68 protein-coding genes and 1 pseudogene (2 of these 69 running past the window's edge) are annotated in these 56,916 nt (G+C 38.3%); 63 read left to right on the forward strand and 6 right to left on the reverse strand.

Going from position 1 to position 56,916, the window contains the following annotated elements; all coding sequences use genetic code 11:
* Window positions 1–102: the 5' portion of a hypothetical protein gene (locus tag PHC29_01445; protein ID MDD5108162.1), read on the reverse strand. The gene continues 294 nt to the left of window position 1, outside the view; the window shows 102 of its 396 coding nt (coding positions 1–102); it begins with the start codon at window positions 100–102; the stop codon falls past the left edge of the window.
* Between the two features lie 420 nt (window positions 103–522).
* Between PHC29_01445 and PHC29_01450 the strand changes: the two genes are divergently transcribed.
* The 17 genes from PHC29_01450 to crtI all read left to right on the forward strand — a co-directional run bounded on the left by PHC29_01450 (window position 523) and on the right by crtI (window position 12,647).
* Entirely contained in the window at window positions 523–828 is a 306-nt protein-coding gene (locus PHC29_01450) for a DUF134 domain-containing protein (protein MDD5108163.1), read from the forward strand.
* On the forward strand, window positions 825–1,997 hold the full coding sequence (locus tag PHC29_01455) for a permease (protein ID MDD5108164.1): 1,173 nt from the start codon (window positions 825–827) through the stop codon (window positions 1,995–1,997). The genes PHC29_01450 and PHC29_01455 overlap by 4 nt, the downstream gene beginning before the upstream one ends.
* 9 nt (window positions 1,998–2,006) lie before the next feature.
* Window positions 2,007–2,891 carry a cation diffusion facilitator family transporter gene (locus tag PHC29_01460; protein ID MDD5108165.1) on the forward strand — a complete coding sequence of 295 codons (885 nt, stop codon included), beginning with the start codon at window positions 2,007–2,009 and terminating at the stop codon, window positions 2,889–2,891.
* 1 nt (window position 2,892) lies between these two features.
* The gene (locus PHC29_01465) at window positions 2,893–3,057 is read left to right on the forward strand and encodes a hypothetical protein (GenBank protein MDD5108166.1); all 165 of its coding nucleotides are present in this window, start codon (window positions 2,893–2,895) and stop codon (window positions 3,055–3,057) included.
* 28 nt (window positions 3,058–3,085) lie between these two features.
* On the forward strand, window positions 3,086–3,319 hold the full coding sequence (locus PHC29_01470) for a thioredoxin family protein (protein ID MDD5108167.1): 234 nt from the start codon (window positions 3,086–3,088) through the stop codon (window positions 3,317–3,319).
* A 12-nt stretch (window positions 3,320–3,331) separates the two neighbouring features.
* Complete coding sequence (locus tag PHC29_01475) at window positions 3,332–3,742, forward strand: putative zinc-binding protein (protein ID MDD5108168.1); 411 nt, start codon at window positions 3,332–3,334, stop codon at window positions 3,740–3,742.
* Entirely contained in the window at window positions 3,696–4,133 is a 438-nt protein-coding gene (locus PHC29_01480) for a nitrophenyl compound nitroreductase subunit ArsF family protein (protein MDD5108169.1), read from the forward strand. The genes PHC29_01475 and PHC29_01480 overlap by 47 nt, the downstream gene beginning before the upstream one ends.
* Window positions 4,130–4,819 carry an aromatic aminobenezylarsenical efflux permease ArsG family transporter gene (locus PHC29_01485; GenBank protein ID MDD5108170.1) on the forward strand — a complete coding sequence of 230 codons (690 nt, stop codon included), beginning with the start codon at window positions 4,130–4,132 and terminating at the stop codon, window positions 4,817–4,819. The genes PHC29_01480 and PHC29_01485 overlap by 4 nt, the downstream gene beginning before the upstream one ends.
* A gap of 9 nt (window positions 4,820–4,828) precedes the next feature.
* A complete protein-coding gene (locus PHC29_01490) occupies window positions 4,829–5,635 on the forward strand; it encodes a (Fe-S)-binding protein (GenBank protein MDD5108171.1) in 807 nt (268 codons plus the stop codon).
* A 25-nt stretch (window positions 5,636–5,660) separates the two neighbouring features.
* A complete protein-coding gene (arsB, locus tag PHC29_01495; protein MDD5108172.1) occupies window positions 5,661–6,836 on the forward strand; it encodes an ACR3 family arsenite efflux transporter in 1,176 nt (391 codons plus the stop codon).
* A gap of 34 nt (window positions 6,837–6,870) precedes the next feature.
* A complete protein-coding gene (locus PHC29_01500; GenBank protein MDD5108173.1) occupies window positions 6,871–7,293 on the forward strand; it encodes an arsenate reductase ArsC in 423 nt (140 codons plus the stop codon).
* A 73-nt stretch (window positions 7,294–7,366) separates the two neighbouring features.
* Window positions 7,367–7,753 carry a hypothetical protein gene (locus tag PHC29_01505; GenBank protein ID MDD5108174.1) on the forward strand — a complete coding sequence of 129 codons (387 nt, stop codon included), beginning with the start codon at window positions 7,367–7,369 and terminating at the stop codon, window positions 7,751–7,753.
* A 213-nt stretch (window positions 7,754–7,966) separates the two neighbouring features.
* Window positions 7,967–8,548: a hypothetical protein gene (locus tag PHC29_01510; GenBank protein MDD5108175.1), complete on the forward strand. Its 582-nt coding sequence runs from the start codon at window positions 7,967–7,969 to the stop codon at window positions 8,546–8,548.
* A gap of 311 nt (window positions 8,549–8,859) precedes the next feature.
* A complete protein-coding gene (locus tag PHC29_01515) occupies window positions 8,860–9,432 on the forward strand; it encodes a nucleotidyltransferase domain-containing protein (GenBank protein MDD5108176.1) in 573 nt (190 codons plus the stop codon).
* An 81-nt stretch (window positions 9,433–9,513) separates the two neighbouring features.
* Window positions 9,514–9,669, forward strand: coding sequence for a hypothetical protein (locus PHC29_01520; protein MDD5108177.1), 156 nt, complete (start codon window positions 9,514–9,516; stop codon window positions 9,667–9,669).
* 213 nt (window positions 9,670–9,882) lie between these two features.
* A complete protein-coding gene (locus PHC29_01525) occupies window positions 9,883–11,106 on the forward strand; it encodes an MBL fold metallo-hydrolase (protein ID MDD5108178.1) in 1,224 nt (407 codons plus the stop codon).
* 92 nt (window positions 11,107–11,198) lie between these two features.
* Window positions 11,199–12,647, forward strand: coding sequence for a phytoene desaturase family protein (gene crtI / locus PHC29_01530; GenBank protein MDD5108179.1), 1,449 nt, complete (start codon window positions 11,199–11,201; stop codon window positions 12,645–12,647).
* Here the strand turns inward: crtI and ispH are convergent.
* Window positions 12,628–13,497 carry a 4-hydroxy-3-methylbut-2-enyl diphosphate reductase gene (gene ispH / locus PHC29_01535; GenBank protein MDD5108180.1) on the reverse strand — a complete coding sequence of 290 codons (870 nt, stop codon included), beginning with the start codon at window positions 13,495–13,497 and terminating at the stop codon, window positions 12,628–12,630. The two genes, crtI and ispH, sit on opposite strands and share 20 nt — an antisense overlap.
* Window positions 13,494–14,339 carry a phytoene/squalene synthase family protein gene (locus PHC29_01540; protein MDD5108181.1) on the reverse strand — a complete coding sequence of 282 codons (846 nt, stop codon included), beginning with the start codon at window positions 14,337–14,339 and terminating at the stop codon, window positions 13,494–13,496. Before PHC29_01540 ends, ispH begins: the two co-directional genes overlap by 4 nt.
* Before the next feature lie 85 nt (window positions 14,340–14,424).
* Here PHC29_01540 and PHC29_01545 point away from each other — a divergent pair, with 85 nt between their 5' ends.
* The 25 genes from PHC29_01545 to PHC29_01665 all read left to right on the forward strand — a co-directional run bounded on the left by PHC29_01545 (window position 14,425) and on the right by PHC29_01665 (window position 38,900).
* On the forward strand, window positions 14,425–14,733 hold the full coding sequence (locus PHC29_01545; protein ID MDD5108182.1) for a lycopene cyclase domain-containing protein: 309 nt from the start codon (window positions 14,425–14,427) through the stop codon (window positions 14,731–14,733).
* Window positions 14,730–15,029 (forward strand): lycopene cyclase domain-containing protein, encoded by a 300-nt coding sequence (locus PHC29_01550; protein MDD5108183.1) that lies wholly within the window; start codon window positions 14,730–14,732, stop codon window positions 15,027–15,029. The genes PHC29_01545 and PHC29_01550 overlap by 4 nt, the downstream gene beginning before the upstream one ends.
* Complete coding sequence (locus tag PHC29_01555) at window positions 15,023–15,919, forward strand: tetratricopeptide repeat protein (GenBank protein MDD5108184.1); 897 nt, start codon at window positions 15,023–15,025, stop codon at window positions 15,917–15,919. Before PHC29_01550 ends, PHC29_01555 begins: the two co-directional genes overlap by 7 nt.
* A gap of 163 nt (window positions 15,920–16,082) precedes the next feature.
* Window positions 16,083–16,223, forward strand: coding sequence for a cation transporting ATPase C-terminal domain-containing protein (locus PHC29_01560; GenBank protein MDD5108185.1), 141 nt, complete (start codon window positions 16,083–16,085; stop codon window positions 16,221–16,223).
* Window positions 16,169–16,600, forward strand: coding sequence for a hypothetical protein (locus PHC29_01565; protein MDD5108186.1), 432 nt, complete (start codon window positions 16,169–16,171; stop codon window positions 16,598–16,600). Before PHC29_01560 ends, PHC29_01565 begins: the two co-directional genes overlap by 55 nt.
* Window positions 16,601–16,864: 264 nt before the next feature.
* A complete protein-coding gene (locus PHC29_01570) occupies window positions 16,865–17,614 on the forward strand; it encodes an alpha/beta fold hydrolase (GenBank protein ID MDD5108187.1) in 750 nt (249 codons plus the stop codon).
* Between the two features lie 9 nt (window positions 17,615–17,623).
* Window positions 17,624–18,367, forward strand: a complete 744-nt coding sequence (locus PHC29_01575; GenBank protein MDD5108188.1) for a DapH/DapD/GlmU-related protein — start codon at window positions 17,624–17,626, stop codon at window positions 18,365–18,367.
* Window positions 18,354–21,053 carry an AMP-binding protein gene (locus PHC29_01580; protein MDD5108189.1) on the forward strand — a complete coding sequence of 900 codons (2,700 nt, stop codon included), beginning with the start codon at window positions 18,354–18,356 and terminating at the stop codon, window positions 21,051–21,053. The genes PHC29_01575 and PHC29_01580 overlap by 14 nt, the downstream gene beginning before the upstream one ends.
* Window positions 21,050–21,661, forward strand: a complete 612-nt coding sequence (locus PHC29_01585; protein ID MDD5108190.1) for a CDP-alcohol phosphatidyltransferase family protein — start codon at window positions 21,050–21,052, stop codon at window positions 21,659–21,661. The genes PHC29_01580 and PHC29_01585 overlap by 4 nt, the downstream gene beginning before the upstream one ends.
* On the forward strand, window positions 21,658–22,611 hold the full coding sequence (locus PHC29_01590; GenBank protein ID MDD5108191.1) for a phosphatidate cytidylyltransferase: 954 nt from the start codon (window positions 21,658–21,660) through the stop codon (window positions 22,609–22,611). The genes PHC29_01585 and PHC29_01590 overlap by 4 nt, the downstream gene beginning before the upstream one ends.
* Window positions 22,612–22,895: 284 nt before the next feature.
* Window positions 22,896–23,273 (forward strand): peptidoglycan-binding domain-containing protein, encoded by a 378-nt coding sequence (locus PHC29_01595; GenBank protein ID MDD5108192.1) that lies wholly within the window; start codon window positions 22,896–22,898, stop codon window positions 23,271–23,273.
* 85 nt (window positions 23,274–23,358) lie between these two features.
* Window positions 23,359–24,384 carry a pyruvate kinase gene (gene pyk, locus PHC29_01600; GenBank protein MDD5108193.1) on the forward strand — a complete coding sequence of 342 codons (1,026 nt, stop codon included), beginning with the start codon at window positions 23,359–23,361 and terminating at the stop codon, window positions 24,382–24,384.
* A 468-nt stretch (window positions 24,385–24,852) separates the two neighbouring features.
* Window positions 24,853–25,431 (forward strand): MotA/TolQ/ExbB proton channel family protein, encoded by a 579-nt coding sequence (locus PHC29_01605; GenBank protein ID MDD5108194.1) that lies wholly within the window; start codon window positions 24,853–24,855, stop codon window positions 25,429–25,431.
* A 12-nt stretch (window positions 25,432–25,443) separates the two neighbouring features.
* Window positions 25,444–25,854: a biopolymer transporter ExbD gene (locus tag PHC29_01610; GenBank protein ID MDD5108195.1), complete on the forward strand. Its 411-nt coding sequence runs from the start codon at window positions 25,444–25,446 to the stop codon at window positions 25,852–25,854.
* Window positions 25,855–26,007: 153 nt separating this feature from the next.
* Window positions 26,008–26,598, forward strand: coding sequence for a DUF502 domain-containing protein (locus PHC29_01615; GenBank protein ID MDD5108196.1), 591 nt, complete (start codon window positions 26,008–26,010; stop codon window positions 26,596–26,598).
* A 132-nt stretch (window positions 26,599–26,730) separates the two neighbouring features.
* Window positions 26,731–29,472 (forward strand): cation-transporting P-type ATPase, encoded by a 2,742-nt coding sequence (locus PHC29_01620; protein MDD5108197.1) that lies wholly within the window; start codon window positions 26,731–26,733, stop codon window positions 29,470–29,472.
* 200 nt (window positions 29,473–29,672) lie between these two features.
* Complete coding sequence (hflK, locus tag PHC29_01625; protein MDD5108198.1) at window positions 29,673–30,674, forward strand: FtsH protease activity modulator HflK; 1,002 nt, start codon at window positions 29,673–29,675, stop codon at window positions 30,672–30,674.
* Window positions 30,671–31,630 carry a protease modulator HflC gene (gene hflC / locus PHC29_01630; protein ID MDD5108199.1) on the forward strand — a complete coding sequence of 320 codons (960 nt, stop codon included), beginning with the start codon at window positions 30,671–30,673 and terminating at the stop codon, window positions 31,628–31,630. Before hflK ends, hflC begins: the two co-directional genes overlap by 4 nt.
* A 420-nt stretch (window positions 31,631–32,050) precedes the next feature.
* Window positions 32,051–33,103 (forward strand): mechanosensitive ion channel family protein, encoded by a 1,053-nt coding sequence (locus PHC29_01635; protein MDD5108200.1) that lies wholly within the window; start codon window positions 32,051–32,053, stop codon window positions 33,101–33,103.
* 45 nt (window positions 33,104–33,148) lie between these two features.
* The gene (locus PHC29_01640; protein MDD5108201.1) at window positions 33,149–34,276 is read left to right on the forward strand and encodes a glycosyltransferase family 4 protein; all 1,128 of its coding nucleotides are present in this window, start codon (window positions 33,149–33,151) and stop codon (window positions 34,274–34,276) included.
* Between the two features lie 347 nt (window positions 34,277–34,623).
* On the forward strand, window positions 34,624–35,256 hold the full coding sequence (locus tag PHC29_01645; GenBank protein ID MDD5108202.1) for a site-2 protease family protein: 633 nt from the start codon (window positions 34,624–34,626) through the stop codon (window positions 35,254–35,256).
* Window positions 35,257–35,727: 471 nt separating this feature from the next.
* Window positions 35,728–35,916: a hypothetical protein gene (locus PHC29_01650; GenBank protein MDD5108203.1), complete on the forward strand. Its 189-nt coding sequence runs from the start codon at window positions 35,728–35,730 to the stop codon at window positions 35,914–35,916.
* Window positions 35,917–35,930: 14 nt separating this feature from the next.
* Window positions 35,931–36,290 (forward strand): mechanosensitive ion channel, encoded by a 360-nt coding sequence (locus PHC29_01655; protein ID MDD5108204.1) that lies wholly within the window; start codon window positions 35,931–35,933, stop codon window positions 36,288–36,290.
* A complete protein-coding gene (locus PHC29_01660) occupies window positions 36,291–38,522 on the forward strand; it encodes a trehalose-6-phosphate synthase (GenBank protein ID MDD5108205.1) in 2,232 nt (743 codons plus the stop codon).
* A gap of 18 nt (window positions 38,523–38,540) precedes the next feature.
* On the forward strand, window positions 38,541–38,900 hold the full coding sequence (locus PHC29_01665) for a cation:proton antiporter (GenBank protein ID MDD5108206.1): 360 nt from the start codon (window positions 38,541–38,543) through the stop codon (window positions 38,898–38,900).
* Between the two features lie 37 nt (window positions 38,901–38,937).
* On the opposite strand, the gene PHC29_01670 is transcribed toward PHC29_01665, so the two are convergent.
* Complete coding sequence (locus tag PHC29_01670) at window positions 38,938–39,135, reverse strand: hypothetical protein (GenBank protein ID MDD5108207.1); 198 nt, start codon at window positions 39,133–39,135, stop codon at window positions 38,938–38,940.
* Window positions 39,136–39,154: 19 nt separating this feature from the next.
* On the opposite strand from PHC29_01670, the gene PHC29_01675 reads away from it, so the two are divergent.
* The 9 genes from PHC29_01675 to PHC29_01715 all read left to right on the forward strand — a co-directional run bounded on the left by PHC29_01675 (window position 39,155) and on the right by PHC29_01715 (window position 44,519).
* Window positions 39,155–39,538 carry a CBS domain-containing protein gene (locus PHC29_01675; protein MDD5108208.1) on the forward strand — a complete coding sequence of 128 codons (384 nt, stop codon included), beginning with the start codon at window positions 39,155–39,157 and terminating at the stop codon, window positions 39,536–39,538.
* Window positions 39,539–39,553: 15 nt separating this feature from the next.
* A complete protein-coding gene (gene otsB, locus PHC29_01680; protein ID MDD5108209.1) occupies window positions 39,554–40,351 on the forward strand; it encodes a trehalose-phosphatase in 798 nt (265 codons plus the stop codon).
* Window positions 40,352–40,353: 2 nt separating this feature from the next.
* The gene (locus PHC29_01685) at window positions 40,354–41,022 is read left to right on the forward strand and encodes a DUF5752 family protein (GenBank protein ID MDD5108210.1); all 669 of its coding nucleotides are present in this window, start codon (window positions 40,354–40,356) and stop codon (window positions 41,020–41,022) included.
* Window positions 41,023–41,026: 4 nt separating this feature from the next.
* On the forward strand, window positions 41,027–42,241 hold the full coding sequence (locus tag PHC29_01690) for a glycosyltransferase (protein ID MDD5108211.1): 1,215 nt from the start codon (window positions 41,027–41,029) through the stop codon (window positions 42,239–42,241).
* 579 nt (window positions 42,242–42,820) lie between these two features.
* Window positions 42,821–42,961 carry a hypothetical protein gene (locus PHC29_01695; GenBank protein MDD5108212.1) on the forward strand — a complete coding sequence of 47 codons (141 nt, stop codon included), beginning with the start codon at window positions 42,821–42,823 and terminating at the stop codon, window positions 42,959–42,961.
* Between the two features lie 169 nt (window positions 42,962–43,130).
* Entirely contained in the window at window positions 43,131–43,277 is a 147-nt protein-coding gene (locus PHC29_01700) for a hypothetical protein (GenBank protein MDD5108213.1), read from the forward strand.
* Window positions 43,264–43,545, forward strand: coding sequence for a hypothetical protein (locus PHC29_01705; protein ID MDD5108214.1), 282 nt, complete (start codon window positions 43,264–43,266; stop codon window positions 43,543–43,545). The genes PHC29_01700 and PHC29_01705 overlap by 14 nt, the downstream gene beginning before the upstream one ends.
* Window positions 43,546–43,938: 393 nt before the next feature.
* On the forward strand, window positions 43,939–44,064 hold the full coding sequence (locus tag PHC29_01710) for a desulfoferrodoxin FeS4 iron-binding domain-containing protein (protein ID MDD5108215.1): 126 nt from the start codon (window positions 43,939–43,941) through the stop codon (window positions 44,062–44,064).
* A gap of 14 nt (window positions 44,065–44,078) precedes the next feature.
* The gene (locus PHC29_01715; GenBank protein MDD5108216.1) at window positions 44,079–44,519 is read left to right on the forward strand and encodes a tetratricopeptide repeat protein; all 441 of its coding nucleotides are present in this window, start codon (window positions 44,079–44,081) and stop codon (window positions 44,517–44,519) included.
* A gap of 62 nt (window positions 44,520–44,581) precedes the next feature.
* Here the strand turns inward: PHC29_01715 and PHC29_01720 are convergent, their stop codons facing one another.
* Window positions 44,582–45,517, reverse strand: a complete 936-nt coding sequence (locus PHC29_01720; GenBank protein MDD5108217.1) for an IS481 family transposase — start codon at window positions 45,515–45,517, stop codon at window positions 44,582–44,584.
* Window positions 45,518–45,856: 339 nt separating this feature from the next.
* Between PHC29_01720 and PHC29_01725 the strand changes: the two genes are divergently transcribed.
* From PHC29_01725 to PHC29_01735, 3 genes are all read left to right on the forward strand, one after another.
* The gene (locus tag PHC29_01725) at window positions 45,857–46,042 is read left to right on the forward strand and encodes a DUF2934 domain-containing protein (protein MDD5108218.1); all 186 of its coding nucleotides are present in this window, start codon (window positions 45,857–45,859) and stop codon (window positions 46,040–46,042) included.
* A 45-nt stretch (window positions 46,043–46,087) separates the two neighbouring features.
* Window positions 46,088–46,483: a class II SORL domain-containing protein gene (locus PHC29_01730; protein MDD5108219.1), complete on the forward strand. Its 396-nt coding sequence runs from the start codon at window positions 46,088–46,090 to the stop codon at window positions 46,481–46,483.
* A gap of 108 nt (window positions 46,484–46,591) precedes the next feature.
* On the forward strand, window positions 46,592–47,251 hold the full coding sequence (locus PHC29_01735) for a phosphoribosyltransferase family protein (GenBank protein ID MDD5108220.1): 660 nt from the start codon (window positions 46,592–46,594) through the stop codon (window positions 47,249–47,251).
* A 32-nt stretch (window positions 47,252–47,283) separates the two neighbouring features.
* Here PHC29_01735 and PHC29_01740 read toward each other — a convergent pair whose 3' ends face one another.
* Window positions 47,284–47,946: a hypothetical protein gene (locus PHC29_01740; GenBank protein MDD5108221.1), complete on the reverse strand. Its 663-nt coding sequence runs from the start codon at window positions 47,944–47,946 to the stop codon at window positions 47,284–47,286.
* 862 nt (window positions 47,947–48,808) lie between these two features.
* Here PHC29_01740 and PHC29_01745 point away from each other — a divergent pair.
* The 9 genes and pseudogenes from PHC29_01745 to PHC29_01785 all read left to right on the forward strand — a co-directional run.
* A complete protein-coding gene (locus PHC29_01745; protein ID MDD5108222.1) occupies window positions 48,809–49,435 on the forward strand; it encodes an NAD(P)H-dependent oxidoreductase in 627 nt (208 codons plus the stop codon).
* Window positions 49,436–49,591: 156 nt separating this feature from the next.
* Entirely contained in the window at window positions 49,592–51,151 is a 1,560-nt protein-coding gene (locus tag PHC29_01750; GenBank protein MDD5108223.1) for a TolC family protein, read from the forward strand.
* Between the two features lie 43 nt (window positions 51,152–51,194).
* Window positions 51,195–52,025 (forward strand): efflux RND transporter periplasmic adaptor subunit, encoded by an 831-nt coding sequence (locus tag PHC29_01755; protein MDD5108224.1) that lies wholly within the window; start codon window positions 51,195–51,197, stop codon window positions 52,023–52,025.
* Window positions 52,026–52,027: 2 nt separating this feature from the next.
* Window positions 52,028–52,690, forward strand: a pseudogene (locus PHC29_01760) (ABC transporter ATP-binding protein).
* Window positions 52,691–52,745: 55 nt separating this feature from the next.
* The gene (locus PHC29_01765) at window positions 52,746–53,711 is read left to right on the forward strand and encodes an ABC transporter ATP-binding protein (protein ID MDD5108225.1); all 966 of its coding nucleotides are present in this window, start codon (window positions 52,746–52,748) and stop codon (window positions 53,709–53,711) included.
* Entirely contained in the window at window positions 53,683–54,825 is a 1,143-nt protein-coding gene (locus tag PHC29_01770) for an ABC transporter permease (protein ID MDD5108226.1), read from the forward strand. The genes PHC29_01765 and PHC29_01770 overlap by 29 nt, the downstream gene beginning before the upstream one ends.
* A 119-nt stretch (window positions 54,826–54,944) precedes the next feature.
* Window positions 54,945–56,072, forward strand: coding sequence for an ABC transporter permease (locus PHC29_01775; protein ID MDD5108227.1), 1,128 nt, complete (start codon window positions 54,945–54,947; stop codon window positions 56,070–56,072).
* On the forward strand, window positions 56,072–56,479 hold the full coding sequence (locus PHC29_01780) for a hypothetical protein (protein MDD5108228.1): 408 nt from the start codon (window positions 56,072–56,074) through the stop codon (window positions 56,477–56,479). Before PHC29_01775 ends, PHC29_01780 begins: the two co-directional genes overlap by 1 nt.
* 16 nt (window positions 56,480–56,495) lie before the next feature.
* Window positions 56,496–56,916 carry the 5' portion of a hypothetical protein gene (locus PHC29_01785; GenBank protein MDD5108229.1) on the forward strand. The gene runs 233 nt beyond the window's last position, so only the first 421 of its 654 coding nucleotides appear in the window; the start codon lies at window positions 56,496–56,498; the stop codon falls past the right edge of the window.

Consider the following 56,916-nt stretch of genomic DNA (forward strand, 5'->3'; position numbering starts at 1 on the left):
CCTTGCCTGAGTATCGCCGATTAATTCCTCGTATTTCTGCTTTTCCTTGAGGATATCCTCTTTTTTCTTGGCGTATTCTTCCGCGCCGATCTCTTCGTTCAATCGCATATTAAAAAGCGCGTCTAATTTTTTAACGCAGGCGTCCAGATTATGCCGGTGCGCCTTGGTGATCTCATCGCGGTCGACTATTTCTTTTGATTGATCAGCTTTAAGTTGTTTTATCGCCCAATCCCGGAATTGCGGCGGTATGGTTATTTTGCCTAAAATGTCACGGATTTGATTCTCAAGATCCTCTAAGCGTATAGGCGGCTCGGAGCAATCCCGTTTGATACTGCGCGCCCTTTATTGCACAGGAGGCTCCTTGTTAGAGGCTTATTCTATCAACTTTTCAAAGAACTTTTCGGCTCTTTAAAATCTAATAGTTGCACATAAATCGGGGAAGAACTTTAAAAAATTATTGACATATTTAGTGAATATGCTAAACTTGTTATGCACATATGTTCATAACGATAGGAGGCTATTTTGAGGCCAAAGAAAACTAGATGGGTAAAGTGTATTCCAGGTGAAAGGTGTTTTAAACCACTTTGTAAACCTTTAAATAAGCTGGAAGGGGTCTTTTTGACACTTGATGAGTTTGAGGCTGTGCGTCTAGCCTGTCTTGAAGGATTAAAACAGGTAGAAGCGGCAAAGTTAATGAAGATTTCCCGGTCGACTTTCTCTAGAATTATTACTTTAGCGCACCGTAAGATAGCTGATGGATTAGTTAATATAAAAGCAATTAGGATTGAAGGCGGTTGCTGTAAGATTAAGGGGAGGGGCAAGCAATGAAAGATTGGAAAAAGTTTCTATATATATTAGCAGCATTTCTGGCTTGTTTTTATCTGCCGGTAGAAAATATGCGTTTTAATAACGCGGTCTTTGAAGCATTAGCGCTTGTTAAGTGGTATGCGCGGGAGCACGTGCTCTTGTGTTTGGTTCCGGCTTTCTTTATTGCAGGAGCGATATCGGTGTTTGTCAGCCAAGCGTCAGTGATGAAGTATTTCGGCGCTAAGGCAAATAAATTTCTTTCCTATAGCGTTGCCTCGGTATCGGGAACGATTCTAGCGGTATGCTCATGTACTGTGTTACCTTTATTCTCCGGTATTTATAAAAGAGGAGCTGGACTTGGTCCTGCGGTTGTGTTTCTTTATTCAGGGCCTGCCATAAATGTTTTGGCGATTATCCTAACAGCGCGTATTCTTGGCTGGCAGCTAGGGTTAGCACGAGCCATAGGCGCGGTTATTTTTAGTATTGTTATCGGATTGCTCATGCATTTAATTTTTCTTAAGGAGGAGCGCGCTCGCCATGCGAGCGGAGATTTACAATTAGGTGAGGTTAAAGTGACTCGGCCACTATGGAAAGATATTATTTATTTCTTCTCTATGGTCGCCATACTTGTTTTCGCCAACTGGGGGAGGCCTTTAGAAGGAGATACAGGAATTTGGAGTTTAATCTATGCTTCCAAATGGTGGATTACAGGATTTTTCTTAATAGTTTTAGGATTTAGTATTTTTAGGTGGTTTAAAAAGGATGAATTAAAGGAATGGACCGGAGCGACATGGGGTTTTGCGCTTCAGATTCTGCCGCTTCTTTTAGGAGGGGTGCTTGTATCTGGATTTCTTTTGGGAAGGGTTGGACATGAGGGGGTTATTCCTTCGCGGTTTGTTGAAATGCTGGTGGGAGGGAATTCCTTACGGGCGAATTTCTTTTCATCGATTGTTGCGGCATTTATGTATTTTGCCACATTAACCGAAGTACCTATTTTGCAGGGTCTTATTGGCTCCGGGATGGGCAAGGGGCCTGCTTTAGCGCTTCTTTTGGCGGGACCCGCTTTGAGTTTGCCGAGTATGCTGGTCATTCGGGGTATTATAGGTACTAAGAAAACGGTGGTATATGTGGCGTTGGTTGTGGTGATGGCGACCATAAGTGGCATGATCTTTGGGGCGATAGTTAAGTAGATAGGGAAAATGCATAGAGAAAATAACAAAGAAAGTCGGCTAATTATATCTGCAGGGCTTAATTTGGTAACAACTGCAGCGCAAATTATCGGTGGTGTCTTTTCAGGAAGTCTTTCGCTGATCTCTGACGCGCTGCATAATTTAAGCGATACTGTGGCTTTGGTGATTAGTTTCTTTGCGGTGCGCCTCGCTAAGCGTAAGAATACCGAAGCCCAGACTTTCGGCTATAAGCGTGCTGAGATTCTGGCTGCGCTCTTTAATGCCTGCGCGCTGGTAGTAGTCTCAATATTTCTATTTAAGGAGGCCATTGCCAGATTTTCTCATCCGCACCCGATCAACGGCGTGCTTATGTTGTCTGTGGCTTCAGTTGGATTAATTGCCAACATTGTTTCCGTATTTCTTCTTAAAGCGCATGCACATGAGGATTTAAATATACGGGCAGCATATGTACATCTTTTCTCTGATTTTCTTTCTTCTATTGCGGTAATTATTGGCGCCTTGGCGATTCTAATATCAAAAGCCTATTGGATTGACCCGGCTTTGACTATTCTTATTGGTATCTATGTATTGAGGGAAGGATATAAGATTATCGAAGAAAGCACCCGCATTCTCATGCAACATGTCCCAAAAAGAATAAACTTAAGGGAAATTCAGGCGCGCATAGAAGGAATTGAAGGAGTAAAAGACATTCACCACGCTCACCTGTGGGCGGTAACCGAACGGGATATTCATTTTGAAGCGCATATCAATGTATCGCGGGATATGCCGGTCAGCGAGACGTGTCTTTTAGTAAGGCAAGTAGAAGAAGCGCTTAAAGAAAGTTTCGCTATTACTCATGTGACTTTGCAGGTTGAGTTTAATTCGTGTAAAGGAGTTAGCTTGATTAAGGTCTGATATGGAGAAAAGAAAACTTATTATTCTTAATGAAGGAGATTTATTTAAAGTCGAGCAGATTGTTATTGACCGGGATAAAGACGGAGCGCTGGATTTTGTTAAAGAAGTGATCAAGAAAAAAATCGACAGAGAAAATGCCTCAAAAATGAAACGGGAAGGTATATAGAAGGTATATAAGGAGGGTGGGTAATAAAATGAAAATAGAAATTTTAGGGGTAGGTTGCCCAAAGTGTAAGCAATTAACCGCAAATGCAGAAAGCGCACTTAAGGAGCTTGGTATTTGCGTGGATATTGCCAAGATTACCGATATCGGTAAGATCACCGAATATGGGGTGATGATGACGCCGGCATTAGCAATTGACGGCACGGTGGTTTCGGCGGGTAAGGTATTAAGTAAGGATGAGATTAAAAAGATTCTCTCAAAATAGGAAAGGATAAAAATGTCAGCTAAAAATTGTATGTGTCAGGAAACAGGATTGTTGGTTTTTCCTTGTTCAGGCAGCTCGGATGTAGGAGAATTGTCTGATCGGGTTGGCAGAGCGATTGCCAAGTGCGGCCAGGCAAAGATGTTTTGTCTTGCCGGTATTGGGGCACATATTTCCGGGATGATTGAATCTGCCAAGGCAGCCAAGAAAATTATCTCTATTGATGGCTGCCCGGTTTCATGCGCCAAGAAGACGCTTGAGCATGCCGGCTTTAAAATCGAAGCATATAATCTCAAAGATTTGGGGTTTGAGAAAGGTAAGACCAAAGTCGATGAAAATTCTATTAAAAGTGCGACATCAAAAATAACAGGAGGAAAAATTGAAGAAACTATTACTCGTTCTTCTGGCGGTTGTTGTACTAAGTAGCGTTGGCATAATTTTTTCACCTCTAGCTCAAGCAGTAGAGAATGTGAATGGTGCGCATGTGGTTGTTTATTATTTCCATGGACAGATGCGGTGTCCGACCTGCCACAAGTTGGAGCAGTATTCAAAGGAAGTAATAGAAACTAACTTTAAGGATGCGCTTGCGTCCGGAAAACTGGAGTTTAAGGTTGTTAATGTGGAGGATAAAGGCAATGAGCATTATGGGAAGGACTATCAGCTTTACACTAAATCTCTTATTCTGTCCTTAGTCAAAGATGGGAAGGAAGTAAAGTGGACTAATATGGATAAGATTTGGGAGTATGTTAGTAATAAGCCGAGATTTATTGATTATGTAAAGAGCGGGGTTACCGATTTATTAAGGGAAGCTAAATGACAGAGATGTTTATAAGCCTTGCGTCAGCTTTGTGGTTGGGAATTTTAACTTCCATTAGTCCGTGCCCTTTAGCCAGTAACGTGGCTGCCATTTCGTTTCTCTCTAAGAAAATAGCGCATCCGGCGCTGGTGTTTATTTCAGGTTTGGCGTATACGCTTGGGCGGATGGTTTCTTATGCTGTCCTGGGATGGATTATTATTAATTCACTATTAAGTGTTCCTCAAGTTGCCCAGTTCTTGCAGAAGTATATGGGTAAAGCTTTAGGGCCGCTGTTAATCTTTACCGGCCTCGTGCTGCTTGAGATAATACCACTTCGTCTTCCCGGGCTGTTGCTATCGCAAAAGCATCATAATAAGCTTGTAGAATCCGGCGCTCCGGGTGCCTTTTTGCTTGGTTTTATTTTTGCTCTGGCATTTTGCCCTATTTCTGCTGCGTTATACTTCGGGAGTTTTATTCCTTTAGCGATTAACAGTGAAAGCGGTATCGCACTGCCATTCATTTACGGAATTGGAACAGGTTTGCCGGTTTTTGCATTTGCTGTTGCCATTGCCTTAGGCGTGACATCATTGAGTCATTGGTTTAATAAAATCACAAGGCTCGAATACTATACCCGAAAGATTACCGGGATCATATTTATCCTTGTTGGCCTGTACTATGCAGGAATATATATTCTGAGGTTATTTTAAGGTGTGCGATTGGAAATAAACAAGAGCAAACAGTATGAAATTATTGTTTTTCCGAATCAAGATGAGGGTTTAAAAGCCCAGGGAATCTTGATTTCTAAAGGGTTAGATTTTAAGCATATTTCTACTTTGGCAGTAGTTGTTACTGAAGAACACAAAGAGACGGCGTGTTTGACTATTATTGATGGGGATGTGCTGATTAGCGGGTGCTATCCGTTTTTATATCGTGATTATGAAGAAGATTATTTTAAAAAAGCGCAAGAATATAAGGCGCTGGAATCAGACGATGAATTTCTAAAGAGTATCACGTTGTGCTATGTGGCTCCCTGCATGGCCGATGAAAAGAAAATCCGGCTCATCGGATACCTTGACCGGGATATTACGGAAATCTTGCCGTATATTAATGCTGTTATTAAGGGCGCTTCATATAACAAGAACGCTTCCACATTGACCTACGCCAAAGAACGTCAAATGATTAATCTTTATAATATTAAGATTACCGTTGCCAAGGCAGGCGATATTATTGATGCCTGGGTCGTTTTAGATGAAGTTAAGAAGTTGATTAACGACACGTATCGTAGACGCGATAGCATCAAGCCTAATTACGAAGAAAAAGTTAAAGTAACGGCGCTTCAAATCTATGGTTGGCTTCCTAAAACTAATTGTAAGGCATGCAGGGAAGCGACATGCCTTGCTTTTGCGTGCAGGCTTTTATTGGGAGAACAGAAACTTTCAAACTGTACACCACTGTCAACGGAACCAAAATTTTCCGAGAATAATAAAATTATGCAGGAGATGGCAGAAGCATTAGGTGTTTAAAGATAGTGAAAGAAAGGATAAAAACATGGAGAGAGCTGTTCATGAAGAAAGGCATCTAGGAGTATTTGAGAAATATCTCACGCTTTGGGTTTTTGTATGTATTGGATTAGGTGTATTGACCGGTAAAGTTGCTCCGCAGGCGGCCAAGTTGCTTGATGGTATGGCGATTTATGTAAATGGAGCCCCGGTAGTTTCAATTCCGATCGCGATCTGTTTATTTTTCATGATGTATCCCATAATGGTCAAGATTGATTTTGCCGAAGTCATCAAAGCCGGGAAATCCCCAAAACCGGTATGGCTTACACTTTTCGTGAATTGGGCAATCAAGCCTTTTACGATGTATGCCATAGCTTATATTTTTCTGGGAATTTTGTTTAAAGGGTTTATTGGTGTAGAGGCGATGGATTTTGTTAAGCTTCCTCCCGGGGCTGACTGGTTGTTGGGTTCCATCCATGGTTCAGGAACAGTGGTCATGCATGAAGGTTTAAAGGTTCTTCAGGTGCCGCTGTGGCGTAGTTATTTCGCGGGTTGTATTCTGCTGGGGATTGCTCCCTGTACCGCCATGGTTTTAGTTTGGGGTTTTTTGGCTAAAGGCAATGATGGTCATACCTTGGTGATGGTGGCGATTAATTCACTAACTATGCTTTTGCTTTACGGAGTTTTAGGCGGGTTTCTTTTGGGTGTTGGAAGGATGCCGGTTCCCTGGCAGGCGTTATTATTATCGATCGTTATTTATGTGGCATTGCCTCTTATCACAGGATACTTTTCGCGGAAGTTGATTGTAGCGCTAAAAGGTATAGAATGGTTTAATAAGAAATTTTTACATGTATTGAGCCCGGTTTCAATTATTGCGCTCTTGTTTACGCTTGTGCTTTTGTTTTCCTTTAAAGGGGAGATTATCCTTGGGCAGCCGTTAACTATCCTTTGGATAGCGGTTCCGCTTTTTATCCAGACTTGTTTAATATTTATAGTCACCTATTGGCTGGCTAAAAAGTTAAAATTAAAATATGAGGATGCGGCTCCTTCAGCGATGGTGGGGGCAAGTAATCATTTTGAGGTGGCGATTGCTACCGCAACCATGCTATTTGGTATTTCTTCAGGGGTAGCGCTGGCGACCGTGGTCGGGGTATTGATTGAAGTGCCGGTAATGCTGATGTTAGTCAAGTTTTGCTTGCGGACACGCAGTTGGTTTACGCGTTAGCGATATTCACAACCTTGCTTTAACAGGAGAAAACATGATGGACAAAAAACGGGTTTTATTTATTTGTGTGCATAATTCGGCAAGGTCTCAAATGGCCGAGTCCTTTTTAAAAGAGATGGCGGGGTATAAGTTTGAGGTTGAAAGTGCTGGCCTTGAGCCGGGCAAGCTAAATCCCGTAGTTGTCGAGGTCATGAGAGAGGTAGGTATAGACATTTCGCAGAATAAGACCAAGAGCGTTTTTGATTTCTATAAACAGGGCAAACAATATGATTACGTCATTACTGTCTGCGACGAATCGCAGTCAGGCGCATGTCCTGTGTTTCCTGGTAAGGGCGAGCGGCTTCATTGGGGATTTGATGATCCTTCTGGGTTTCAGGGAACATGGGAGGAGAAGCTAGAGAAAATAAGGCAAGTGCGAGATAAGATAAAACAAAAAATTATCGAATGGCTTAAATGAATGATCCATGTGGGAGTCATACAGAGACATCATCCGGAGCTATCCTAGAATTCCCCTCTTTGAAGAAAGGCGTTTGATTCTCAAAGCTCAAAAAGGTTCAAAGAAGAGTAAAGATGAGCTTGTCCTTAGCCACGTTAGTTTTTTAATCTTTAGAATCCATAAAATCGCATTTCCTTCGTTGGTTCGGTCCTTTGGAGAGGATCTACTAGCAGAAGCTATCCTTATCGTTTATAAGAAGATCGAAAGCTATGACCTTAATTACTGTGATAAGCATGGCAATCCTAATCCAGTTAAATTTACTTCTTACATTTGGAAGCGAATCGATGGGTTCATAATCGATGCTTTAAAGAAAGAGCTCAGCGAGTCAAATTATTACGATAGATACAGCGGATACGTCCTTAAAAATGGGGATTTATCGTTTATGTCCGGGTCAATAGAGTCGGACAATTTTATCTCTTGATTTATCAGAGAGTTACGAAATTCCGAGCCAAAAAAGACCGGACAAAACGGACATATTGGCGAGGAAATGCCTTCTCTAAACCTAGAATATTCTTGATATATTGAGGTATCGCGCCTATAATTAGTCTAATAAATTAAGAGAGGTTTCCCCTCAGGTAATACGAGAGTGACGCCATTTCTAAATGGAAGTAGCATATTAGGAGAAAAGGGAAGAATGATGGAGAATAAAAGGTTAGTTGGTAAAAATATCTTAGTTACCTTAATAAGCAAAATTTTAATTGTGATTTTGATTTTCAGTATTGTTCTAATTGGAGAATTGTGGATTTGTAACAAACCAATCTTTGCCGAGAATCAGGGAGTAACAATAACTACCGACAAAACAGAATATAGTCAGGGAGATACAGTGACAATAATAGGGAGAAATGGCCTAGATAAATCAATATGGGGTTTTAATTCTTGCGGTGGTAGGCCGTTTTGGGGTCTTCAGAAATTAACCGATGGAACATGGAAAAATCTGGATTTATGTCTCCCATTAAAGAATAAAAAAGACTGGGAATGTATCATGGTGCTTTGCGAGAGGTCAGAACCCCGAGAGCTAAAATCAAAATTAGAGATTAAGGATGAGTGGCACATTACATTTTTTTGCGACTTTATTAACGAAAAAGGCATTTTATTGGATAAACCTAAAGAAAGAATAATTAAAAAAGGCATTTATAGATTGGTATTATCTTACGTATTTGATGAAGATAGTATTGATAGGGAAATTATCTATTCTAACGAATTTAAGATTAAATAAAAATTATCCTTGATGGTTATCGGGAAAATAGGGATAGCGGCCATTTCATATCTCATCACCCCAGTAATCAGCGAGGAATTACCTTTCTAAAGTCGCAGTATTGGGCATATATCAAGGTAATTTCTATATATAAGTGTTATTTGGAAGCAGAGAGGTTTCCCTTCGGCTCACAGGAGAGGGACCCCCCCATATCTTCGTTTACCGTTTCGGCGAGGGTTTCTCTGCCAGAATTATTTGTTATTTAGGTTGTCAATAAAAATAGTTGACATCGTTCTCAAATATGATACAATTGTTCTCAAAAGGAGAACAATATGCTGCAAAGCTTAATAGCTTCAAAAACTCGTCAAACTCTTCTTAAGGCATTCTTTGAGGCGCCTGAGATAGAGTATTATACCCGCCAATTAGCTAGTAAATACCATATGTCTGTTGGGACGCTTCATAGGGAACTGCAAAAACTGAGTACCTCTGGGATACTTAAATCACGTAAAATCGGTAACATAAAGCTGTTTTCCTTAAATAAACAAAATTCTATTTATGAAGAAATTAAAAACATTATTTCTAAAACGCAAGGGGTAATAAGGTTTATAAAAGATGCCTTATTTGGCATAAAAAGCATTAAAGTTGCTTTTATATACGGTTCTCTTGCTAAAGGAGATGAGCGGCAAGACAGCGATGTAGATATATTTTTGATAGGGGATAGTATAGATGATAATGAATTGGTGATAAAAATTAGCAGTCTGGAAAAGAAATTATTTAAAGAAGTTAATTATACATGTTATACAGAAAATGAATACAAAAAGGAAAAAAAGAAAAAGAATTCGTTTGTTTTAGAAGTAATAAAGGGCAAAAAGATATTTATCAAAGGAGATGAAGGTGACCTCTGATAGCTTTTTGAATGAGTATATAGAAAAAAATTTATAAAACCGGAAAAGATAGGCCTTGATCAGATTGAAAAATTCGATTATATGAGGAAAAATCGTAATAATTTTATCTATGAACCTTGGAAAATCAATATTTCCATGACTGACGCAAAAAGTGCTTTAAAATTAGCTCAGGAATTTGTCAAGATTATTAAAGACGAAATTCAGCGAGAACATCCGCAGATTAATTTTAAATTTTAAGTTTTGTTTTTTGCCACTTAAAAATTGCGGCGGTTTTTTGAAAAGATAACGCTAGGCGAGGCGCGGGGCATTATAGATGTTTCATTAAGCACCTTGGCCTATTGGATATAGCCAAGTGTCCTGCATTCTGCAGGAAGATCAGCTTTACTCCCCGGGGGGTACAAATAGTTCTCTTTGGGTTTTATGGAAAATTTTCTTAAAAGGAGAGAGGCCATGTTCAAACAATTCATTGCTGGTAGTTGCTACTCTTATATTTTAAGTTCAAATGAAGAAGCATTAGTTATCGATCCGCATATCAGCCTGTTGGATGAATACAGCGAATATTTAAAGAAAAATAGGCTTATGCTGAAGCTTATCATAGACACGCACACACATGCCGACCATTTTTCTTTAGCATCCGTATTAAAGAAGAAATTTGGTGCGCAGGTATTGATGCATGAAAAAGCAATTTCTAGCGTTGCGGATAGGCGCTTAAAGGATAATGAGCAAGTCGCCATAGGCTCCAGTAGCTTTAAAGTCATATATACTCCTGGTCATACAGATGATGCCGTTAGTTTATACGGCGAAAATAAATTATTTTCCGCAGATGCCCTCTTAATCGGCAGTGTCGGCCGTACGGATTTTCAGAATGGTTCTCCTGAGTCTATGTTTGATACATTAAAAAAGCTTAAAGCTTTTCCGGGAGAGACGGTAATTTTTCCCGGCCATGACTATCATGAAAAACGTTCGTCTACATTAGCTAAAGAGAAAGGAGAAAATCCTTTTTTAAAAGAAGAGGATAAAGAGGCATTTGTTAAAAACATGCGTTCAAAGGTTATTCCCAAGCCTTTTAATATAGACAATATTATCCGCGTAAACCAGAAAGGCCAAGTCGCGGCATTAGAGATGATTGAGCCTAGGGATGCCCTGGTAATTATAGAGAAAGATCCTCAGGCCAAATTACTGGATGTACGTTCTGCCTTGGAATTCAGTGAAGTGCATATTAAAGATTCAATTAATATCCCCATAGATATGCTTTCTGCTAAAATCAATGACCTAAGTCAATCTATGCAAAGCTATATTGTCCTTTGCCGCACCGGTAATCGTTCCCCTATGGCTGCGGATATGTTAATACAGTCTGGTATTCATGGCGTTAAGGTAATGCAAGGCGGTATGACGCGTTGGCAGAAGGAAAGGTTACCTGTTATCAAAGGTGAGGGCGGCATATCACTAGAACGCCAGGTCCGGCTTATTGCCGGAAGTTTAGTGTTATTGGGGATACTTTTATCATGGATTGTGCATTGGGTGTTTATTTTTATCCCGGTATTTGTCAGCTGCGGCCTTATTTTTTCCGGCTTGACTGATAACTGCATAATGGGTATGCTGTTAATGAAATTGCCTTATAACAAAAAATTATATAAAATAAAACTTGGCGGTGGAACATGTGCCATGGGATAATAAAATAATGCTTTCCTAAAAAGTGTTATATAATGCCTAGTAAGAGATTGAGAAAGGTTATGCCGTTAGCATGAGATTGTGCCGTGATAAACATGAATAAAAAAATAGCTATAATAGGAGCGGGAGTGGGAGGGTTGGCTGCTGCTGCCCGGTTAGCCAAACAGGGATATTCTGTTGAGGTTTTTGAGAAGCTGGGTGAATGCGGCGGCAGGAACCATTTGCTTGAAGACAAGGGCTTTAAGTTTGACATGGGGCCTTCGTTTGTGCTTATGCCGGATTTTTTCGAGGAGGTTTTTTCTTACTGCCGGGAGGATATAAAAGAATATTTGGATCTAAGAGCGATAGATCCTGGTTATACGATCTTTTTTCCTGACGGAGATTCACTTACGGTTTATAAGGATAGCGCAAGGACCAAAAATGAGCTTGAGAAGATAGAGCCGGGAAGCAGTATTGGTTTTGACGGTTTTATGCGGGAAACCGCCAAGATCTACCGAACAGTCAGGCCTCTGCTTTACGATTGTTTTACCACTAAGGCGGTATTTAACCCCCGTTATTGGGGGCTGCTGGGAAAAATCCGGGCTTTTGATTCTTACTGGCAACTGGCAAAAAAGTTCTTTAAGAGCGAGAAACTTTGTTATGCCTTTACCTTCGAGGCGATGTTTATGGGCGTTTCCCCATTTAATGCCCCGGCATTTTATAGCATAATCAGTTATGCTGACCACGTACAGAAAATATTTCATCCTATGGGCAGTATGTATCAGATTCCTCTGGCTTTGGAAAAGATGGCGAAAAAATTCGGAGCCCGGTTTCAGTACAATTCAGAGGTGAAGAAAATCAAGCCCAGTGGCGGGGAACTTATTTTGGAATTAGACGGCCGGGAAGAGGCTTTTGATAAAGTGGTGGTGAATGCCGATTACGCTTACGCGCAGAGCGAGCTTTTAGGAAGGCGTATATCCAATTATAAGTACTCTTGTTCGGTTTATCTTATCTATCTGGGATTAAAGCAAAAGGTAAGTGGGTTCGCTCACCATAATTTATTTTTTTCCAACGACCTTAAGAAAAACCTAAGCCAAATATTTAAAGAAAAGGCAATGCCTGATAATCCCTCTTTTTACGTGCATGTGCCGACAGTGACAGATTCCTCTTTGGCGCCTGTAGGCAAAGAGATATTTTACATATTGGTTCCGGTAGCGAACCTGGAAAAGAACAAAGAAGATATTTCTAGGTATGAAGAGATGTTGCGCAAAATTACTTTTGACAAAATTAGCGAAAAATTAGGCAGCAGGATTGAGGATTTGATTGAGGTGGAACATAGATTCTACCCTAAGGATTTTATCGGCCGTTATAATATCAAATACGGCGCTACTTTTGGCCTGGCGCATAATTTGATGCAAAGCGCTTTTTTTAGGCCCCCCAATTTTGACCATAAGATTAAAAATCTTTATTTTGTAGGAGCCAGCACCCAGCCGGGAGGAGGGCTACCCGTAGTAATTGCCGGTTCCCGGATTGTTGCTGATTTGATTACAGGCAAGGCGAAATAGGAAGGTTGTTTAAGGTTGCCTTTTTTATGTAGGCAATGATTTCTTTTGTGGTATCATCAGGGGTCGATGCCCCAGCAGTAATCCCCACCGAATTTACCCCTTTAAACCAGGCAGGCTTTATATCTTTTTTTGATCGGACCCAATAGCTCCTATCGTTTAGCGATTTTGAGATTTCGTAAAGCCTTTTAGTATTAGCGCTGGTCTTTGAACCGATAATAATCATAACGTCATTTTCCAAAGGCATATTTTTCATCTCTTGCTGTTTTAAACGCGTCGGGAGGCAGATAGTATTAAATAATTTTAATTCTTTGATATGCGGTTTTAATAGATCAAAAATTTTCATTACCTTTTCAATATTCTGCGTAGACTGAACTACAAGAGTAGCCTTTTTTATTTTTTTGATCTTTTTCAAATGTACGCTTTGCAGGCTATCGATTAGTATTGGTTTCTTTTTCAGCTGCCCTATGATTCCGATTACCTCGTCATGGTTTTTATCTCCGATTAATATAACCGTCTGTCCATGGCTCTGGGCATTATGGGCGATTTTATGGATTTCCTTTACCATGGGGCAAGTAGCATCGACAATTTTGTATCCGAGCTTACGGGCTTGTTCGATAATATTAAGGCCGGCTCCGTGGGCGCGGATTAAAAAGATTTTATTTTTTCCGCAGCCGAGCCCCTGAGTTTTTTTTAAGCCCGCCTTTTCCAGCCTTTTAGCCACCTCTTCGTTATGCACAATATTGCCGAGCATATAGACGTTCTTATTACCGGCGAGTGTTTTATAGGCGATGTCAATCGCCCTTTTTACGCCAAAACAGAAACCTGCTGATTTAGCCAGATTTATTTTCATAGATACTTTCCTTTAAATATTATCTTTGAGACAGCGATTATTTTTTTCGGGGTGCTTACGCAGGCACGTTTGGTAAAGACATCAAAATCATTTTTTTCTATGGAGTTTAGTATTCCGGAGTAGATGTCAGCCATAGCGCAGGCCACAAAACGGGAATTTAGGTCAGCAAGCATCTTTATCCCTTGTTTGGCTTTTTCGTAATATTCTCTTGAGCGGGCTATTTGGAATTTCATCAATGCTTTAAAATTCTCATTTATTTGTGAACGAAAGATATCGCTTTCTGATACTTGAAAGCGCTGCATTTCATCTTCAGGGAGGTAGATCCTGTTTCGATTAAAATCTTCTTTGATGTCGCGCAGGATATTAGTTAATTGCATGGCTACGCCCAAACTTATGGCATAATCTGCTGCCTTTGGGTTTGTGTAGCCGAATATCTCTAACATGATTAGCCCCACTACGCCGGCTGCCTTGTAACAGTAATCATATAATTCCTCAAAGTTTTTGTAGCGGTTCTTATATAAATCCATATACATGCCTTCTATGAGGGCGTCAAAATATTTTTTTTGGACATGGTATTTGTTTATAGATTGCTGAAAGGCTAATAAGAGAGGATCGGCAGGGGGCGCGTTTTTGTAGACAGAATCAATTTTTTGTTGAAGTATAGCTAGGCTGCCTAAGGTTGAAGGATCTCGTTTACCATCTACAGCTTCATCGCTGATGCGGCATATTGCATATACCGCATATGCGGCGGATCTTTTTTCTTTTTTTAGGAATCGGGAAGAAAAATAGAATGTTTTGGCATGTTGTTTGGTGATCGCCTCTGCTAATAGCAAACCTTCCATGATTATATTCTACAATAAATAATCTAAAATCAAAACCAAATTTTACCTTTGAAAAACACAATATTTGCAATACAATATATGTGTTATGTCAGAATATATGGTAGTTTTAATTTTGTCCATAGTAGTGCCTTTTCTGTTAAGTTTTTGGCCCGGACTTAAATTTTACCGCAATATCCGTTCCCTTTTTATCAGCGTATTTCTCATAGTTATTATCTTCGGCAGTTGGGATATATTCGCAACATATAGAGGCCACTGGTACTTTAATCCAAGAGGCGTCTGGGGTTTTAGGGTTATTAACCTTCCGCTGGAAGAGGTATTGTTTTTTGTGGTTATACCTTTTTGTTGTATTTTTACTTGGGAAGCGATTAAGTATCTTGGGGGAAGATTTAAATGAAAGAGTATACTATCTTAGGTATAGCCGCGGTTTTATTGACTGTCTACTTAGATAAGGCCAGCCATATTAACCTGCTTAAGAAAAAGGGGTACTATGTATTTATCCTGGTAATTCTATTTTTTAAAATGTTGGTGAACGGTTATTTAACCGGCAAGCAAATTGTAATGTATCGGCCGCAATTTTTTTTGGGATTAAGGATAGGGAGTATTCCTCTGGAAGATTTTTTATTTGGCTTTAGCATGGTAACCATGACCATAATTTTCTGGGAGTATTTTAAAAAGAGGCAGGCATGTTAAAAAGATCAATATTATTTTTCGTTGCATTTTCTTTTTTAGGGATAAATTTATCTTACGGTTTAGATTGGAAAGAGTTGCATGAAAAAGCAGATAATATGATTTTATCGGATATCTTAGCCGATGTTAAGGCAAGGCCTGATTCTATAAATGATTTATATGTTCTGGGTTTGGTCTATTTGAATTTACATAAGGATAAAGAAGCAGGAGAGGCTTTTAATAAAGTTTTAACTTTAGACCCTAGGGCAATCGAGGCAAAATGGGGAAAGGCTGAAGTCCTGCGCCGGCGGCATCAGCCGCAGAAAAGCGAAGAGCTGTTAAGCGGGGTATTAAAACAGAATCCCGATTTCCCCCCGGCCTCTATAACCCTGGCTTATATAAGATACACCCAGATGAATTTTAAAGCAGCGGTCAGATTGGCTATAACGGTATTGAGACAGGGAGAAAAAAATGTTGACCGGGGCAATCAGGTGCGTGCCCATTTGATATACGGAGGTACAAAGGGTATGATCGCGCACTACGGAGGCCCTCTCTCAAAGATCATCAATGGCACAGCGGTATTACCGAGCTTAAAGGCGGCGGAGAGATTACAGCCTGAATCAGCGGAGGTCAAATTTGGCTTGGGTAGTTTTTATCTTTTGGCGCCTGCTTTAGCCGGGGGAAATTTGGAAAAGGCAGAAGCTTATCTCAAAAAAGCAGTTGAAAATGATCCGCTATTTGCTGATGCTTATGTAAGATTGGGTCAGCTTTATAAAGTTAAGGGTGATGACGTAAGATATAATAAATATTTAAATAAAGCGCTGGAGATTGATCCTCAGAACGAATTAGCACTGGATATCAAAAGTGGCACATGTAAATTTATTTGTTTTAATAAAGGCATAGAATCAAATTAGTTGTAAGTTTACCGGTCGCTGTTCGATGTAAAAGTATAACCGATTACGGAATAGGAAAGGCCCCCAAGCAATATCGTTCTCTGGTGGTAACTATTTTTGGGATTTTTATGTATGAAAAAATAGCGTAGCGGCATTGGAGCAGGCCAGGACGGTGGCAGTTAATGTGCTTGTTTTCGGAGAACTTTTTCATCTTTTTAGCTGCCGGTCTCTAACCCGGTCGATGTCCGCTCTCGGAGTGTTCTCTAACAGGTGGATATTCTTCGGCGTTATCCTAGAATTTCCCTATCTGAAGAAAGACGTTTGATTCACAAGGCTCAAAATGGTTCAAAGAAAAGCAAGGAAGAGCTTGTATTGCGTCATGTTGGCTTTGTAATTTTTAGAATTCACAAAGTAGCGTTTCCTGCCTTGATCCAGAGATTTGGAGACGACCTGCTTGAAGAAGCCATCCTGATTATCTATAAAAAAATCGAAAGCTATAACCTTGATTACCGCGATAAGAAAGGCAATCCTAATCCGGTGAAATTTACCTCTTACATTTGGAAACGGATCGATGGTTTTATAATCGTTTCATTAAAGAAGGAGCTTGGCGAGTCAAATTATTACGATAGGTATAGCGGATATGCCCTTAAAATTTATAAAAAGACACTTTCCAGCATAAAATTGGTGCAGTTTTCTGATTGAGATGGAAAGCGTCTGTATCTTTGTATTTTCAATAGCGGTTGTAGGTCTTTTTATGTTGCGATGTTTCTGGAGTTAGGGTATTGCGTTTATTAGTTGTATATCGGCCGTATTCCTAGGTGTTTTTACGGATTCACCCCTTCAAAAAAAGTTAAGAAAAGGTCTAAATACACTAAATACATATAAGATTAGAGTATAAACTCTAAAAACTAATGCTATAATTATAGAAATGACCTTTCAAGTGAATTTGGAGAAATATTTAACTATATGTTAATGCCATCTATATTATCTGGTACTTTGTTAACATCGGATCATCAAAAGATAGCGTATTGTCATTATAAGGTTGGTCACGATAAAGTAGTTATTATAGTTCACGGTTTTTATAATAGTAAAGACGCCGTAATATTAAAGAAATTCGCTGAGGTTCTGTATGATGATTATGATATATTTATGTTCGATTTTAGAGGGCACGGGAAGAGCAGTGGATTTTTTTCATGGACAAGTAAAGAGGGTATAGATTTAGAAGTAGCGCTGGACTATATGGATGGAAAATATAAGAAAATAGCCATGCTCGCTTTTTCTTTTGGAGCAAGCGTAGCTATCAATACCTTAGCGTACGATAAACGGGTCGATTCGCTTATATGTGTAAGTTCTGTATCAGATCCTAACAAAATTGATTATCAGTTTTGGGAGTTGGATTTAAAAGGTGACTTAGCATATACTTTGTTTACTTTCGAAGGCCTTAAAGGAAGAGGATTTCGTCTCGGGCCATTTTGGCTTAAAAAAGAAAAGCCTATTGATAATGTAGCTAAAATACAAATTCCTATCCTATATATTCACGGAGACAGGGATTGGGTGATTAAGCCATGGCATTCTCAAGCGCTTTATGATAAAACGCAGTCTAAGAAAAGGATGGCCATTATTAAAGGCGGGCCACATGCGGAATATTTAATAAGAGATTATTTCACGCAATTTATGACTGAAACTAAAAATTGGTTTCAGGAAACATTAACATAAGGAGATATAGTGAAAAGTATATTTATTACTATTGGCCAACTTATTTTCTCGTTGGTTATGTATATTATTGGAACAGTATATTTTGGTTTAGCATTAATTCCCAGTATTGCTATTGTTTTAAAAGCTTGGAATGCAGGCCTGTTAATGCAGCCGATTAGCCGTTATGCGCTTTTAGGATTTTCATTAGCTGGGGGATATTTTGTTTTTGGTTTTTCTATGATTATACTTGCAGGCTTAACAAGGACGATTTTAGGTTTACGACTTAAAGAGGGAAATTATCCAATTTTTTCTCCGATGGCTTTAAAATGGGCTTTTGTTAGTGCCCTGTATCTTTTTATTAATTTTACCTTCGTTGATTTTATTCTTCTTACTCCCTTTGCTAATTTGTTGCAGCGACTTTTAGGTGCTAAGCTAGGGAAAAATGTTCAAATAAATTCAAAATTCGTATTTGATGCCACTCTTCTTGAGATTGGCGATAATACAGTAGTCGGAGGCGGTGCAATTATTATTGGGCATGTGGTAGAACGAGGTATTCTTAAACTTAAAAGAGTAAAAATTGGGAAAAATGTAACCATTGGTTCTCACGCTACAATTATGCCGGGATGCGAGATTGGTGATAATGCAATCATTGGTGCAAGCGCAGTCCTTTTGAAAAATACCAAAGTTGAATCGAGGGCGGTGTATTTTGGTGTACCCGCCGAGCAGCTTAAGCCTCATCATCATAAAGAGGAAACTGATAATGCCCAACGTTAGCTTTAAAGATTTAAAGATAATTGATCTTATGGTTGCAATTAACCAGCGTTTTTCTGATATCCCTGCTTTACAGATCAAAGAATATGGTAAGTTTAGGGCTCTTTCTTATATTGATCTTGGGAGGCGGACCGCAGATACCGCTCATAATTTAAAAAAATTGGGAGTAGATCGAGGAAATAGAGTAGCTATTTTGTCTGAAAGTAGGCCTGAATGGGCCATCGCTTTCTTTGGCATTGTTTCTTGCGCTGGCATTACTGTTCCAATGGATGTGAAATTGAGTGATGCAGAAGTAGAATTTATTATTAATGATTCTGGTGCTAAGTGTATTTTTATTTCCAATAAGTTTTTGGAAAGGATTAAAGGGCTAAGGCCAAAGCTTAAATTTATTGAACATATTATTTGTTTAGATAATGATGCAAAAGAAGATGTAATACTATTGAAAGATTTCAAAGTTTCCGAAAAGGAAGTTACGTATAGAGAAATAAAGGAAGATGATGTTGCAGTAATAGTTTATACTTCCGGGACAACAGGTGTTGCTAAGGGCGTAGAACTAACTTATAAGAATTTATTGTTCGAAGTTACCTCTTTACACGATTTGATTAATTTTAATGACAAGGATGAGTTTTTATCCATTTTGCCTCTTAATCACATGCTTGAGTTAACAGGTGGTCTCCTTGGCCCTCTGTATGCGGGTGCGACAGTAACTTATTGTGATAGTTTAAAACCTACAAATATCCTTCAATTGATGAACGAAACAAAATCGACAGTTATGATTTGCGTTCCTCTTGTTTTGAAGATGTTTCATAATAGCATAATGAATAAAATATATGATCTGCCGGAAATTAAAAGGCTATTTGTTAAAACCTTACTTAATATTTCAAGATTTTTGCTAAAATTTCATATACGAGTTGGTAAAGTTTTATTTATGTCAATACATAAGCAATTTGGATCAAATATACGTGGTTTTGTTTCCGGAGGCGCCCCGTTAGATGCAATTGTAGAACTTAATTTCAACGCTATGGGTTTTAGGATATTGCAAGGTTATGGTTTAACAGAAACAGCTCCAGTAATTACAGTTAATAATTTTGAAGATTGCAAATATGGATCTGTCGGCAAGCCTTTGCCTGGAGTTGATGTAAAGATTATTCCAAATAACGAAACTGGTGGTAAGGATGGAGAGATTGTCGTTTGCGGTCCGAATGTCATGAAAGGTTATTATAAAAGCGAAGAAAAGACAAAAGAAGTTTTAAAAGAAGGCTGGTTTCATACTGGTGATATTGGTTATTTTGATGTGGATGGTTTTTTATTCATTTCGGGGAGAATAAGAAACTTGATAGTTTTAGGTTCAGGGAAGAAGGTATTTCCAGAAGAGATTGAAGAAGTAATGTCGGCCAGCCAGTATATAAAAGAAATATGTGTTTTAGGAAAGGTTGCCCAGCAAGGAATAAGAAAAGGTTGTGAAGAAGTTTATGCAGTTGTTGTCCCAAATTTAGATATGTTTGATAAAGAAAATAGAGTAAATAAAGAGTTTGTTAGGGAAAAGATCAATTCTGAGATATTAAGGTTGGGAGCAAATTTGGCTGAATATAAAAGAATAATGAATTTTGATATTTTTTATGATGAGTTGCCAAAGACATCAACGCGTAAAATAAAAAGGAAGGTTCTGTTGGAGCTTATTTCGAAAGCTGGAGTAGAGACAGAAAAGGAAGAATTTATTGAATCTACCCAGATCATGGAAGATGATTTTACCTTAAAATTAAGAAAAATAATTTCTGATTTAGCAAAGATTTCTCCTGAGAGAATAACTCTTAATGCAGCACTTTATAATGATTTAGGGGTTGATTCTCTAATGAAAGTAGAGATTTTGACAAGTATACAAAAAGAACTCGGCATTAATATTCCGGATAGTTTGAGTTATGAAATTAATACTCTTGGAGATTTAATAAAATTTGCTAAAGAATATAAAGCTGGTAGGAGTGGTGATGAGGAAGGAGAAAATAAAGAGGTTAATGATTTTGTAAATAAAAGGGTAAAATTCAAGTTAACACATGATGCCGCATATTTTATTTTTAAGTCCTTTTTTAAGATTTATTTTAATAAAACCGTATTTGGGTTAGAAAATATACCTCGTAATGGTTCATTTATTATTGCTGCAAATCATACCAGCTTATTGGATTTTCCTTTAATTATGACCAGTTTGCCTTATGAGAAAATGAAAAACGTATTTGCTCCTGCCGCACAAGATTATTTTTATGTTAAGAAATATCGTAGAGCAATAATAGAATTATTATTTAATACGTTTCCTTTCGAAAGAATGGGAGATTTTGTAAAAGGATTAAAGATATGTGAGGCCCTTGTTAAAAACAATTGTTCGATAATTCTCTTCCCGGAAGGCACAAGAGTCATGTCTGATCAATTACAGCCGTTTAAACCTGGATTAGGATCTTTGGCTTTAAATTTAAATGTTCCAATTTTACCAGTTTATATTGAAGGTGCTTTTAGGGCTATGCCAAAAGGGAAAGCTTTTCCTTCGCCAAGCAAGATTGAAATAATATTTGGGAAGGCTATATACCCAGATAAAATGGATTTATCAAATATTGTAAATAATTACGAAAAATATGTTTATCTTTCTAAGGTATCTTTTGATGAAGTAGTTAAATTAAAAGAAAGAGGGCGAGGAAAATGATTACGGTTTACGATTTAAAACCGCGTTTTCAAAAAATTCTACAACCAACTATGCAATATCTTATCAAAAAAGGGGTAACTCCTAATATTGTTACTTTTATGGCGCTTTTAGGATCTTTTTTAGTAGCGATTTTTTCCATTATTCTTAAAGATCGTGCTTGGATTTTGTTAATTTTACCTATGTGGTTATTCATTAGGATGGCTTTAAACGCAATTGATGGAATGATGGCTCGACAATTTAATTTATCTTCTCGTCTTGGCGCTGTCTTAAATGAAACAGGAGATATCCTTTCTGATATTTTTCTTTATCTTTCTTTAATTGTTTTCTACCCTGGTGTATTATGGGCTATATATCTTTTCGTTATTTTAGCTATTTTAACAGAATTCTGTGGAGTTTTAGGACAAGCTCTGGGGGTTGGCCGTTGTTATGACGGGCCGATGGGTAAAAGCGATAGAGCTTTTTTTGTTGGCTTACTAGCGGTTATTTCTTTTATTTTCCCTTCAGTATTTAAATTGTGGAGCTATTTTTTTTATGGAGTTTCTTTCTTAAGTATTTTAACCTGTTGGAATAGACTCCGTCATAGTTTAAAAAGTAGGGAGCAAGGATGAAAGAACTCTTTTTATCTCTTACGTTGACACAGCAAGGCGGAATCATTGTTTTATTTTTATTGATACCTGCCTCAGCTATTCTTTATATTTTAAAGAAGATTCGTCCAGATACTGACTGGGCCGAACTTGGTAATCGTATAAAGGCTTGGTGGATTATGGCCGTAGTTTTTCTTACAGCTATGTCAGTGAACCGTAATATTTCAATCGTTTTTTTCGCTCTTTTAAGTTTTTTAGCTTTGAAAGAATATTTTTCCATTTTTAAAACGAGATTGGTTGATCAACGCGCTATTTTTTGGGCATTTTTAACCATACCTATTCAATATTATTGGATTGTCACACAGTGGTATGGTATGTTCTTGATTTTTATTCCTGTTTATATGTTTTTATTTCTTCCAGTTCGTCTGGTTTTGGTCGGAGAAATGCAAGGCTTTTTAGCGGCGGCTTCCAGGATTCAATGGGGTATTATGGCATTTGTATTTGGTTTGGGCCACATTGCCTATCTTTTAACTTTACCACAACTTTCTGGTATTAAGGTTAGCGGAACCTCCTTGGTTTTCTTTCTCGTTTTAATGACCGAGTTGGGTGATGTTTCTCAATATATTTGGGGTAAGATTTTGGGGAAACATAAAATCCTGCCATTGGTGAGTCCTAAAAAGACGTGGGAGGGATTTTTAGGTGGGGTTTTTTCAGCGATGATTCTTGGTGCCGTGTTTAGATTTTTAACTCCTTTTTCAGTAGCCAGCGCTATTGTAATAGGAGCTATTATTGCGATTGTTGGTTTTTGTGGGGATGTGGTTATGTCTGCCGTTAAAAGAGATGCAGGTGTTAAGGATTTCGGACAACTGATTCCAGGCCACGGTGGAATGCTAGATCGTGTTGACTCTCTATGTTTTACTGCGCCTGTATTCTTTCACATTGTAGTATTTTTTTATTACTCTCACTTATCATAATAATTGTGTGATTTCAATAAAGAGGGGGTCTCCCTTGATTAGGATTATTTTTTTTATGGGGATTTTTTCAGGCTACTATTTTTTTCTTAGCTCCTGACGTTTATTTAACGGGAGTTGTTCTAAAGGCTGATTTAAAGAAAACATTAGGGGCTCTTTTAGTGGGAGCTCTTGTATATTATTTTGCTTTCATGTATCCTTTGAAAACATTAAATTGGTTCGATCATATTCCGGGAATTTTTGTAAAACTAATTCAGGATGTCCGCTTTTTATTGAAAGGAGAGGCCATGTTAATGAGAATGATGGGAGTTATTTTATTAACCCTAATTATAGGAGGCTGCGCGACAGGCGTAAAGAAACAAACAACGCAGCAATCAGACTATCAGTGGCCTTCGCAAACATATCAACAAAATACTTCTTCTTGGGATTATGAAGATGTCCAGCCAGCCAAAAGCACAACATATTCCGTTCCTGTTAACTTAAGTGCGAAGCAAATTCAAAGGGCATTAAAAAGCGCCGGTTTTTATCAAGGAGCGGTTGACGGTAAAATCGGGCCCAAGACTAAGAGTGCTATCATAAAATTTCAGAAAGCACATAATCTTAAGGCAGATGGTGTTGTAGGCAAGAGAACATCGATGGAGCTAAATAAATATTTATCTGAATAATGAAAGCAAAGGTAAAAGCGCAATAGTATAGAGCGATAATCTAGTATTCGGTTTAGTTCTAGGATTTTGTTTGAGAAAGGATTCTATGGTTAAAACTAAGATAATCTGCACGCTTGGCCCGGCATCATCAAGGGCGAGGATACTTAGAAAAATGATTCTTGCCGGCATGGATGTCGCCCGTTTGAACTTCTCGCACGGTAAACCGCGGGAGTTACTTGATAGAATAGGCTTCATTCGGATATTAAACGCGAAATACCGTAGGCACATAAAGCTTCTAGGCGATCTTCAGGGGCATCGAATAAGGATAGGAGAGCTCGTTGCTCCAGCTTTGCTTAAAAAAAGCCGGATTGTATGGCTTACTCAGCAAAACATAAAAGGATCGCATGAAATTATACCTTTGGATTACCGCGGCCCGCTAATCAGTATTAAGAACGGCCACCGGATATTCATCGATGATGGAAATATTGGTTTAGAAGTGATCGGTAGGGCTAAAAACAAACTTAAGGCCAAGGTGATAACCGGCGGCCTGCTTAAGGAGCATAAGGGCGTAAATATCCCGGAGGCAAGGCTTGAATTCGGTGGTATAAGCCAGAAGGATATGCAGGATATATCTTTTTGCGAAAAACATGGCGTGGAATATATCGCCCAGTCATTCGTGCGCACAAAGAGGGATATAATGGATGTAAGAGGGGTTCTCGGGGAAAGCTCTCAGATTAAGATTATCGCTAAAATCGAGAATAGGGAGGGCATAAAGAATGTCGATGAAATAATTAAGGTTTCCGATGGCATTATGATAGCGCGCGGAGATATGGGGGTATCGCTGCCCATCTATGAAATACCCGTTATCCAAAAGATGATTATAAAAAAATGTAACCGTGCAAGAAAGTTTGTTATTACCGCAACCCAGATGCTTGAGAGCATGACTGAAAATCTTAGGCCTACCCGCGCTGAGGTAACGGACGTGGCAAATGCCATAATCGACGGCACTGATTTTGTGATGCTTTCGGCAGAATCAGCCGTGGGTAAATACCCGGTTGAAACGGTTGCTATGATGAATAATATCATAAAATTTACGGAAGGTTATTTAAAAGAAAAGAAAGCTTCAGAATAGATACCTCGCGCTAATTGGTATTGCGCGAGTGTTGTCTAGGTAGACAAGGAGCTCATGATGACCAGATTAAGAAAGTATTTTATAACCGGGCTAGCAGTGATAGTGTTGGTTTTTTGACGACTTAATTTGGCTGAATAGAATATTATTTTGATTTACTATTTTGATAAATTAGCCTAATTGTTAAAGTTTCTATTGTATAAAACTAGGTTTTAAAACAAACGGAGGAATTAAATGTTTAGGGTGAACATTCTCGAAGCAGAGGATTACTCAGCCTGAGTCCGTCAGAAGGTCAGAAGACTGTGGTTTGGTTTTGGTAGCCAAAATCACTAACCTCATAAATTTAAAAAAATAATATGGGTAGAGTATTTATTTTTAGGTTTTTTATTTAATTTATGCGGGATACAAAAGGAGAATGTAAAAATGTGGGGATTAATAGTTAAGGGCGGTCCTGTAATGATACCCATAATAATGGGTTCAATAATCGGCTGGGCGTTAGTTTTGGAAAGGCTTTGGGTTTTTAGAAAAATGAGTACTTTGAATAGCTATGAATTTGTGCAGGAGATTTTTAGAAATATAAAATCCCGCGATATTAAATCTGCTATGCAGTTATGCGAAGAGAACATAAAACATCCTATTGCAGCCGTATTTAAGGTGGGCATTGAAAGAAGGTTGCTGCCGATGGATAGGTTAGAGAAAATTCTTGAACAGGTTGGGAATAATCAGGTTGAAAGGCTGGAAAAATTTCTCGGCGTCATCGCTTCAGTTATTTCCATAGAGCCTCTTTTGGGGTTTTTAGGCACTATAACAGGTTTAATCAAAGCTTTTATGTCTTGGGAACATGCGGGAGCGGATATAACGGTGAATGTTCTTGCGGGCGGAATCTACGAAGCTATGATTACCACAGCCGCGGGATTGATTATTGCCATACCTCTTTATCTTTTTTATAACTATCTCATTAATTGTATTAAGCGCATTTCAAATAGTCTTAATAACCACACAATACAGCTTATAGAATTGTTCTCTGAAACTAATGAGTCAACACGGTAAGGAAAATAGGATATGAATATTTCTGGCAAACGTGATTATACGATTAGTTTGGAATCAGTGGTAATGACGGATATCGTGCTCAATATGTTTATTTTCTTTTTCATATCTTTCAGCCTTTTGTATACCATAAATCCTTGGAAAAAACTGGATATGAAATTACCTAAGGCAGAACATGCCTCTACCATTAAGGATAAAGGGCAGATTAACATCACTATTAGTGCCGACGGCCCCGTTTACTTAAACAAAGAGTTGGTTACTATGAAAGAACTAAAAGAAAGAGTTTTATTACGATACAAAGCTAATCTCGACGTTTCTGTGCTGTTATGCGCTGATAAACGCCGTTCTTTTAGGGATGTTGTGCGTGTATTGGATATATTAAGTGGTATTGGAATCACCCGACTTGATATCGCAGCTGTTGAATAAGAATAGAGCAAAAATTTATTCTAGCGTTTTTTCTACAGAAAGTATTTAAAACCGAGCCCTTAGTAAACTTTGGTTGGTTTTTTGTATTCGGGATTCCTTCACTTCTTTTGTGGGCAATGGATGTTTGGAATGGGGACAAAATGAGGATCTTTTATGAATAGATTAAGGAGATATTTTATAACTGGATTGGCAGTGGTAGTACCGGTTTTTTTGACGGTTTATATTTTGGTGGCCTCATTCCGTTTTATCGATAATATCTTAGGTAGGTTTTTAAACGTTTATTTCAAAAATACCCTGGGATTTTATATTCCCGGTTTAGGTATTCTAATTTTTATTTTACTCATACTTTTGGTCGGATTTTTAGCTAATCGTTATATAGGTAAAAGGATTTTTCCTTTTATTGATAAGTGGTTCTCTAACTTACCCTTAATCAGGAATATTTATCCTACCTTTAAGCAAGTTATTTCATTTATTTTAGCGCAAAAAGAATTCGGATTTAAGAAGGTGGTCTTAGTAGAGTATCCTTCAAAAGGTATACGGTCTTTAGGATTTTTAACAAACGAAGAATTCCCGAAATTAAGCCAAATATCAAATAAGGCTATGGTATCAATTTTTATGCCTACTTCTCCCGGGCCATTTACCGGAGTTGTTATTTTTGTAGCCAAAGAAGATTTAAATTTTCCGGATATCTCTATCGCGGACGCCTTCAAAATTATTATTTCTGGGGGTGTTTTTAAGCCATGATTCACTAATGTTTACCCCAAAGAAATGGACAAGATATAACACTTTATTTTTAAGATAGTTGTGCAATTTCTATCCAAGGGCATGATGGATAATATTATAAAATTTACGGAAGAATATTTAAAGGAATAGAGCATGCCTGGTGAAATACTAGATTTTACTAAAGAATTTTGGCATTCGTTGCCTGTTGATGAAGCTGTTAAGCGGCTCGAAGTAGATATTTCTGTTGGTTTATCTTCGGATGAGGTTAGGAAACGCAAGGAACGCTTTGGTTTAAATCAAATCACTCCTAAAAAAGGCATACCCCTGTGGCTGCGTTTCTTGCTGCAATTTCATCAGCCTCTCATATATATTCTTCTGGCGGCGACTGCGACCACGCTATTCTTAAAAGAATGGGTTGATGCTTCGGTAATTTTTGGAGTCATTCTTATCAATGCCATAGTTGGTTTTCTGCAGGAAGCCAAGGCCTTAAAAGCCCTTGAAGCCCTTTCTCGCTCTATGACATCTTCTGTTTCTGTGTTAAGAGACGGTAAGGAACAGCATATTACCTCTACCGAGTTGGTTCCTGGGGATGTGGTTATGATTGCTTCCGGTGATAAAATTAGCGCAGATATGCGTCTTATTTATAGTAGGGATATGCAAGTTAATGAATCGCCTCTCACAGGTGAGTCTATTCCGGTTGAGAAGCAAATCGATTCCCTCGATGTTAAAACCGTTTTGGCAGATAGATTAAATATGCTTTATGCCTCTACTTTTGTTACCTATGGCCGGGGTAAGGCCATTGTTACCGCCACAGGAGATGCCACCGAGGTCGGGCGAATCTCAGAGTTGATTACTGCGGCTGAAGATTTAGAAACTCCTCTTACAATTAAAATAGCCCACTTTAGCCGTTACCTCTTATTTGTTATCATGGGGTTGGCAGCATTTACTTTTGTTGTGGGTGTGCTTCGGGGCAAATCATCTGCGGAAATGTTTATGGCTGCGATTGCACTTGCGGTAGGGGCGATTCCTGAGGGACTGCCTGCGGCGGTAACGATAACGCTCGCGATAGGCGTGGCAAGAATGGCTAAGCGCCGTGCCATTATTCGTAAGCTGCCAGCAGTGGAGACGCTCGGTAGTACCGGCGTTATTTGTTCTGATAAAACCGGAACGCTTACCGAGAATCAAATGACCGTGCAGGAGATTTTTAGCGCAGGCCAGACATATCAGGTTTCAGGAGTGGGATATAGTTTTGAGGGCGCTATTCAAGGGCTTTCGCGAACGCCCGGAGAGAAATCTTCCGTAGCTCTTAAGGAATGCCTGGCCGCAGGTATATTGTGTAATGACAGCAGAATTGTGGATAAGAAAGGGGTGTTTCAGGTTGAGGGTGACCCGACAGAAGCGGCGCTTATTGTATCCGCGAGTAAAGGGAAGAGTTTATTTCCCGAGGGTATGCCTGCGTTGCCGCGCAAAGATTCTATTCCGTTTGAATCGGAATATCAATACATGGCGACATTTCATATTTTACCCAACGGGGACGGAGTTGTTTATTTAAAAGGTTCAGTAGAAAAGATTTTAGCCAAATGCGCTAATCATCTCGATGAAAATGGCGATATCCGTCCTTTGAAACGTGCCCTAGTTGAGCATCAGATTGAACTTATGGCGGCAAGAGGGCTAAGAGTGCTTGCCTTTGCCCGTGGCAGTATTTCTTCGCAGAAAGATAGGATTGATCATGGCGATATTACTGAGTCTCTAACCTTTTTAGGGCTACAGGGAATGATAGATCCTCCGCGCAAAGAAGCGATTGAGGCTGTGCGGCGTTGTCATTCCGCAGGAATTCTTGTGAAGATGATAACTGGAGATCATGCGCTAACGGCTAAAGCCATTGCTGAGCAATTAAACCTAAAAAGTCGTCTTGGCGAGGAAGGGTCAATTAAAGGTCTAGTGGCGTTGAGCGGAAGCGAACTTGAAAATATGAACGATGAGGAATTACAGGAATCTGTTGATCGGGTCAGTGTTTTTGCCCGCGTGACTCCGGAACAGAAGCTGCGGCTTGTTAAAGCGATCCAAACAAGAGGTTATATTGTAGCTATGACCGGAGACGGCGTCAATGATGCCCCGGCTCTTAAACAAGCTAATATAGGCGTTGCTATGGGGCGTACAGGCACAGAGGTTGCCAAAGAAGCTGCGGATATGGTTTTAACCGATGATAATTTTGCTTCAATTGAGGCTGCGGTCGAGGAGGGACGGTGCGTTTTTGATAACCTAAGAAAATTCATTGTCTGGACATTGCCGACAAACTTAGGCGAAGCCCTTGCTATCATGGTTGCCATTTTTGCAGGTATTGTGCTTCCCGTTGCGCCGGTTCAATTACTTTGGATAAATATGACTACCGCTCTATGTTTGGGTATGATGTTAGCTTTTGAGTCTAAGGAACCCGATTTGATGCAACGGCCTCCCCGTGATCCTAAAATGCCGATTATGACAGGAGAGCTTATCTCTCGGACAATTTCGGTAGGCGTACTTTTAGCTCTTGGGGTTTTTGGGCTCTTTTTCTATGAAAGAAATAACAGACTAAGCATTGCGGAGGCGCGAACTGCGGCTGTCGGCGTGTTGGTCATGGGCGAGCTTTTCTATCTTCTTAATTGCCGTTCCTTGTCGAAGTCAATATTCGCTTTGGGGGTATTTTCGAACCGTTGGTTGATTTCCGGGGTCTTAATCATGATAGGTTTACAGATGCTTTTTACCTATACTCCCGCTATGAATCGTTTTTTCCATAGCGCGCCGATTTCATTTGATGCTTGGGTGCGGATTTTCTTGATAGGCTTGTCGATTTACGGTATTATAGAAGTGGAAAAGTGGGGCCGCAGGTGGTTCTTAAATCGAAAACGGCCATGATTGGGCAAGAATTATAATTATCCTTGACAATGGACTTAATAATTGTAAGATAGTTGCATATAGCTAAGATTTTATAGTCTCATAAAAATGGGTTCAGGAGTATCTTCCTGAAGGTTTAGATGGTCGGGCCGCCATCTGCGATTATCGCAGGTGTCGGTTTTTTATTTTTTAGCGTTTAAGTTAAAAGAAAGGAGTCTTTTATGGATTGGCAGAATATTCCTAATCCGGATGATATAATTGATATAGGCAAAAAGAAGTTTCTTAATTATGGTAAATATATCCCTTGGATAGTATTAGGCCTGATTCTTATTGTGGGGCTAAAAGGTGTAATCTATTCAATAGGCCCGGATGAGGTAGGCGTAATCCAGAGGTTCGGTAAATATCTTGGTTTAAGCTCGCCAGGGCTGCATACGAAGATTCCTTTTGGAATTGACAAAGTAACTCCTATCAAGGTAGAAAAGATTTTTAAAGAAGAATTTGGGGTTAGAAACATAAACACAGGGTCAAGAGCAGGGTATTCTTACGGATCAGACCTTGAGGAGTCTCTTATGCTTACAGGGGATTTGAACATACTTGATGTGCGTTGGATTGTGCAATTTAAGATAAAAGACCCTATAAAATTGCTTTTTGTCGTGCGTGACCCCCTTAAGGTTATAAGGGATGTTTCTGAAATAGTTATGCGCCGATTTGTGGGAGATTATACTGTGGATGAGGTATTAACCATCAAAAGAGAAGAAATAGACCATTTAGCCCAAGTCGAGATGCAAAAAATTCTGGATGATTATCAAACAGGAGTGCAGGTTATTACAGTGAAATTACTAGATGTAAATCCTCCTGATAAAGTAAAGCCGGCTTTTAACGAAGTAAATGAGGCAAAGCAGGAAAAAGAAAAAATGATTAACCAGGCCTGGGAGGCATATAATAAAACCATACCAAAGGCCAGAGGAGAAGCGGAACGGACTATCCGCGAGGCAGAAGGGTATTCCCTCGATAAGATAAATAGGGCTAAGGGGGAGTCAGATCGGTTCTTGGTGACTTTAGGCGAATATAAAAAAGCTCCAGAGATTACCCGTAAGAGGCTGTATCTTGAGACCCTCGCCGAAGTTTTACCCAAGGCAAAAGAAAAATATATCATTGATCCAAGGCAATCTTCCATATTGCCGTTATTAGATATAGGCAAGAAAGGAGGGCTTAAACAATGAAAGAAGGCAAATTGGGGACAATCTTAGGATTAGTTTCTTTCTTGGCTATAATTATTTTTCTTGCGTTTGCAAGCGGAACGTTATTTATTGTAGATGAAACTAAGCAAGTAGTGATTACTCAGTTTGGCAAACCGGTGGGAGAGCCGATAACATCCGCGGGCCTGCATTTTAAAACGCCTTTTATTCAACAGGCGCATTATTTTGAAAAAAGGCTTCTTGAATGGGATGGTGATCCGAACCAGATACCTACAAAAGATAAAAAATATATCTGGGTAGATACAATGGCGCGTTGGAAGATAGTGGATGCGCTAAAGTTTTTACAGTCTGTAGGCAATGAGTTAAGCGCTAGCAGCCGCCTAAATGATATTATCAATTCAGCTACCAGAGACGCCGTTACCGGCAATCTTTTGGTTGAAGCGGTAAGGGATTCAAACCGTATATTGGAGAGTAAGGATCTTGGGGATGATGCTATTGTCAGTGAAGAAGCTTTGGAACGTATTGAAACAGGAAGGCAAAAATTAACTCGCGCCATATTAGAAAAAGCAAAAGTCCTCGCTCCGCAATACGGGATTGAGATTATGGATGTACGCATAAAACGCATAAACTATGTGGAAGAGGTGCGCAATAAGGTATATGACCGGATGATTGCTGAAAGAAAGCGCGCTGCCGAGAAATACCGATCAGAAGGATTTGGAAAATCTGCCGAGATTGAGGGACAAACCGGCAAAGAGTTAAAGCTGATTACTTCAGAAGCTTACCGGCAGGCGCAGTCTATCGTAGGGAAAGCTGATGCTGAGGCAATTAATATTTACGCCGGTTCTTATTCCCAGAATCCCGAATTTTACTCATTTCTTAAGACATTAGAAACATATAAAGGCACCATTGACGAAAATTCGGTACTGGTTTTGACTACTGATAGCGATTACTATAAATACCTCAAGGCTTTAGATAAATAAAAACTTAAAATCCTGCCGCTATAGATAAAAGGGTATACTGTGTTTGTTTTATCTAACTGTTTAATCGCCTTAGCGTGAATTCTGGATGTCGGATTTTCTATATTTTATTGGTTAATCTTAATCCGCGCTCTGATTAGTTGAGTTAGCCTCGATCCGCATAATTTCATAGTTCAGTTTCTATATAAGGCAACCGAACCAATATTTTATCCAATTAGGAAGATATTGCCTTTGAACTTGAAATTCGGTATATATCTCACCGATAATTGCGTCTTTGGTAATCATGTTTTTAAATCATTTTTAATAAGATCTCTAATTGATTTTACGGTGAAGCTAAGGTAGCTTGAATCTGCCGGTGGTTAGGGCATGGTTCGGTTATCTTTTTATCTGGATACTTGTTTTATTTATAGGAGGTAAGTTGTTATGAATCTAAAGATTTTGGAGCAGGTATTTTTCGGTAATCGTATTTTAGATTACATCATTGCTTTATTAACATTAGCCCTGGGCATACTCTTTGTTAAAGTTATTGTGCGTTTCATTATAGGGCGGCTTAAGAAATTTGCCAGGATGACTACTACAACTTTTGACGATTTATTGGCGGAGATTCTCGAGAGAGTTGTTTTGCCTGCTTTATTCATTAGCTGTTTCTATTTGAGTCTAAAGACTTTGAAAATGCCCTTGGTGATAAACGGGGTAATTAATGTCCTGCAGTTAGTATTAGTTACCTTTTTTGCCACGCGGGCGATTGTTATGTTTGTCAGCCATAGCCTAAATATCTATTTAACAAAAAAGCAAGAAGATACCACAGTGGTGCGAAGTCTCAGTGGAATGTTAAATGTGATGAAGTTCTTAATTTGGGCAATGGCGGTTATAATTTTATTGGATAACCTCGGTTATAAAGTCTCCACAATCATTGCCGGTTTAGGAATTGGTGGCATTGCTGTGGCTATAGCTGCACAAGCCCTTTTGAAAGATTTCTTCAGTTATTTTTCTATAGTATTCGACCGGCCCTTTAAACTGGGAGATTTTATTATAATCGGTGACTTTATGGGTACAGTTGAGTATATTGGAATTAAAACCACGCGCATACGTAGCTTAGGAGGGGAGCAGGTAATATTTTCCAATACGGACCTAACGGATTCACGGGTCAGAAATTATAAGCTTATGGAGAAAAGGCGTATCTTATTCCGGCTAGGCGTAACTTATCAAACTTCTCTTGGCCAGCTAAAAGAAATGCCCAAAATTATTGAGCGTATCATTAAAAACACTAAGGATGTTGCTTTTGACCGCGCGCATTTTTTCAGCTACGGCGATTTTAGCCTAATATTTGAAGTCGTGTATTTTGTTTTGAATCCCGATTACAACAAATATATGGATATTCAACAAGAGATTAATTTTGCGATTAAAGAGGAGTTTGAAAAACGCGGTATAGAGTTTGCCTATCCTACGCAGACACTTTTTGTAACTAAACAATAATTAGATAATATTTATTTTAAAGTTGTTCAAAGGCATGCAAAATCTATGAAGAAAATACTTCTTATTTCATTTGAATATCCTACCGGCAAGTCATACTGTGGCGGCGTGGGCCAGATTGTAGAGCAGAGTAGGGATGCTCTTTTGGCTTTGGGTTATGAGACATATGTTCTTATAAGTTCTGGTTTTGCCAGGAAAGATCCCGTTAAGCTGCTGTTTTCAGATGGTTCCATAAAGAACTACCCTAATCTTGGTTCATTCCTAAGGGATTATGACTGGTGTAATTTTGGCTATATAATCCATCATTTTGTTAATTGGACTAAAGAGCTTAAGAAGATTACGAGGCAAAAAGGAAGAAAGCCTAAGATTATATATCATTTTCATAGTATATTAAGAAGAGAGAAAGAATCTGGATTTAGGACTTTAAACCACTTTTTACATAATCAGGAGAAAATGATTGAATTGGCAGATAGAATAATCTGTCCTTCTGCCTATGAATACGATAATTTTATCAGGTATTTCCCTTCTTTTATAGATAAGGTGGTTGTTATTGAAAATACGATTGAAGCCTTCAGTGCAGATAGAAAGAGAATGGAGGAGATAAGGGATAGGCATAAGATTAAAAAGAATGATATAGTTTCTCTCTATGTAGGCAGGCTTGAGAGAATAAAAGGGGCCCATATTTTGCTAAAGGAAGCGCCCAAGATTCTTAGGAAACAGCGGCATCTTAAACTTTTTTTTGTTGGGAGATCAATAGAGAAAGACCTATATAAGAAATTGTTAAGCGTATGCAGAAGGTTTCCCGGGCAGTTTTTCTATAAAAGGCATCTGGATAAAAACGAGTTGTTTCAGTATTATTATTTAAGCGATATCTATATAAATAGCTCTTTAAGTGAGTCGTTTTCTTTGAGTACCCACGAAGGAGCATTTTGTGGTAGTTCATTGCTTTTAAATCGCCTGCCGGTCTTGGAAAAATTTAAGGATGCCGCGTTATTTTTTGACGCCAATAGTGGAGATTTTTCCGAAAAATACGATGTTTTGATAAGAAATCGTGTTTTAAGAAGAAAGCTTTCAAAAAGGGCAAGCGCGATTGCTGATAAATTAATTAGCAATAATAGGTTTAAAGATAACCTTTATAAGCTTCTTAATGGTTTTATGATCGAGAGTAAGATTTAAAAGTTTAAAATTAATGTTATTGTAAAAATAAAACCGGTTTAAGAAGGAAAAAGTATAAATAACTCACTGTCCACCTTAAGAGATGAACAGTAAGTTATTGTTCTGTATCTAGTTATGATAAAAGACTGGTGCTTCTAGGCTTTATTTTTTAAAAGAATAGAATGGCCCTTCTTTGTTAACGAGATTTACTTAATAAGCATGGCAACGTGCACTGTGTACAGCATAGGTCAGGTATGGTTTCTCGATTAGATCGGAAAGTGTTTGCTTATTTCGTTTTTCTTAAGTTTTCTTGTATAATAGCCTAAGCCATGCAATAATGATATAATGATATAAGGAGGGGGGTACAGATGGGATTAATATCGCTTTTGTTCAGTAATCCGGCTCTTTTTGTAATTCTGGCTGTCATACTTCTTTATTCGGTTATTTTACATGAAGTTGCCCATGGTTGGGTGGCGCATCTTTTTGGCGATGATACAGCTTTATATAACGGAAGATTGACTTTTAACCCTGCGTCACACCTTGATCCGATAGGTACGCTGATGCTTTTTCTGGTAGGATTTGGCTGGGCAAGGCCGGTGCCGGTAGATTACTCCAGATTTAGTAATACTCGCTTCGGATTATTCTCTGTTGCCTTGGCAGGATGCTTAACGAACATACTCATCGCAGTAATTGCGCTGATTTTATTGCAATTTGATTTCATTAATGCTAATTCTGCCTTTTCGGTTATCCTGCCTATTGTCGTAAGGATTAATATTATTCTGGGAGCTTTTAATTTAATACCAATTCCTCCTCTTGATGGCTCAAAGATACTCATGAGTTTTCTCCCCTACCAGGCACAAGAGAATCTAGCGAGCCTAGAGCCATATGGGTTTTTTATTTTAGTGATTTTGCTTTTTACCGGTATATTGAATTCCGTGATAGCCTTTATGCAGAATTTAATTTACGGTATTATTAGCATATTGTTTAGTTTATTTAGATAAATCTCAATAAGAAATAAAGGTATTAATTTAATTAAATAATGCAATTACTATATAAACTTAGTAAGAATAATTCCAGAGAAATATTACATAATCCGGAAATAAGTATGATGTCCCCAGAATTCCAGTTTCTTGATTAGATCGGAAAGTGTCTGCTTTAACGATCAATAGCCTTTTTTATACCTGTATTTAGAGAGTCTTCCCCTTGCGCCGTATTCCTGCCCGCCCTTACGAGGTTCACTCTCAAATTTCTATATATAATTCACTCTATTGTAGTAGAAAAAAGTCAATTAAATACTGAATTAAATCAATGAATCGGTTGTATTAATTTGTGAAAGATGTATAATAAAAATATAGGAATAAGAAATTAAGTGGTCCGGAGATAGCAAGTTGTTTCCGGAGGTGTTTCTTAGATGGTCGGGCCGCCATCTTGCATTTAATGCAGGGTGGTTTTTTTATTTTAGGGGGCGATAAATGGGCATTTCTTCAGCATTCTTTATTAATAATTTATTTGAAATTTTAGTTCCGGTTGGAATAATTATCTTAACTTTAATTTGCGGGTTTATTATAGGAAAAATTGTCTTTGTGCGTCTTAGTTACTGGTCAAAGCAGACTAAAACTCAAATTGATGATATCGTTATAGACTCAATAATGTTGTATTGATTCCTAATGAGAAATTGACAAAAGCAATTGTTACCAATTATTACCTGCCGGAAAAGGAGATGATGGTTTTAGTAAATTTAGGGGTTCACTATAAAAGCGACCTAAAAGAAGTTGAGCAAATAACTTGTGAAGTCGCCAAGGAAGTCATGCAAGAAATCCCCGGAGGCGTGCCTAAATTTGATCCGTTTATTAGTTATGGTGGTTTTGGGGATTCCAATATCAGCCTGACCGTTATTTTGAGGGCAAAGGAATTTGTAGGCCAATATTTAATTAAGCATGAATTTATAAAAAGGCTCCATGATCGTTATGCCAAAGAGGGCATTGTAATTTCTTATCCGATAAGAGCGATAAATTATCAGCAGGAGGAGGAATAAATGAGACGACTACTCATATTTATATTGCCGATTTTGATTATTGTAGCCATTGGGTTTACGGTTTTTGGCATTATGCAAATCCGTTTTACTCAGGATAAATTGATGGATGATCTCCAAAAAAAGGCTAAAGCTGTTGCTGAAAGTATTGATTTTTCGGCAAAAACTATTCTTTTGAATAATGATTTAAAATCCGCAAGCCGCCTTGTCGAGAGTTTCCAGAAGAGGGAGCGGCTGCAGGGGTGTATTATTTATGATAAGGAAGGAAAGGTTTTTGCGATTACGGAAAGATTCTCCGACTGGAAAGAGCAAGAAAAACCTTATCTTCAGGATATTCTGGCGAGTAAAACTCCCCGCGGAGTTTTGGAAAACTTCAAAGATTATGCGGTATATAGCTATATCATTCCTGTAAACGATGACGAAGGTAATATATTAGGAATGGTCGAAGTCATTTATGATACTTCTTATGTTTTTACGACGATGACTGATCTCTGGAGGCGTTTGAGCGTCTCTTTAATATCTCTACTGGTCTTAATTGTATTGATAATGTTTTTGATTCAAAGGCAGATATTTACCCTGCCCGTTGTTAGGCTTACCAAGTGGTTCCAATATTTTCAAAGAGGGGAAACCGAGCAGGCGTATCCAATTAAAGGAAAAGATGAACTTGGAAAACTTGCGAGTGAAGTTGAGCAGGTAGCTTTAAGTTTAAGAGTGGCGCGTAAAGTTGTAAGTCAGAAGGCTACAGAGCGTATTGAGAAAGATGAGCTCTGGACTGAAAGCAAGCTCCGCGATCTTATTCACGCCCGCTTGGGAGAGAATGCCCTGTTTGTTGTGTCCAACAGGGAGCCTTACATGCATGTTATTGATGATGTTACCGGGCAGCCAAAGTGTATTAGGCCGGCCAGTGGTGTTGTTACCGCAATAGATCCAATATTGCGCGCTTGTGGAGGAACATGGGTTGGCCATGGTAGTGGAAACGCTGATAGGAAATTTGTAAATTCAAAAGATAAGCTTGGAGTGCCTCCCGGAGATAACCGGTATATTCTTAAAAGAGTTTGGTTATCTAAAGAAGAAGAGGAAGGTTATTATTATGGTTTTGCTAATGAGGGATTGTGGCCTTTGTGTCATATGACGCATACAAGGCCGTTATTCAGAGAATCCGATTGGCAAATGTATAAAAAAGTAAATCAGAAGTTTGCGGATAGTATCTTGTCGGAATTGCCGGCAAAAAATCCTTTTGTATTTATTCAGGATTACCATTTTACTTTGCTTGCCATGATGATTAAAGAGAAACGTCCGGATGCAAGAATAGCTTTATTCTGGCACATTCCCTGGCCGAATCCGGAGGTTTTTTCAACCTGTCCGTATCATAAACAGATTTTGGAGGGTATGCTTGCCTGTGATTTGATTGGTTTTCATGTGCAAAGCCACTGCAATAATTTCCTTGAAACTTCAAATAGGTTGCTTGAATCCCGCGTTGATACAGAAAAATTCAGCATCGTTCGTTTGGGAAAGGAAACATTTGTCAGGGCGTTTCCCATAAGCGTTGATGGATATTTAAATCAAGGCAAGCAGGATTTAGGTTTAGCCGGTGAAATGGATAGAATCAAAAAGGAATTTGAATTGGAAGGAAAAATTGTAGCCATAGGCGTTGACAGAATTGATTATACAAAGGGTTTAATCGAGCGGATCCTTGCAGTGGATAGGTTTATAGAGAAAAATCCGCAATATAAAAACAAATTCGTTTTTATCCAGTTGGCCGCTCCCAGCAGGACGCACATTAAGCATTACCATGATTTAATGAATGAAGTTGATGAATTGGTAGAAAAAAAGAATTGGAAATACTCAGAAGGAGAGTGGCGTCCGATAGTTTATTTAAAAAAACATTTTTCTCCTGAGGAGATAAAGCCATATTATGCACTTGCCGACATATGTATTGTTAGCTCTCTTCATGATGGCATGAACCTCGTGGCTAAGGAGTATGTGGCATCAAAAAGCAGCCTTGACGGCGCGTTGATATTGAGCCGTTTTACCGGAGCTGCCAAGGAATTAACAGATTCAATTCTGATCAATCCTTACTCAATTGAAGAATTTTCGGATGCTATAAAATTAGCCATAGAAATGCCACTTGAGGAAAAAAGAAAACGGATGGAAAATATGCGCAAGATTGTTTCCGAGAATAACGTTTATCGCTGGGCAGGGAATATTGTTACAGAATTAACCGCATTAAAATAAAGGTATGGGATAATAGTTATGTTTAACCAGTTGTTTCATCATTTAACTAATGTGACTATACCTAACCTTAATGGATTGTTGTTGGGGGTAATTCTATTTGCAGGAACCATAGGGGGTAGGACATTTCAGCGGTTCAAAATACCTCAAGTGGTCGGGTATGTGGTTACGGGAATTTTACTTGGGCAGAGCGGTTTTAAGATTATAGAAAAAAACATGATTCAGGTACTTGTGCCATTTAGCTATTTTGCTCTAGGGCTTATAGGCTTTATGATTGGCGGAGAACTTAAGAAAGAGTCATTCCGCCGTTATGGAAAACAGTTTACTTTTATTTTGCTTGCCGAAGGATTAGGAGCTTTTATACTAGTTTCGCTTTTTTAGGTTTAGTGGGGCAGTTTTTCTTGCCCAAAGGCGTAAATTATTGGGTGTTGGCGTTATTATTGGGGGCTATATCTTCGGCTACCGCTCCTGCGGCAACAGTAGATGTACTCTGATATAAGACAGCAGGGCCGCTAACAACCATGGTTTTGGGAATCGTAGCTATGGATGATGGATTGGCTTTAGTTTTATTTGCCTTTGCTTCTAGTATAGCTGCGGTAATGTTAGGGGGGGGCACTCTTTAGGATTATCCTCTTTTGATATTAAGGAATGCATCATTAAATAGCGTACTTGATACCTTCGCTAATAGTGATTACAATAATTATCCAGTTGTAGATAAAGAGGAAAGATTATTAGGAATTATAACCGCGGAAAGCATAAGAGCTGCCTTTAAGCATAAAGATTTGGAAAATCTTGTTGTAGCCGAAGATATTATGGAACCCGTTATTACATATAATATACGGGGCCAAGATTTATTGCGTAAAGCCAATGAATATATGGACAGACATAATTTTGAATATCTACCCATAGTTACTGATGAGTCAAAAATCGTTGGATTTATAGGGAAAAGAATAATAAACAAATTTATCTCTACGAGATTGATGGAAATTGAACAAAAAATTAAATCTTTAGAGAAATGAAGGCCATTGATTAATATGAAGTATCTATTTAAAAACTGGGATGGAATTAAAAAAGATCTAAGCGATAACTATATTTTACTTTTTTTAGATTATGATGGTACTTTGGCTCCAATTGTCAGTACGCCAGAGGAGGCATCTATTTCGCCAGAGGTAAAGGATCTACTGAGCGAATTATCAAAAAATCTCAATTGCAAATTAGCTATTATTAGCGGCAGGTCATTAAAAGATATAAAAAATATTATAGGCTTAAAAGAGGTTATTTATTCCGGAAATCACGGTTTAGAAATAGAAGGCCCAAAGATTAAATTTGAAGCCCAGGTTTTACCACGATTAAAATTGGTTATTCGAGCTATTGCCGCGGATATGAAAAAGCGATTTTTAGGCATTAAGGGTGTACTAATTGAGGATAAGGGTTTGACTTTGAGTATTCACTATCGTAAGGTTAGTAAGAAGGATATGCCTGTATTTGAGAAGATTATTTTTGAAGTTACTAATCCTTATGTAGCGGGCGATAATATAAAGGTTAATTCCGGTAAAAAAGTTTATGAGATAAAACCGCCTATTAAATGGGATAAAGGCAAGGTAGTTTTGTGGCTTCTTGCAAGGCGGCAATTTATTTCGGGAGAGAAGAATGTTTTACCGGTTTATATCGGAGATGATGTAACCGATGAAGATGTTTTTAAGGCTTTAAAAAGAAAAGGATTGACGGTGTTCGTGGGAGAATCCGGGGATTCCAATGCTGATTATTATTTAAAGAATACAGAAGAAGTAACTAAATTTTTACGCTTAATATCGGACTTAAAGCATAATTAATTATGTCGGAATTAATAAAAGCAAAAGAACCGTTTAAATTTTGCACGAGATTGCATTTATCGGAACTTACCGGATTGCGTGCTAATACCTTAGGCCAACTCTTAGCTCTTATTAAGGAAGTGCCTGGTTCATGTATTTATCACCACACACATAGATTCTTGCAGCAGCATCAGTTTCTCTCACCTGAGCCTCCTAATGACTTTGCTTACTGGGTAACGGATATTTTGGGAGAAGATGAGCTTGGCGAAAGGTTAGTTAGTATTGACACTATACAATACTCAACTATTCGTGATTTACGCGAAAAGATTGCCTCGACCATTGAGAATTATTTGAATGATAACCCGTTGGCTAAAATGAGGTTTGCCCGCCAAGGAGAAGAATTCCATTTTATTAAATCAATAAGTTTTGTCCTGCCAACAAACTATGTAGCCTATGATTTAGAAGAGTTTACAGAAGTTTTAAATAAAATAACCATAGATTCTATTTATTTCCATATTTTTGAAGCTCGCCTAAGGCTTGAAAAACCAACAAATGATTTTTCGTTCTGGATAGAAAATTCTCTGGGAGACAAAAAATTAGCAAATAGCATCGCAAGTTTCGATCCTTATACGAGCACATTAGAAGATCTAAGAAAAAAGATTATCCGTATAATCGAGAGGAAAATATCATAATAAAATGGCAAAATTAGAGGCATATATCCCTTTGGTGGGACAATCAGTTATAGATGATTTGAGCCTCCTTGGGGAAAGATTGAAAGGTAAACTTGTCCAGCATATTAATTCTACTCCTGTGGGTGGGGGGGTTGCTGAGATATTAAACCGCATGGTGCCTCTGTTGATTGAATTGGGGGTAGATACCAAATGGGATGTAATAAAAGGCGGCGAACAGTTTTTTGGAGTAACAAAGAAATTCCATAATGCCTTACACGGTAGAGCAGAAGAGATAACCCAAAGAGATTTTGAAGTATTTATGGAAACAAGCCGACAGAATATTGAAAATATTGATACCTATGGAGAAATAGTCTTTGTCCATGATCCGCAGCCAATAGCACTGATAAAAAAGAAGACTGCTAATAAATGGCTTTGGCGTTGCCATGTTGATGTATCTGATCCTAATGAAAAGGTTTGGGGATTTCTTATGGATTTTATCACTCAGTACGACTCAGCAGTGTTTTCTGCTCCTGCTTTTTCACGGAAATTGCCAATAAGGCAATTCTTGATTCCGCCTTCTATTGATCCGTTAAGCGATAAAAACAAGGAGTTGCCGCAGGAAACGATTAATTCGGTTCTAAGAAAATATGATATCAAAAAAGATAAGCCAATTGTCATGCAGATATCTCGTTTTGATCGCTTAAAAGATCCGTTAGGTGTAATTGACGCATATTTACAGGTAAAAAAATATATTGATTGTCAACTAGTGTTAGCTGGCGGTACTGCGGAGGATGACCCTGAAGGATTTAAAGTTCTAGATGAGATTAAAGAAAAAGCTAAGGATGATCCGGATATTCATATTTTACTATTACCCCAAAACGACATAGAAGTCAATGCATTGCAAAGGGCATCAGATGTAATTGTTCAGAAGTCTCTAAAAGAAGGATTTGGTTTAACGGTTGCAGAGGCCTTGTGGAAAGCAAAACCTGTAGTGGCTTCAAATGTTGGAGGTATCCCTTTACAAATAAAACATAAGTATTCGGGATTATTGTGTCATTCTGTTGGAGGAGCAAGTTTCGCTATAAAACAACTCTTAAGCAGCCCGGAATACGCCAAGAAACTAGGAGAAAATGGGAGGGAACATATAAAAAATAACTTTTTGATTACGCGTCATCTTAGGGATTATATGCTATTGTTTCTTTCGTTATATCATTCTGAGGATATCGTTCATCTCTGTTAATTTATAATACGAGGGTTCGGAAGCTATTTATTTCCGGAGGATTCAGATGGTCGGGCCGCCATCTTGCATGTGAATGTAGGATGGCGTTTTTTATTAAGAAAGGAATGGTATGGATAAAGGAGTGCGTTTTATATTTATTATAATGGGAGTTTGTATTTTGACAGGATATTGTATGGAATTTTTGCGACTACCCACAACATTAGATAAGGGGGTGTGAATTGAAGCTAAGCGGCTGGATATTTATGATAATTTCGTGGACATGTATTTTGAGTATGTTGGCCTTTTGTTACAATAGAATATTTAAAAAAGGCCTTGGAAGTGAGGATTCTAAAGTATTAAAGCGGCTTAAGGAATAGGGTGAGTGTATTGTAACAAATAAGTGAGGGAGGGGTAAATTGTGTGGTTAGTATCTTTAAAAAATCTGGTTTTAAGGGTAGCCACAACAATTACATATTTGGTTGTGATAATTGCAGTAATTTTTTTGATTTGTTTAATAATCTCTTAGTGAAGTTAAAGCTTAAATCCTGTTAAACAGAGAATAAAACGATATAAACAACTGCGAAGGGGGGGGGATTAAATATGAATAATTTAAGTCAAGATTGGCCTGTGTTTGCAATGTTGGGATTATTTGTATCTTTCGTTATTTATGTAATCATTAAGGGGAACCAAGCCGAAAAAGAGAAAAAGGAAGCTCGACCGCAAGATAAGGTTAATAAATAAGAATGGATAGAAACACTATTTCGCTCGTTCTTTTTGTTTTGGCCTACTTTCTGTTTGTATTATTCCCCAAGGAAAAAGGTTTCTGATTGCAATAATTACAGCCATATTATTTTTATTAACTAAAGCACTTTCATTTCCCCAGGCTTTTTACTCCATAAATTGGAATGTTATGGGAATATTTATTGGCACGTTGGTTGTTGCAGATACTTTTATGGAAAGCAGAGCACCGGCGTATATCGCAGAAATCATTGTTAATCGCGCAAAAAATACCGCATGGGCCTATGTAATTGAAAAGATTGGTTATGAAACAAGCTAAAATTAAAGGCGTTATAAAAGTCAAAGACAAAGTTAATTTTATCAAGAAAATTTCATCATTTACCATCTTAGGTGATCCGGGCTGCGATGGTCTAGGCGTAGAAATAATGACCACATTTGCAAGAGCCATGAATTGCACCCATACCGATTTTAAAATTATATTAGGTGACCTTGTTCCATTTGGGTTGGAGGAGTTTTATAAACATATTTACGGAATTATTAATAATGTATCGCCAAATCCCATTTTACACTTTATGCGGAAATCATGATACTGACTATTATATGGCATATTTTGGCCTGGAAAATTATCTATTAGTAAATGATGATTTGTTGATTGTTATTTTAGATAATTCAAAGAGGATATTTGAAACCCATACCCTTAAGTTTCTCGAGTAATTCCTTAAAGAATATAAGCGTAAAAATATCCTGGTATTATTTCATATACCCCCGCCAAACAGTTTTTCAACTAATAGCATGAAAAAGGAAAAGTGGCAGAAGTTGATAGCGGTTATGGACCTCTACAAAGACAATATTAAATATATACTCTCTGGGCACGTTCATTTCTTTTGTGGAAATACAGGCCGCTTGAATGGTGAATTGGAACATTGCCCCATATGTGGAGCTCCTTTGGATAAAATTATTAAGATATAGGAGGGTTTGAAATGGCAGTTCAAAAAATAGGAGAGAAGTATCGGTGTAATGTTTGTGGTAATGAAGTTGCCGTAACAAAGGTGGGAGGCGGAGAACTCGTTTGTTGCAACCAGCCAATGGAGAAAATAGAAGGATAAATTTTTCAATTGGGATGATTATTTTATTTTTAGCTGTAGCAATAAATACATATGCCGCAGGCACCAGCTCTTCATCATGGGAACCTAAGGCGCAGGAAAATAAACCGGCGGTTTCCCTATATGACCAAGGGGTTCAAGCAAGTAAGGATAATAATTTTCAAAAAGCTTTGGATTTATTTAATCAAGCTTTACAGGCCAATCCCAGTAACTCGGATATCTTTAATATGTTGGCTCATGTTCAACTAAAACTGGGAATGATCGATGAATCATTGGAAAACTATAAAAAAGCTTTAGAGTTAAGGCCAAATTTTCCGGAGGCCAGGGAATATCTGGGGGAGGCATATATCCAGGCAGCGTTACGGGAAATAAAAACCCTTCAAAGTTATGGCGGGGAGGCGGGAGAAAATTTCGAAAACCTAACAAAGGCGTTTAAGGATGCCGCAGCTGGTTTATAAAATAAGGACAGCGGATATTATTGGATAATATTCGCTGTCCTTATTTTATATTATAACCATTGTCAAGTAACATTTTTAACCTCCTGTTCTTTGTGATATTTTAGCCAGTATTGATAGGGCGATAAGTTGTTTAATGCTTGATGCGGCCGGTAAAGGTTATAGAACCGTTCCCAGTTTGAGATCCGGTACTTCCAGGCATGAGGATTCTTAACCGGATTAAGGTTGTAGAACTCCTCATCATCAGTCCTGTGTGAGCGCTCAACCCTGCCGTTTGATTCAGGATGAGCCGTCCTATTGAGCCAATGACGGATATTCAGCCGTGCACACGCGCAAGTTAACGGATGATCAACCTTAAATGGGCCATAAGTAAACTCAACGCCATTATCAGTGCGCACGGTAGAGATTTTAAAGGGCAGCTTTTGTACTACCTCCTGTAAAAAACGGACTGTGTTCTGGGCAGATAGCTCATCGTAGATTCTGATTACGCGAAGCCTGGTAAAGCAATCAGTTGCAGTATATTGATAGAGCCGGTTAGGGAAGCCCGGTTTTGTATCCAGGTACTTGGTATCCATTTGTACCGTATGTCCTGGATATGGCACTCGATAAGAGCGCATATTGCGTTTCTTCTTTTTGCGGTAGTGGTTACTCAATCCATAACGCAATAACGTTTTATAGATGGCGTGCTCTGATACAAAGATGTCTCTCTTTGAGAGATAGAACTTAAGTCGTTTTGGCCCGTAATGCGTTCTTTTACGAAGCCGAAGTATTGCTTTAGTTGTTTGTGGTTTTAAAGCCTTTGGATGTGGCGACTTAGGCTTATGGGATTGATCTAATAGCCCGTTGTTACCTTCATGGTTAAATCTTTTGATCCAGCGGTAAACAGTTGTCCTTGAAGTACGGTATTGCCTGGCAATAACAGCAATCTTTAAGCGTTCTTTGTAGTCTTGAACCATTAAATATCGTTGCCTGATGTAGAAGAGCTTGGTAGAATAAGTCATAGCCGCCTCCGCGTGCGCTTTGGGTATTCGATAAGACGATTATACCATAGCTTTATTAGATTAAGCTGTGGGTCGTCACCAAGCTCAGGCTGGCGGCTTAATTCTTTTAAATAGTCGCCTCTTAAAGTGTAACGCATCAGTTCATATTGTACGTTTTTTAGCACATTTCCACTTGACATATCTCCAAGGGGGGGATAGAATTAAATAGATTTATATTGAGGAGGGTTAATGTATATTAGAACCGTTCCTATTTATAATATATAATACTGGTCCCAAACAGATAATTCTGTTTGGGATTTTTTTTCGAAAAAATTTAACCTAAAAAAGGAGGTAAGCAAAATGGCAACGTTAAAAATGAATAATAAGGCAGGGTCCACTTGGTCGGATACGCAGTGTACCGAAGAGATCAGGAAAAAAGCTCAGGAGCTCTATGAGAAAAGTGGCCGTAAACCTGGTCGGGATATGGAGAATTGGTTGGAGGCTGAGAGGATTGTAAAGTCAAAGATATGTAGCTGGAAAAAATAAAGCATAACAGCTAAAAGACATACATAAGAGTAAAGGAGAAGTAAAATGACGGATTTTAAAGACCTATTGCAAAGTGCTGATTGGAAGACAGAGAAACATGTTCCGGTTATAGAAGTACCTGCGGCCATAAAGTCAGGGGAATTTTTCAAGATTACGGTTTCGGTAGGTAAGGAAATCGCTCATCCCAATAAAACCGAACATCATATCCGTTGGATATCAGTGTATTTTCAGCCTAAAGAAGAAAAATTTCCTTATCAAATCGGTAAGGCAGAGTTTAGTGCCCATGGGGAATCTGCTAAGGGCCCCGATACTAGCTCTGTATATACCCATCCTGAGGTTGTGTTAAATTTTAAAACAGAAAAATCCGGTACTATTTATGCCTCCAGTTACTGTAATATACATGGGCTTTGGCAAAGCGCTAAAGAAATAGAGGTTAAGTAATCTGCAGGTATTAAGCAATTAGTATTTTAAGCAAATAAATCTCTCCGAATATACATTAGCACAAAGATAATTTTATTTGACATTGAGAGTAAAGTATAAGTGGGAAAATTGCGCATAGTTTCTCATAGTAGTGAATCTTTCAAAGACCGTAAGCATGCCGGTAGATTACTGGTAACTTATTTGAAAGATTTGGGTGGGAAAGATACGGTAGTTTTGGGTATCCCGCGCGGAGGAATAGTGATTGCCAATGAGATTTCCCGGATCCTAAATTCAGAATTGGATATCGTACTTTCACGTAAGATTGGCGCTCCTGATAATCCGGAGTTGGCAATCGGTTCAATTGGTGAGGATGGTAAACTTTTTCTTAATGAAGATCTATCTTTTCGAGTTGGCGCGGATAAAGATTATATTGCAGAAGAAAAAGCATTGCAGTTAAGAGAAATTGAGAATCGTATTGGTCTGTTTAGGCATTGCAAAGCAAAAATTACCTTAAAAGGAAAAACGGTTATTGTTACTGATGATGGAGTAGCTACCGGAGCAACAATGCAAGCGGCTCTTTGGGCAGCTGGAAAAGAAAATCCAAAAAAACTTATTTCCGCTATTCCAGTAGGCGCTGAGGAATCTGTTAGGTTTCTGGCTAATTATGCTGATGAGGTAATAGTATTAAGGGTGCCTCTGGATCTTGGCGCAATAGGCCAATTCTACAAAAACTTTACGCAAATCCAAGATGAAGAGGTTTTGGAGATCTTGAAAGAGTCGGCTAAGTAAGTTTTTTGATCTGTTAGAATAATCAAATAGTGTTAATTTGTGCATCCTACAGTTTGCGTTTTATCCCTGTCAAGATACCATAAATCAAGCCCTTTTTTATAGCCAAAGACAGATGTATCTACCTTTGATTGGGAGTTTATTCCAAATTCCGGAAGGCCATATATATTATCTTTTTTAATAATTTTATGCTTTAGGATTATAAGGGAACCGATAATTTGAGCAGGCATACCCTTGCGCATTCCCTCTTGGTTATTTGCGTTACATATCGAAAGGTATTCGAGGTTTCCCGAAACAACACTAAGTATTTGAATCAAGATGGATATTGAAATAAGTGATATTAATATAAATCGAGTGATACCTCTTTTATGAAGGAAGACAAAAGCCGGTATTAACCATAGCGGAGCAGTTGGGACTAGGTATCTTGGGCCCCAGGACCAATTCCCATGCCAACCATACCAGGTAGAAGTCAGAAAAAAATTAATCAGAATAATAGAGAATAAAAAAATAGCTTCTTTTGGTGTTAATTTAAATAATTTGTAATAACCTAAGATCCCCAGGATAAACAAAGGGTTGTAAATGAATATTCCTTTATCAAGCCAATATAAGAGCTTGCCGGCATGTTGAAATATTCCCAATAAATAAAATTTTCCTGACTCTAATCCATATCCGAATTCAAAGATGTTGCCAAACCTCATATAATTTAATAGAAGAAGAAAAAATAAACCCAGTAGTGCTATTAATAGGAATATGGCTGGGCGTTTCAAGTTATCCTTTACATTCCCTTTATTTTTTATAAAAATGTATAAAATAAAAATAGGCAAGCAGCCAATGTAGAGGGCTTTTAATAAAAGCAGGTAGCAGAAGGATAATCCGCCTAGACTTAAGCTTTTGGGAGTATTTTTTAAAGTTAAGTATATGGAGAGGGTAAGAAAGAACATTTGCGTTACTTCAGAAAAATCCCAGATACTATAGCGCCAGCAGAAAGTCGCCAGTCCAAGCAATAAGGACATTATTAGAGAATCTCTGTTTGAATTCGTGAAAAATTTAATAATATAGAACATTATAACGCAGGTACCTGCGCCAAAAAATATATTGTAGAAAGATAAAAAAAAATTTATCAGATTATTCTGTGGCAGGCCTGTTAATGATGCTAAAAGATTAGCTGTAATAATATAGGGGATAAATAAAAAGGCTAGCCCCAATCCACTTCTGGAATAGTATTTTCCGGTATCTATTGATTTAAAACAATGGCCTGGAAGACACTCTTCAATAGATAGGGAATGATTTGTAACAATTGCTTTGGCGGTTTGGATAGATGGGCAGGTATCTGTTATCTCAATACTACCTTTTACCGATAGAAAATATACTATAACAAATAAGGAAAATATTGAAATTACTATTTTTCTTTGATGATTCATTATAATATTATAGGCCATAAAAAAAATATAAACAAGTCCAAAATCAAGGGGGGATGTCTTCTCTTATTTCAAAATAGCCTGGTAACAGTTTTTCTTAATGGTATAATAAAAATATTGAACTTGCTAAAAAGGAGGGTATATGAAGAAGTTACTGCATATTATTGCTACACCACGCAGGGAGGAATCAAGGACTCTTAAGGTTAGTAGTTCTTTTCTTAAAGCTTTTACCGATAGCCATCCCGATTGGGAGGTAGAAGAATTTGATCTGGCAAAGGTGAAGTTGCCTGATTTGGCAGTAAAGCAGGTAAACGGGAAATACCTTCTTTTAAGCGGCAAGGATTTGACCGGCCCATTTAAGGCATCCTGGAAGGATATTTTAAAATATATCCAGCAGTTTCTGTCCGCTGACGGATACCTGCTTAGCACTCCCATGTGGAATTTTTCAATTCCGTATAAGTTAAAACATTATTTAGACGTAATTGTTCAACCTAAGTATCTTTTTCAATATACAAATACCGGTGTAGAAGGGTTGGTAAAAAATAAAAAGATGGTTGTTGTTGTTTCCAGAGGAGGAGATTATACATCAGAGCCCTTTACAAGCCGCGATCATCAGGAACCATATTTACGTTCAATTTTTGGATTTGTAGGGATCAGTGATATAAAATTTATTATCGCTCAACCGATGGATATGGGCAATGAGTTACAGGAAAAAAGAATACAGGTTGCTCAAGGACTGGCAAAAGAAACCGCAAAAAATTTTGGATGAAATAATGGGACCGTTTCTATTTTTCTCGAGCCTAATCTAAAAAAATAGAAACGGTCCCATTATTTCATTATTTTTTGTTGACATTGTATGCTATACGCATATAATAATATACAAATAGATATAACTATATGCATATAGCATACAATGATAAAACACATGAAAATCCTGAATAAAAATACAGTAAGGCTGCTTAAGCTTTTTTATGAGCATCCCGAAGGCCAATTTTATATCCAGGAGATTGGCCGTCTATTAGGGAAGAAGCCTGGGGTATTCCAGAGGGCCTTGAATAATCTCCATAAAGATGGTTTGCTTTTGAGTGAATATAAGGCTAACGCCAGGTTTTTTAGGATTAACAAAAATTATTATATATATAATGAGTTAAAAAGTATTATAGAGAAGTCAGTAAAAATCTGTCTGATTATAACGGCATTTTTATTCTGTACTAATTTTTTATATGCCGGCCAGAAAAATTTTACCCTTAATGACGCCATTCAGATTGCATATAAAAGTAATAAAGATATTCAGATGCAAGAGCAGGAAATTACCGTTGCTAGCGCCAATATAGTAGAGGCCGCCAGCGTTTTCTATCCACAATTAAATTTAAAAGCTGTTTATACCCATAACAAAGCGGTACTTGATGAAAATATTTTTTCCGGATATATCAATGATAATTTAATCCAACTTAATGCTACTCAGTCAGTTTATAGCGGAGGGGCAAATATGGCTACTTTTAAACAAGCCAAACTTTCTCTGGATGCGCAGAAGGAAACCCTGCGCGCTAAAAAGATGGATATTGAATTTGAAGCCAAGCGGCTTTATTACGGCCTCTTGCTTGCATATGAAACAGAGCGTATTGCCAAAGATGCATTGAATCAGGCAATTGCGCATTATGAAAACGTAAAACAAATGTATAAACACGGCACAGTATCACGATTTGATATGTTGCAATCCGGAGTCCAGGTTTCTTTACTTGAGCCGGATGTTGTAAAAGCAAAAAATGAAATCGATTCCCTGAAAGCAGACTTAAATAAGCTGCTGGGTTTAAAAATAGATTCTCCAATACAGCCTGAAGAAAAATTGACATATACTTTTATCGGAATAAAAGAAAATGAGTTTTTAAAAATTGCTTATCTTGACCGCCCGGAGATGAAATTAAAATCTTTAGGCATCGATATCGATAACTGGGAAATTCAGATGGCTAGATCCGGATACCGGCCGACGGTTGATCTTTTGGTAGGTTACTCTGCCCGGTCAAATAATTTGGGCAATATATTGGAGAAAAGGCAAAGGAATTGGAATGCCGGTGTATCAGTAAATATTCCGATTTTTGAAGGGTTTTCAACCCGCGCTAAAGTTGACGCGGCTAAAGCTAAATATACGCAAGCAAAAATCGATAAGGATAATTTGGTTGACCAGATTGCCGTAGATGTACGTAAGGCATGCCTTAACCTTAGAGAATCTGCCTCAATTATCCAGTCTCAGAAAGATAATCTGGCCGAGGCAAAAGAAGCCTTAAGAATTTCCGAAGTAAGTTATGCTAATGGCGTGGCTATCAATTTAGATGTTTTGGATTCTCAAGTTTCGCTTGCCCAAATACAAAGAAACCTGGCGTCGGGTATTTATGATTATTTAATGGCACAGGCTTATCTTGACCGTAGTATCGGTAAGTCTATAATCAGGGAAGCTTCACTAGATAAAGGAAACACCCCGCGCTAAGTGGAATTGCGCGGGTGTGCCCTTATGGGCTAGGAGACAAAAGATGAAAAAAAGAATTAAATTTATTATTCTGGTGTTATTAGTTTTTATTGTTGGTGTAATTTCAATGCTTTATTATCTAAAAGAAAGAAACCATAGTAATGTTATAAAAGTATCTGGAAATATCGAAGGAGACCAGGTGCGAATTTCTTTCCGTGTGGATGGGCAGGTAGTTGAATTACTTACCGATGAAGGAGAAGTTGTGAAGAAAGGAGATATAGTTGCTCGCTTAAATAAAGATGAGTTAACTAAGGAAAGAGATAATGCTGCGGCGTCGCTTAAGGCTGGACAATTCGATTATGAACTTGCCAAGATTGATTACCAAAGATCTAAAAATTTATTTAAAGAGGGGGCTGTTTCTGCGCAGAAGAGGGATCAGGATAAAACCAGTAATGATGCAAGCTTGGCAAAGGTAGAACAACTGAAGGCTTCTTTAGATTTAGCTCAGACCCGCCTTGATTTTACAGAATTGGCTTCGCCTTTGGATGGGTTTATCTTGGTGAAGAGTAGCCTGGCCGGTGAGGTGGTCAAGGCTGGTACTCCTGTATTTACCGCAGTTGATCTTCATGATATCTGGGTTACTGCTTATATTAATGAGAGGGACTTAGGGAGGGTAAAGCTTGGACAACATGCGGATGTGCTAACCGATACTTTCCCAGGCAAAAAATACAGCGGGCGGGTTTCGTTTATTTCTAGCCAAGCAGAGTTTACTCCTAAGTTTATTCAGACTCAGGAGGAAAGGGTAAAATTAGTTTATCGTATTAAGGTTACAGTAGATAATTCTAGCCTTGAGTTAAAACCCGGGATGCCGGCGGATGCTTACATAATCGAATAAAAATGATTACTATTAAAGCTGATGGATTAACTAGAAAATTCGCTTCTCTTGTTGCCGTTGATAATCTAAATCTTCAAGTAGAGGAGGGAGAGATTTTTGGTTTAGTTGGACCGGATGGGGCAGGGAAATCCACGACTATGCGTTTATTAACTAGTATACTCGACCCGACTACCGGAGAAGCTTGGGTCTATAACAAACATACCGTAAAAGAAGCAGAAGAGCTTAAGGAGTGTATTGCTTATATGTCTCAGCGCTTTGGCCTTTATGAAGAATTAACCGTAATCGAAAATATTAATTTTTACGCTGATGTTTATGGGGTTGCTAAAAATAAACGCCAGGATTCTATTGAGCGATTGCTTAGTTTTTCCGGATTGATACCTTTTAAAGAGCGTCTTGCAGGGAAACTTTCCGGGGGGATGAAACAAAAATTAGGGCTTGCCTGTTCTTTAATTCATACCCCTAAAGTTTTATTTTTAGATGAGCCTACCAACGGAGTCGATCCGGTTTCAAGGCGTGATTTTTGGAAGATCCTTTATGATCTTTTAAAAGAGAAGGTAACCATTTTTTGTTCCACTTGTTATCTTGATGAAGCCGAGCGTTGCCACCGGGTTGGCCTAATGCATAAAGGAAAACTATTGCGTTGTGAAAGCCCTGAGGCCATTAAAAATGAATGTAATGTCAAGACACTAGAAGAAGCATTTATTTCCATAATTAAAGAATATGAATCAAAACAATCAAAATAATATTGCTGTGAGCGTTCAGAATCTTGAAAAGAAATTTGGCGCCTTTGTTGCGGTTAATAAAATTAATTTTGAGGTTAAACAGGGTGAAGTATATGGATTTTTGGGGCCAAACGGGGCTGGAAAATCCACAACTATCAGGATGCTTTGTGGAATTATTTCTCCTACCAGTGGCTCCGGCAAGGTAGGAGGTTATGACATTATAAGAGAACAAAATAAAATTAAGGAGCATATAGGGTATATGTCGCAGAAATTTTCTCTTTATAACGATTTGACTATAGAAGAAAATATTAATTTCTATAGCGGCATATATAAGATTCCGAAAAAAGAAAAAAAAGCGCGATTCGATGAGGTTATTCAGGCTGCGGGCTTAGAAGGAATGCAAAATAACCTGACCGCTACTCTTGCCGGCGGGTGGAAGCAGCGTCTAGCCTTAGGGTGCGCACTTTTGCATAAACCAAAAATCCTATTTCTTGATGAGCCTACTTCAGGAGTTGACCCGATAACCCGCGCTAATTTCTGGGGGATTATCAAAAAGTTGGCTTACGACGGAGTAACAGTATTTGTTACAACGCATTATATGGATGAAGCGGAGAATTGTAACCGCATGGTTTTAATTTATCATGGGACAATTATTGCATCTGGTACGCCTCAGGAGATGAAGACCAATTGTATGAAAAATGAAGTTTTTGAAATCGTATTGCCTGATTCTCAGGAGTGGCTGGAAAAAATAAGTAAACTTGATGGGATTAAGGATGCGGCGCTTTTTGGGTCAAATATACATGTTGTTGTTTTTGACAGCTCCAAGGCGGTCTTTGCCATAAAAGAATTTTTACAAAAAGAAAAAATCGAAAAATCCAGCGTTAATAAAATCACCCCGACATTAGAAGATGTATTTGTTTCTTCAATTGAGGAATATGACCGGACAGAGCCTAAAAAGAATTAAGGCGGTAGCCTGGAAGGAATTCATTCAGATTAAGCGCGATGTGCGCAGTTTGGGATTAGCTATTGCTATTCCCGTATTTATGCTTTTGATTTTCGGTTATGGGCTTTCCCTTGATATTGACCATGTACGCACTCTTATCTGGAACCAGGATGCCTCTTCGCAGCTTACCACTAATTTTTTACTTAATTTTAAAAATTCAAAATATTTTAATATAGTGGGTTATACCGATAACTACCGGGATATTACACGTAAAATTGATAATGGTAAAATCATGATGGCCTTGGTTATCCCTAAGGATTTTTCGCATTTTATTGAGTCCGGTAAGATTGCTCCTTTACAGTTAATCGTAGATGGTAGTGATGCCAATACCGCCTTAATTGCTTTGGGCTATGTGCGCTCGGTTGTTGCAAATTATAATGTGGAACTTTTAACGCAAGCCTTTTCCAGCCATGGGCTGAATCCGGTTAAATCCGTAGATGCTCATACCCGGGTTTGGTTTAATATGGGCTTAACCAGTACCTGGTTTATTATTCCGGGAGTTATCGCAATGATCATTATGATTATTTCAGCGCTGCTTATTTCTATTACCATTGCCAGGGAATGGGAGAGGGGAACGATGGAGCAATTAATTTCCACTCCGGTAAAGGGGCCGGAGCTAATCATTGGCAAATTAATACCGTATTTTATGATCGCGTTTTTTGACCTTCTGGTGGGAGTATTGATGGCAAGGTTTCTATTCGGGGTGCCTTTTAGGGGAAATTATTTTCTCCTGCTAGGCTTGAGTTCTTTGTTTTTAATCGGTGCCCTGTCGCAAGGAATTTTGATTTCTGTTAATTCTAAAACTCAGCTTATGGCTACCCAGCTTGCCAGCCTTTCTACGCTTATACCGACGATGTTGTTATCCGGATTTATCTATCCGATTTTTAATATGCCCAAGTTTGTCCAGGCAATTACCTATTTGATCCCGGCGCGTTATTATATTGTCGTATTAAGGGATTTATTTTTAAAGGGAAACGGCATCAATACTATTTGGGATGAGGCGCTTTTTCTTCTATTATTTGCTTTTGCTATGTTCATGCTTGCGATAAGGAAATTTAAGAAAAAGGTAGCGTAAGGTTTATTAGTTGTGTCATTGCGACCCTGAGCGAAGCGAAGGGGAAGCAATCTTAAGGCATAGATTGCTTCGTCGGGCTTGGCCCTCCTCGCAATGACACATAGAGAATAAGGAGCTTAATGTTTGAGCGTGCACGCGCGATCCTGATAAAAGAGTTTAAACAAATTTTCCGTGATTCGCGGATGAAAACGATAATTTTTATCTCTCCGCTTATACAGATAGTCTTATTTGGTTATTCCGCAAATAAAGATATTACTTATGTGCCTACCGCAATTTACGATCGAGATAATACTTCAGAGAGTAGGGATCTTTTGCGCAAGTTCACATATTCTAAATATTTTGTCCCGGAGCATTATATTTTTAGCGATAAAGAGCAGGATCTTATGTTAGATAAGGGTTTAGTTAATACGGTTATCCGTATCGACCGCGGATTCGGCCGCGATCTCAATGCCGGTAAAGACGCCAATATTCAATTAGTTTTTGACGGTACGGATTCAAACACAGCCATGGTTGTTATGGGTTATGCTAATACGATTATAAGCGATTATCAACAAAACTTACTTAAGAATGAAGCGGAGGCAGCCGGGTTCTTAAACACTGTTCCCAGCGTAAAACTTCAGGACCGCGCCTGGTTCAATGGTAATCTTATTTCAAGGAACTATTATTTACCCGGGGTAATCGCTACTATTGTTACGATGATGTCTCTTATGTTGACTGCCATGGCTATCGTTAAAGAAAAGGAAATTGGTACTATGGAGCAATTGACAGTTAGTCCATTGCGGCCGCTTGAACTTATTATAGGAAAGTTGCTGCCTTTTGGTTTAATTGCGCTTATTCAGGTTCTTCTAATTACCATATTGGGGGTGTTCTGGTTTAGTATACCTTTAAGGGGGAATGTTTTATTTTTATTATTTTCTACCTGCATATATTTATTTACTACTTTAGGAATTGGTTTATTTATTTCGACGATATCCTCCACTCAACAGGAAGCGAATATGGCGGTTTTCCTTTTTTATTTACCTACAGTTTTACTTTCCGGATTTGCCTATCCGATTGCCAATATGCCGCAAATTATTCAATGGTTTACGATTTTTAATCCTATGCGTTATTTTATGGTGGTTATCAGAAGTATCTTTTTAAAAGGCGTAGGTATGGATGTTCTTTGGCCACAATTGTTGCCGTTATTAATTATCGGTTTAACCGTTATTAGCTTGAGCGCTTTGCGGTTCAGGAGAAAACTTACTTGATGAAGGGTAAGATTGATTTAATTATCGCCGCTATAATTTCTCTTCTTTTTATCTTTGCGAATATATATGCAGTCAGGAAGATATTTGACTATGGCACACAAGTTTACCTGTATGATAAACTACTAGTTGCTTATCAGGTAGGAGGCAGGTCGGCTCTTGTTAATGAGTTAGACAGGGTACTTTCAGAAGATAAACTGCATCAAGAGCTGGTATCTGCTGAACGTTTCAAAAAAAACCTTATTAATATCAATGATCCTGAGAAATATTTAAAAAATATTTCAGCAAAGAAAAAGTTAAAAATTAATCAATTAAGAAATATGCGTAGTGCGGTCTTTATTTTACTTCTACTAATTTTCTTAATAAGGATTATAATAAAAAGAAAAAGCATAAAATTTATATCTGTATAATTACAAGGGAGGATCAGTGAAGAAATTTTTATGGATTTTTATATCTACGCTAATGTTTTTAGTCGCAGCACTTAATTTTTTTATTTATCAGTACCGTCTTAACGATACTTTTAACCGAACTCGACAACGGCTAATCTCCATTGCTTCTAATGTCGTCCTTTCCATAGACGCACAGGAGGTTTTAAAAATACCGCTAGAGCAAAGAAGCGAAGGCACTCCGGAATATCTGGCTATTTATTATAAATTAGAAGAGATTAAAAATAAAAATTTACCCTTTGTAAAATATATTTACATTATGACTACAACAGTGAAGCCGGGAATTTTACAATATGTAGTTGATGCTGATCCTGTCCCGCAGATAATAACAGCAAGGTGTCCTACGTCTCTACCTGGTGATAAATACGATGCCCGCCAGCTCCCTGAGATGCTGGAAGCTT

The organism is Candidatus Omnitrophota bacterium, from assembly GCA_028712255.1.
In the GTDB taxonomy this organism is placed as follows: Bacteria; Omnitrophota; Gorgyraeia; order Gygaellales; family Profunditerraquicolaceae; genus UBA6249.

Coding starts and splice junctions, on each gene's coding strand:
- PHC29_01730 (MDD5108219.1), top strand. CDS start 46,088: ATGACGGATTTTAAAGACCTATTGCAAAGTGCTGATTGGAAGACAGAG.
- PHC29_01755 (MDD5108224.1), top strand. CDS start 51,195: ATGAAAAAAAGAATTAAATTTATTATTCTGGTGTTATTAGTTTTTATT.
- PHC29_01690 (MDD5108211.1), top strand. CDS start 41,027: ATGGCAAAATTAGAGGCATATATCCCTTTGGTGGGACAATCAGTTATA.
- PHC29_01610 (MDD5108195.1), top strand. CDS start 25,444: ATGAATATTTCTGGCAAACGTGATTATACGATTAGTTTGGAATCAGTG.
- hflK (MDD5108198.1), top strand. CDS start 29,673: ATGGATTGGCAGAATATTCCTAATCCGGATGATATAATTGATATAGGC.
- PHC29_01660 (MDD5108205.1), top strand. CDS start 36,291: ATGAGACGACTACTCATATTTATATTGCCGATTTTGATTATTGTAGCC.
- PHC29_01605 (MDD5108194.1), top strand. CDS start 24,853: ATGGGTTCAATAATCGGCTGGGCGTTAGTTTTGGAAAGGCTTTGGGTT.
- PHC29_01775 (MDD5108227.1), top strand. CDS start 54,945: ATGTTTGAGCGTGCACGCGCGATCCTGATAAAAGAGTTTAAACAAATT.
- ispH (MDD5108180.1), bottom strand. CDS start 13,497: ATGAAAATAAATCTGGCTAAATCAGCAGGTTTCTGTTTTGGCGTAAAA.
- PHC29_01635 (MDD5108200.1), top strand. CDS start 32,051: ATGAATCTAAAGATTTTGGAGCAGGTATTTTTCGGTAATCGTATTTTA.
- crtI (MDD5108179.1), top strand. CDS start 11,199: ATGAATAAAAAAATAGCTATAATAGGAGCGGGAGTGGGAGGGTTGGCT.
- PHC29_01770 (MDD5108226.1), top strand. CDS start 53,683: ATGACCGGACAGAGCCTAAAAAGAATTAAGGCGGTAGCCTGGAAGGAA.
- PHC29_01515 (MDD5108176.1), top strand. CDS start 8,860: ATGCTGCAAAGCTTAATAGCTTCAAAAACTCGTCAAACTCTTCTTAAG.
- PHC29_01555 (MDD5108184.1), top strand. CDS start 15,023: ATGTTAAAAAGATCAATATTATTTTTCGTTGCATTTTCTTTTTTAGGG.
- PHC29_01645 (MDD5108202.1), top strand. CDS start 34,624: ATGGGATTAATATCGCTTTTGTTCAGTAATCCGGCTCTTTTTGTAATT.
- PHC29_01685 (MDD5108210.1), top strand. CDS start 40,354: ATGTCGGAATTAATAAAAGCAAAAGAACCGTTTAAATTTTGCACGAGA.
- PHC29_01750 (MDD5108223.1), top strand. CDS start 49,592: ATGAAAATCCTGAATAAAAATACAGTAAGGCTGCTTAAGCTTTTTTAT.
- PHC29_01620 (MDD5108197.1), top strand. CDS start 26,731: ATGCCTGGTGAAATACTAGATTTTACTAAAGAATTTTGGCATTCGTTG.
- PHC29_01650 (MDD5108203.1), top strand. CDS start 35,728: ATGGGCATTTCTTCAGCATTCTTTATTAATAATTTATTTGAAATTTTA.
- PHC29_01525 (MDD5108178.1), top strand. CDS start 9,883: ATGTTCAAACAATTCATTGCTGGTAGTTGCTACTCTTATATTTTAAGT.
- PHC29_01780 (MDD5108228.1), top strand. CDS start 56,072: ATGAAGGGTAAGATTGATTTAATTATCGCCGCTATAATTTCTCTTCTT.
- PHC29_01590 (MDD5108191.1), top strand. CDS start 21,658: ATGAAAGAACTCTTTTTATCTCTTACGTTGACACAGCAAGGCGGAATC.
- otsB (MDD5108209.1), top strand. CDS start 39,554: ATGAAGTATCTATTTAAAAACTGGGATGGAATTAAAAAAGATCTAAGC.
- PHC29_01695 (MDD5108212.1), top strand. CDS start 42,821: ATGAATAATTTAAGTCAAGATTGGCCTGTGTTTGCAATGTTGGGATTA.
- PHC29_01470 (MDD5108167.1), top strand. CDS start 3,086: ATGAAAATAGAAATTTTAGGGGTAGGTTGCCCAAAGTGTAAGCAATTA.
- PHC29_01510 (MDD5108175.1), top strand. CDS start 7,967: ATGATGGAGAATAAAAGGTTAGTTGGTAAAAATATCTTAGTTACCTTA.
- PHC29_01500 (MDD5108173.1), top strand. CDS start 6,871: ATGATGGACAAAAAACGGGTTTTATTTATTTGTGTGCATAATTCGGCA.
- hflC (MDD5108199.1), top strand. CDS start 30,671: ATGAAAGAAGGCAAATTGGGGACAATCTTAGGATTAGTTTCTTTCTTG.
- PHC29_01665 (MDD5108206.1), top strand. CDS start 38,541: ATGTTTAACCAGTTGTTTCATCATTTAACTAATGTGACTATACCTAAC.
- PHC29_01455 (MDD5108164.1), top strand. CDS start 825: ATGAAAGATTGGAAAAAGTTTCTATATATATTAGCAGCATTTCTGGCT.
- PHC29_01640 (MDD5108201.1), top strand. CDS start 33,149: ATGAAGAAAATACTTCTTATTTCATTTGAATATCCTACCGGCAAGTCA.
- PHC29_01715 (MDD5108216.1), top strand. CDS start 44,079: ATGATTATTTTATTTTTAGCTGTAGCAATAAATACATATGCCGCAGGC.
- PHC29_01550 (MDD5108183.1), top strand. CDS start 14,730: ATGAAAGAGTATACTATCTTAGGTATAGCCGCGGTTTTATTGACTGTC.
- PHC29_01460 (MDD5108165.1), top strand. CDS start 2,007: ATGCATAGAGAAAATAACAAAGAAAGTCGGCTAATTATATCTGCAGGG.
- PHC29_01710 (MDD5108215.1), top strand. CDS start 43,939: ATGGCAGTTCAAAAAATAGGAGAGAAGTATCGGTGTAATGTTTGTGGT.
- PHC29_01545 (MDD5108182.1), top strand. CDS start 14,425: ATGTCAGAATATATGGTAGTTTTAATTTTGTCCATAGTAGTGCCTTTT.
- PHC29_01740 (MDD5108221.1), bottom strand. CDS start 47,946: ATGAGGTTTGGCAACATCTTTGAATTCGGATATGGATTAGAGTCAGGA.
- PHC29_01485 (MDD5108170.1), top strand. CDS start 4,130: ATGACAGAGATGTTTATAAGCCTTGCGTCAGCTTTGTGGTTGGGAATT.
- PHC29_01705 (MDD5108214.1), top strand. CDS start 43,264: ATGAAACAAGCTAAAATTAAAGGCGTTATAAAAGTCAAAGACAAAGTT.
- arsB (MDD5108172.1), top strand. CDS start 5,661: ATGGAGAGAGCTGTTCATGAAGAAAGGCATCTAGGAGTATTTGAGAAA.
- PHC29_01520 (MDD5108177.1), top strand. CDS start 9,514: ATGAGGAAAAATCGTAATAATTTTATCTATGAACCTTGGAAAATCAAT.
- PHC29_01765 (MDD5108225.1), top strand. CDS start 52,746: ATGAATCAAAACAATCAAAATAATATTGCTGTGAGCGTTCAGAATCTT.
- PHC29_01720 (MDD5108217.1), bottom strand. CDS start 45,517: ATGACTTATTCTACCAAGCTCTTCTACATCAGGCAACGATATTTAATG.
- PHC29_01615 (MDD5108196.1), top strand. CDS start 26,008: ATGAATAGATTAAGGAGATATTTTATAACTGGATTGGCAGTGGTAGTA.
- PHC29_01580 (MDD5108189.1), top strand. CDS start 18,354: ATGCCCAACGTTAGCTTTAAAGATTTAAAGATAATTGATCTTATGGTT.
- pyk (MDD5108193.1), top strand. CDS start 23,359: ATGGTTAAAACTAAGATAATCTGCACGCTTGGCCCGGCATCATCAAGG.
- PHC29_01700 (MDD5108213.1), top strand. CDS start 43,131: ATGGGAATATTTATTGGCACGTTGGTTGTTGCAGATACTTTTATGGAA.
- PHC29_01475 (MDD5108168.1), top strand. CDS start 3,332: ATGTCAGCTAAAAATTGTATGTGTCAGGAAACAGGATTGTTGGTTTTT.
- PHC29_01540 (MDD5108181.1), bottom strand. CDS start 14,339: ATGGAAGGTTTGCTATTAGCAGAGGCGATCACCAAACAACATGCCAAA.
- PHC29_01465 (MDD5108166.1), top strand. CDS start 2,893: ATGGAGAAAAGAAAACTTATTATTCTTAATGAAGGAGATTTATTTAAA.
- PHC29_01585 (MDD5108190.1), top strand. CDS start 21,050: ATGATTACGGTTTACGATTTAAAACCGCGTTTTCAAAAAATTCTACAA.
- PHC29_01595 (MDD5108192.1), top strand. CDS start 22,896: ATGTTAATGAGAATGATGGGAGTTATTTTATTAACCCTAATTATAGGA.
- PHC29_01570 (MDD5108187.1), top strand. CDS start 16,865: ATGTTAATGCCATCTATATTATCTGGTACTTTGTTAACATCGGATCAT.
- PHC29_01725 (MDD5108218.1), top strand. CDS start 45,857: ATGGCAACGTTAAAAATGAATAATAAGGCAGGGTCCACTTGGTCGGAT.
- PHC29_01745 (MDD5108222.1), top strand. CDS start 48,809: ATGAAGAAGTTACTGCATATTATTGCTACACCACGCAGGGAGGAATCA.